The following is a 52,108-nucleotide window of genomic DNA, read 5'->3' as shown; positions in this document are numbered from 1 at the left end:
ATTTCGGGTCGAAGTGTCTCACTCAAGGTTGACAGAGAGGGGACCCTTCCTTCCAAAGTTGTCTGCAAAACATCGGGGGCGCCTCCGAGTCGACACCCGATGTTCGTTATGTCAAGTATGACGGGCGTGAGGTGAGCACGCAGTGCGGTGCGTTGCGTCACAATTGGCCCGAGACATTGCGGCAAGCGCGCCTAATGGGCCGCTGTTGACCCCTCCTGAAAAGAAAGTGGCTGGCTGGGGCTCCAAAGGCCTTAGAATTGACCAATCGTGCAGCGCAGCTGTACCACAGTTTGCGGCAGCAGCCGCGCCACGGGCCCCGCTGATCGTTGAATTGTTAGGCGGTCACGACGCAAGGTCAGTCCGCGCACAAATACATAGGAGCAGCAGGCAAATGGACACCATGTCACACGACCCGTCGGCAGGCGACATCGGTTCGCAGTTGGTCGACCTGGGCAGCCAGGGCGTAAGCGCGGGCGGCACTGCGGCGATGACCGTGCTGACCGGGCTGATCCCCGCGGGCGCCGAAGAGGTCTCCGCGCAGGCAGTGATGGCATTTGCGCAGGAGGCCGCCTCGATGCTGGCGTCCAACACGGCGGCACAAGAAGAGCTGATGCGGACCGGCGCGGCGTTGACCAGCATTGCCCGGATGTACGGGGACGCCGACGACAGCGCCGCCGACGTCTTGGCCTTCCGTGGCGCGGCCATCTCCCACTCGGCCACCGGTGGCTCCGGCGCAACGCCGGGTCCGGGGCTCATGGGCACGGGGGCAGTTCAGGCAGCGGCCGAGCCGGCCGTGCGCGCGCCGCTACTGTCGCAGGTGATGGAAGCGTCATCTTCGCCGCTGGCCTCCACCGGCGCCAACGCCGGATCATCGGCAATGAGTGGCGCCGCCCCGTTGAGCAGCGGCATGGGTGGCGGCGCACCGGCAGGCGGCGCCTCCAAGGCAGGTCTGGCGTCAACGGCGACACCCGCGGATCAGGATGAGGGCGAACGCGACGGACAGGCCCAAGCGCAAGCCGGTGAGCGCTTGGCGTGACCGGCCCGGTCGGTCGAGCAGCTATTCCCTAACTATTTGCACAGCCGAGCACCTGGCGACTGCTCGGCAATGGCGAAAAGACCAAAGTGCGGCTGTGTCCGCATCGCATCGCCGAACCGGAGCACCCATCTCCTACGCTTGCGCTGTCCCGTGGTAGCGCAGCAAGCGAAAGAGAGGGCGTAGTGACCAACCCGGACATGGCCACCATCTTGCGGGGGATGAAAGTCCCGGAGCAAATGACCGGCAGCCAGGCGCTGCGCGACTTTTTGCTCATCTATATCGATGACCAGGAGTCGCTGGCGAATAATCCGGAACGGCTCAAGCAGTTGAATGGCCTGCTCATCCTTTCGCACCTGGAGGTGGTCAACGCTCTCGGGTCGCTGGAAGCGGCCGCCGCTGAGCAGCACGTGGAGAAGTTCCGTAAGGAGATCAACCGGCGCAAACGCTGGTGGTTCTAACCCGGATCTTCGTCGTACGGTGAGGTGTGCGCTGGATCGTCGACGGCATGAACGTGATCGGGAGTCGTCCCGACGGGTGGTGGAGGGACCGTCACGGCGCCATGGTCGCGCTGGTGGGCAGGCTGGATCGGTGGGTTGATGAGCAGGACGCGCACGCTAACGCGGTGACCGTGGTATTCGAGAGGCCGCCATCCAGGCCTATCCGGTCGTCGGCGGTCGAGGTGGCGTATGCGCCCAAAGCGGCCGCCAACTCGGCTGACGACGAGATCGTGCGGTTGGTGCAAGCCGACGCCCGACCGGATGCGATTGCAGTCGTGACATCGGACAAGGCGTTGACCGACCGGGTCCGGCGGTTAGGTGCTTCCGTCTACCCGGCGGAACGTTTTCGTGACCTCATCGACCCGCGCGCCACCGGACCCACGGATCACGGTGGCCTTCACTGAGTACTGACGCCGCAGGGGCGGGGTTCAGCGAGGGTGGCTCGTGACTCCGCAGCCGACGCGCGGCCCGTCGCTGGGTGCGACTCGCGACCACTACAGATCACTCACTGCCAACGGCGGGCCGGTGTAGGTCTCTGCCAGCCCCATTGCGGCGGCGTCGCTCGAGTACAGCCAGTGCAGCTGAGACCGTTGCAACTGCGCGTCGAACGGGTCTCCGGTGGCGTGCAACATGGTGGTCATCCACCATGAGAAGTGGGTGTATCGCCAGACCCTGCGCAGCGCGGCCGCGGAGTAGGCGTCGGCCAGTTCTGCCTTGTTCCGTCTAACCAACGCGCTTAGGGCGGGAGCGAGCAACGCGACGTCGGCGATGGCCAGGTTCAGTCCTTTGGCACCGGTCGGCGGAAGGATGTGCGCGGCGTCGCCCGCCAGGAACAACCGGCCGTACCGCATTGGGGCCTGCACATAGCTTCGCATCGCCAGGACGCTGCGTTCCGCAATCGGGCCCCGGCGAAGCGACCAGCCCTCGATGCCGTCACCGAGTCGGCGTGCGAGGGCATCCCAGATGCGTTGAAAAGTCCAGGAAGCGAGGGTGTCGTGGTTGGGAACTTGCAGATACAACCGGCTCACCGTGCTGGAGCGCATGGAGTGCAACGCGAAGCCGTCGGGGTGCCACGCATAGATCAGTTCGTCGGTTGACGGTGCGACGTCGGCCAGGACTGACAACCACGAATAGGGGTAAGTGCGTTCCCAAACCTGTTTGGCGCCTTCGGGTACGGACGCGCGGCTGGGTCCAAGCGAGCCGTCGCATCCGACGATCGCATCGGTGTCAAGCCGGTGCGGTAACCCGTCGCCGTCGATGAACGTCAGATACGGCCGCTCGGTGTCGATGTCGTACAAGGCAGCGTCGGCAACCTCATAGAAAATGCTTTGACCCGCGGCCTCGCGGGCGGCAATCAGGTCGCGTTGGAGTTCGGTTTGTCCGTACACCCACACGCTGCGACCAACCAGGTCGACGAAGTCAAGACGTTGGCGTTCGCCTTCGCACTGCAGATATATTCCGCGATGCTCGATTCCGTCTTCGGTCAGCCGCCGGCCCAGCCCCACCGACTGGAGGAGCTGGACGGAGCAGTGGTCCAGGATGCCGGCGCGGATGCGCCCTAAGACGTAGTCCTGGGAACGGGCTTCGAGGACCACCGAGTCCACGCCTTCGGCGGCCAACAGGTGTGACAGCAGCATGCCGGCTGGACCGGCTCCAACGATTGCGACCTGGGTGCGCACGGCCCAAGTGAACAACACCGTGGGCCGCTCACAAAAGAACGGGGCTGCCGGTCTCGGCCTTGACGCGTCGGCGAGCAGCAGGGCAACTGACCATTCGGATGGTCATCAGCAGGCGCTTCGGCATGAGGGGAATTGCGCATATCGCGTCGTCGAGCGTTCCCTCGTGGCTCAGGCAGATCGGGGAAAGATGTGGCGCATTCTTTGCCGTCTCAGTGGTGCACTGGCGCAAGTGGTTTCAGGGCAGCGGCCACCTGGGACGGCTGTTGCTTCGCACCTGGTGTTGCGTTAGCTTGCCCAGTTCTGCATAGTGCGGCCGCGAAAAATGCCGGGCAGAAAGTGCTCGGTAAGAACAATAACAGATTGGCCGTCTACGATCATATGATACCGCCGCGCAATGGCGTGTGCGGGTGATGTCCTTTCGGAGGTCGAGACCAGCCAATCGGGCAACTCCCCTTCCCAGATTTCAGCCGTCTCCTTGAACACCTCCAAACAACTGGCTACCATCAGCTCCCCAATGGGATGGTCTGTTTCCGTCAGTTTCCGCAGAATCGCCGTCGGCAGCAGATCCATTGCGATCAAAGCTTCTGCGGCTATAAATTCTTCGCCGGAACTAAGGCCTTTGAGTATTGTTTGGCGTTGCAAAATCCGGCTATCGGGTAGGCGCTCCAAGTCAGGTATTTCGGGCGCGGTGGGATGAATCTGTTGATTGATGATCTCCACGACGATCTCATCATCCGCGATGATCTTGAGGATCCTGGTAAGGGTACCGTTCGTCGCGAGAAGGATTTGCAGGTCGCGGTCGAGCTCTCGTATGTCTATGTCGGACAACATGGTTCGCGTCATGTCTTCACTCCTGCCCCGGCCCAATGCACTAAGTCCGCCGGGACTCGATATATTGGGCGCATTCTTGGCCTGCCGGGAATCGATGATCAACTTGCACTGTCGCCACTAATAATTTCTGGCGGATCATTGGGCTATCAGCGTCTGCAATATTGACTCATGCATAGTACGTCGCCGGGAGAAAACTCGCAAGCTGGGAAATGGACTAGCAAAGGTTGAACTCAACACCTGGCACCGGCGTATTTGACAACATCGACGGCTCATGGGAAGCAGCTTCGGCCGCGTACAGTCGGCTATCGGCGACGGTCGAAAATTGCGCTGCGTCATCGCGTGGCTTCTTCTTCGTCATAGTTGGCGAGCACCGCTTTGGCGATCCGGAAAGCATAATTGACCTCCGGTACACCGACGTAGATCGCCAGGTGCATCAACAGCTCCTTGATCTCGTCATTGCTGAGGCCATTTCGTCGTGCGGCCCGAAGATGCATGGGCAGATAGTCGGGGTGGCCGCACGCTACCAACGCGCTCAACGTGATCATCGATCGGCTGCGCCTGTCTAGCCCGGGGCGGGTCCACACGCTGCCCCACGCGTAGCGGGTGATCATGTCCTCGAAGTCGGACGTGAAGTCCGTCTTCTCGGCGATGATGCGGTCAACATGTGCATCGCCGAGGACTTCTCGCCGTACCGCAATGCCTGCCTCGTAGACGTTGTCCCGGGTGCTGATGCGGCTGAGTATCAGGTCCGCGACGTGCTCGGGTGCTTCGACGGGGGCTAGGTGGCTAATTTCATCGAGGACCACCACCCGGCCGTCACTGACCCCGGAGGCAATCTGGCGCAAAGATTCCGGGGGCGTTACCCAGTCTTGGGCGCCTGCGATCGCCAGCACCGGGGTGGTGATGCGAGTCAGCCGGCCGGCGACATCGAAGTCTGCCAGCGCTTCGCATGCCAGAGCATAAGATTCGGCGTCGGTCACGCCGAGGTCGCCGAGCAATCGTGCGACAACGGCCGGTCGACGGTCGCGAAACCCGGCGGAGCACCAGCGCTTAGGCGCATCTTCTGCGAGCGCGCTGATGCCCTCTTCCCGAACCCGCGCCGCGCGGGCCTTCCACTCTTCGGCGATGCCGATCGTTGAGCCGGTGCACAGCAATGTCGCGGAAGTCAGCCGGTCCGCCGCATCGAGGAGTAATTGAAGCCCGACCGCCCCGCCGATGGAAACCCCGGCGTAGTGAAAGGTGCGTGCACCGGCGATCTCGTCGGCCAACATCAACACCGCCTGCGCCAGCTCGGCGATGGTGAACGGTGATGTGGCGGTGGGGCTGTCGCCATGGCCGGGCAGGTCCCAGCCCACGACGTGCACGTAGTCGGCGAGCCGTTCGGCTGCGTCCGCCCACAGAGCGTTCGCCGTCGTGCCCAGCGATGGCCCGAGAAGTAGCACGTCCGCGTCGTGGGGACCGCCGAAATCCGTTGCGATCAGGCGTGGGACCGCCATGTCGCCTCCTTGACGTTCACATGTCGAAACTGGCTGTCGAGCGAGCTGATTTTCCCAAAGTCGTCGGCGCCAGGCATTGAATTCGCTTGTTTCGGGGTATCCGCGCGGGGATGCTAGGCGTGTGACGCAGGGTATGTTAGCGGGCCTTGGCGGCCGATTGTTGGTTTGGCAGTTCAAACTTGGGTTGCTGGCCATCATCTGGGGTTGCAGTTTCTTGTTCATCAAAGTTGCTTTGGCGGATTTGTCGCCGGCCGAGATCACCCTTGGTCGCTGCCTGCTAGGGGCTCTTGCGGTAGCTCCTGGTGTTGCGGTGAGGCGCCTAGCGCTACCGCACACACAGCGATTGTGGATGCACCTTTTCGTAGCCGCCCTTTTCCTCAACACCGCGCCGTTTTCGCTGTACGGCTACGCTGAGCGGCACGTGTCTTCAGCAGTGGCCGGAGTGGCAAACGGGACGTCAGCGCTATTCACCGTGTTATTTGCGTTTACCGTTCTGCATGACGAGCGTGCGACGGTACATACCGTAGTGGGGATCCTCATCGGTCTAACCGGTGTGGCGGTGGTTCTGCGGGTGTGGGACGGTGTCCATGCCGACACTGGCGGTGTGTTGGTGGCAGTCGCGGCAGCGGCCTGTCAGGGGTTCGGATGGGTGTACGTCCGCCATTTCCTCCGGCACACCGGTTATTCGCCCTTGGTGCTCACTGCCGGTCAGCTCAGCCTCGCCAGTGCGCAATTGATATTGCTTTGCCTGGCCACGGCGCCGCGGATTCCCACAATGGGCACTACCACCCTCGCTGCCGTTCTGGCTCTTGGTGTCCTGGGCACGGGACTTGCGTATGTCTTGCAGCACAGCATCATTCGTGATGCCGGCGCCACGGCTGCTTCCACCGTGACGTATCTGATCCCGGTAGTCGCTGTTACCGTGGGCGCCATATTTCTGCACGAGCCGGTTGGATGGAGTCTGCTCGGGGGCGCGGCGCTGGTATTACTCGGCGCGGCGCTGACGCAGCGTCGTCGGCCAGCCGGTTGATCGAGGGCCAGACCTGGACCGCCGGTGACCGTCCTGCCCGTCGGCTGATTGACCTGATGGATGCGCCAGCGACACCGGCGGTGGCCCTGATCCGGTGATCGTGCGAACGGGCCGACATGCCGTGCTGGATCTGTTCAGATGTTTCCGGCGATCTCCGTTGGCAGTCGCCGACAAGAGCGCGCGGCTGACACATCCACAGCAACCGATCCGGCTACCAGGTGGTCAGTGCTGGGCAGCCCGAACGTCAGCCGCTAACTGCGGCCAGCGCGGCGTCGTAATCGGGCTCTTGCCCGATTTCCGGTACCAGCTGGGTGTAGGCGACGTTGCCGTCGCCGCCGATCACGACGATCGCTCGGGCCAGGAGACCGGCCATGGGGCCGTCGGAGATGGTGACGCCGTAGTCGTCGCCGAAGCTGTCCCGGAATGCCGAAGCTGTCGCGACGTTCTCGATCCCCTCGGCGCCACAGAATCGCTTCAGCGCGAAGGGCAAGTCTTTGGATACGCACACCACGGTCGAACCGGTTGCGGCGGCACGCTCGTTGAAGGTTCGCACGCTGGCTGCGCACACCGGCGTATCGATGGACGGAAAGATATTCAGCACGACGGCCTTGCCGCGGAACCGGTCGCTGCCGACGGGCCCGAGATCGGCGCCGGTCAGCGTGAACGCCGGGGCCAAAGATCCGACCGCGGGCAGCTCGCCGACAGTGTTGATCGCATTACCGTGCAGGGTTATTTGTGCCATGGGCACAGTCTGCCAAGGTCGGGATTGGGAGTTGTGAGCAGGTCCGAAGACGGCGCGCATGTCCTAATCTGTGGGATATAGGGCGTAGACGCCATACCGTTGCCTGGCCAACACTGAATCCATGGTCCGCAAAGTGCTGATCGTCGGCTTCCCCGGGATTCAGGCACTCGACGTCGTGGGACCGTTCGAGGTGTTCGCCGGCGCGTCGCTGCTGACCCGGGGTGGATATGACGTCACGCTGGTCTCCGCCGACGGCCAACCGGTGACCACCGCGACCGGCCTTGCCCTGATGACCCGGCCGCTGCCCGAGCCGAGCGCACCTGTGGACACCGTTGTACTGCCCGGCGGCGCCGGTGTCGACGCCGCGCGCGGCAACGTCGAACTGATGGACTGGATCAAAGCCGTGGCAGGCACCGCGCGCCGCCTGGTCACCGTATGCACGGGCGCATTCCTGGGGGCGCAGGCCGGGTTGCTAGACGGCCGTCGTGCCACCACACACTGGGCCTTCGCCGACCGGTTGGCCCGCGAGTTTCCCGCCGTCGAGGTGGATCGCGACCCGATCTTCATCCGAAGCTCCGAGACGGTGTGGACTGCCGCGGGCGTGACGGCCGGAATCGACCTCACGCTGTCGCTGGTGGAGGACGATCACGGCACCGAAGTCGCGCAGACCGCCGCCCGCTGGCTGGTGCTGTACTTGCGCCGCCCCGGCGGCCAGACGCAGTTTGCGGCTCCGGTCTGGCTGCCGCGGGCCCAACGTCCCACCATCCGCCAGGTCCAGGAGGCCATCGAAACGCAACCAGGAGGCTGCCACCGCATCGACGACCTGGCCCGCCGCGCGGCGATGAGCCCGCGCCACTTCACCCGGGTGTTCACCGACGAAGTCGGAGAGGCGCCGGGCCAATATGTCGAACGCATCCGCACCGAAGCCGCGCGCCGACAGCTCGAACAGACCGACGACACCATCATGGCCATCGCCGCGCGCTGCGGCTTCGGCACCGCAGAAACTCTGCGGCGCAACTTTATTCGCCGTATCGGCATCTCGCCGGACCAGTACCGCAAGACCTTCGCCTAACCCGACAAGGAGAGAACACCGATGACCCAAATCGCGATCGTCAGCTATCCGGGATTCACGGCGCTGGATATGATCGGCCCCTACGAAGTGCTGCGAAACCTCCCCCACGCCGAGGTGAGGTTTGTCTGGCATGAAGCCGGGCCCATCACCGCAGACTCCGGTGTGCTGGTAATCGGAGCCACCTATTCGCTGACCGAAACGCCCACGCCCGACGTCATTCTCGTGCCGGGCGGCCCGTCGACCCCGATGCATGCGCGCGACGATAAACTGTTGGATTGGTTACGCCAGGCGCACCGCACCGCAAGCTGGACGACGTCGGTGTGCTCCGGGTCGGTGATCCTGGCCGCCGCGGGCCTGCTCCAGGATCGACGCGCTACGTCGCATTGGCTGGCCCTTCCGGCGCTGAAGGCCTTCGGTGCCATCCCCGTCGGCGACGAGCGGATCGTGCGCCAAGGCAATGTCGTTACCAGCGCCGGTGTGTCCGCGGGGCTCGACCTGGCGTTCTGGCTGGCCGGGGAAATCGGCGGCGAAGGTCGCGCCAAGGCGATCCAGCTGGCGATCGAATACGATCCACAGCCGCCGTTCGACTGCGGCCACGTGTCGAAAGCATCGGCGGCCACGAAGGCCGCCGCCACGGCGCTGCTGTCCAAAGACAGTGTCACCCCGGCCAACGTGACGGCCACGACCATGCTCGCGTGGCGCCAGGCGCTGGCGGCAGTGCGGTCACGGCGGCGCAGGCGGCAGCCGGCGACCGCGCCGGCATAACGGCTGCGGCCAGGCGTGGTGGCGGTTATCCAGCGATGCCCTCGGTGCCAGCGGTTTGGATGTTCGTTGACTTCACGCCGCCACCGGAAAAGTCCGCCGGCTCAATCCCAGAGCTATACCCGCGAAGCCGCGACCATATACGCCTGGCCGGCGCAGTCAGACTCCGGTTGGCGGAGGCGCGCTGTCCCCCGATCGGGGGACGGTGGTTCGGTATATCGGGGGATAGTTGCTCCGCGCCGACCTGTTTATGCTCGTCTAGATCCTTACGGGTGAAAGCTTGTTCCTGCGGCGATAAGTCTTCGGCACATATTGGCAGCGCCGGCATTCCCAGGCTAACGTCAATGCGCGAAGGACTCAATGTGAGTAACGCGGGCTCGGGCTAGCCGGCGATGCCCGGGATGACACGCCGATTACAGTTCTTGACTCGAGTTGTGAGCGCCCCGTTTCAATATAGGCGTCAACGTGATTACAAGTGTGCCGGAGCGGGATGAAGACGATATTGCCGGTGAGAAATGCCGATACCAGGACGATTTATAATGTTCGTTGCGGCGTGCGTATAAAGCAAATTACTGGTGCATACGTGAAATCGCTTCCTGACGACAACCTAGATCGTCAATTCCGAGAGATCGGCGCCGTATTCTATTTGTACTGATCACGTTGAGTGGTCCAGCTTAGAACGCTCAGCCGTACCGCCTGAACACGAATTCTAGTGATTAAACTCCGAAAGAGGTCATAGGAATGATCGAACAACCCGATGAGTCGATGTCGAAAAGTGAGGCCGGCGGCGCGCGACTTACGAAGCGCCGCCGGCGGCGCCGCAGGCAAGCCGCCACCGCTGCACTGGGGGTTTTGACCTTGACCAGCGGTGTGGCCGTCGCTCTGGATGCGATCACTCCCATCAGCCCCAGCAGCTCCCCGATCAGCGCGGGTCGGCTTACCATCAGTTTGGCCGCCCGTGACGGATTTAAACTCGATAGCTGCACAAGTGCGACCAACGAGCCGACTGACAGCCGTACGACCAATTCCACACAAAGCGACACCACTGCCGCGCCTACAGACGATTTCAGTGGGGCCGATAGGGTCGCTGAAGCCGCTCATATAGATAACGGGGGTACCGGGCTGCCGACTGTACCCGAATACCGACCGACAATAGATCGCGCGCCGGATTATTACGATTACGATGACTCATCCGACGACGAAACCGGCTTCGTGACTCCCGTAGAAATCTTGAGTGCTCCGGCCGACAATTTCCACCAGGTACCCGCAACGGAACTTCGCGAAGATCTGGCAATGGATAACCGTATTAATGGAGATCGAACGCTCGATAATCAAGCTTTTGAAGCGCGATTCAACGAGCTGCCCATCTATCGGCCGCTCAATAACCTGCCGTTGAACCCGAATTCGTATATCCACATTGCCGAACGAGGCGGGTATGTACACGTAGACGACCTCACTCAGCTTATGAGGGACGCTCAGGATGCGGAGACAGTCAGTCAGCCGGTGGCCGGTCGCAACCCGAATAACGACCTGATTGTAAACGGCTTCAAAGTGGACCCGGTATTCGCAGACTATTTGCGTACGATGCAACTGGAAGATCCTGTTGAATTGCTAACACAGTTTTCAAACCGAACATTACCGATCCCGGAGAGTCACGAATTCATATATTGGTCTGGGGGCGAAGACGAAGGCCCCTAGTAGGGTTGCCGATGGTGGCCGATGACCCTAACCGCGGTCAAGATTTGGGCGACATGATGTGATCGGTGGCAAGACGACCACCCGCCTGCAGCCAGGCGCCGACCACCTTGGGCGCGTCGCGGTTGGGGTTGTAGATGTCTTCTTCGCTGCAGAACAGGCCGTTGCCGGCATAGCAGAGCCGCGTCCAGTTCGGGAACCAGAACGGCTCACCGTTCGGGTCCGTCGGGTGGTCGAGCAGATTCCTGATCGCGAGGACAACCGCGTCGTCGTCCTCGTCGTAAGCAGTCCAGTCCGTTGGAAACCGCATGTGCGGGAACGGAGCCATCACGGCAACGATCCAGTCCCGCACCGCTTCGCGCCCGTGAAAGACGCCGCCCGTGAAAGACGCCGTAGTGGTGTTCGATGTAGACGACATCGTCGGTGAACAGATCGGCGAACGGTCGCCAGTCGCCCGACGACGAGCACCCCTTCACCACGTCGGTGTAGTGCCGCACGGCTTGTTCGATCTCGGCTCTGGGGAATTTGCCCATACCGGACACACTAGAACTAGAGCCTGCGCGGCGGGTCGTCGGTCGCCGCCGGGAAAGGACCACAAATGAGCGTGTTGGATTTGTTCGGTCTGCATGGCAAGCGGGCGCTGATCATCGGAGGATCCACCGGCATCGGCAAGAAAGTGGCCTTGGCCTACGTTCAAGCCGGCGCTCAAGTTGCCATTGCGGCAAGGCATTCCGAGGTATTGGCGGCGGTGGTCGAGGAGCTCGCCGCCGCCGGCGGCACGGTGTTACCCGTCTGCTGCGATGTGACTTGCCAAGAGCAGGTAACCGGCATGGTGGACCGGGTCGTCGAAGAGCTGGGCGGGATCGACATCGCCGTATGCAACGCCGGGATCGTCGGGATCACGCCGGTGCTCGACATGTCGATCGAGGAGTTCGACCGCATCCAGAGCACCAATGTGACCGGCGTATTCCTCACCGCGCAGGCCGCGGCCAGGGCAATGATCGAACACGGGCGTGGCGGAGTCATCATCACCACCGCGTCGATATCGGGCCACATCATCAACGTTCCGCAACAAGTGAGCCACTACTGCACCTCCAAGGCGGCGGTCATCCAGCTGACCAAGGCCATGGCGGTGGAATTGGCGCCGCACAACATCCGGGTCAACAGTGTCAGCCCGGGTTACATTCTCACCGAACTCGTCGAGCCCCTCGCCGAATACCACCGGCTGTGGGAGCCAAGAATTCCGCTCGGCCGCCTGGGCCGGCCGGACGAACTCACCGGCCTCTACCTCTACCTGGCCAGCGAGGCATCGAGCTACATGACGGGTTCCGATATCGTGATCGACGGTGGATACACCTGCCTCTGAGGCCTGCTTCGGTTGCGCGATATGCGGCAACATGGCCGGACGGGTGCGACTGGGCGGACCAGCCGAAGCGCTCGGCGACCACAGCCGGCCGGCCCTTGCGGCTCTGGACCAATTGGATGCGCTGGTTCGCCCGCAAGGCCAAGCCCGCGTCGTGGTGGAGAGCTTTTTCGGCGTGGCCAGTCAGCCCGTCTCGGCCGACCGCGTCGACGCCGTGGCCGAAGCGATCTCCGGCAGCGACGCGTCGGCCCTGTACCGCATCGGCTACGCTTATGCGCCCTTCCATTGCCCGGACTGCGCCGCGTCGTATTGCGGAGACCATTGGAACTGGCGGGAATTCGACGACGACCCGTACAGCGGCATCGAAGGAGACTGTCCCCGAGGGCATTTCCACGTGCTGGCCTACTAATCTCACTCGACGAGGCAGCGACGTCCGAAACGCGTTCGCATACCTGGCGAATACAGCGCACGCAACCGTGGGCCGGCGGGTCGCACCCCGCTGCCGTCGCGCAGTTCGTCATCCAATTCGACGATCTCCGCGGCATGCAATGGCCAGGTGTCATGTTCATTCGGTATCCACCACGTCCGGCCGCCCCGGCGAGTATGGGCGCCCCAGCGGGCGGTCAGCCAGATCTCCAGCGGCGTTGGTTCAACCACGTCACCGATGTCGACGGTGAGCCGGCTACGCAGCCCGGGTTGCGGCCAGCGGCGCACACTGTCATACGTGATCCGGTTGCCGGAGCGCGTCATTCGCATCCTGGCCCATGTGTAGGGGACGCCGAGACCGACGCGGGTGACGGGCACTACCGCCAGCCGCGTCGTTTCCAGCGATCGAAAGAGAACACCGTGGCGACCCGCATTGTCGACGGAGTAGAGCCGGATGTTGGTTTCCTGGAAGCTGCCGAAATAGGGCAGCGGGAGTGCGGTGCCAAGTTTGGTGCTGGTCAAGAAAAACGGGACCAACCCCACATAGGTGAGGCCCTCCGTCATCCCATCGGTGAAAACGTCGGGTCGGGTCCCGGGTGGATATAGCGGCGCGACGCTGTGAGCCAGCACCGGCCAATGGACGAAGGTCAGATCGGTCCAGAGCTGGTCGAAGGTGACCGGACCGCTTAGTGGCGGGGCGTTGACCGGGTATCCCGCCAGGGCCGAATTGTCGTCTGGCGCTTGCGGCGACGGCGCGGGGGTGGCTGTCATTCGATCATCGTGGCACGCGGGCCGAACGGTGGGACGGATTCGCGAAAGCTCACCAGCGGGGGCGGCGCCGTCAATTCAGATCGGGAGCCGACGGTTTAGGAGCCGTCGATAATCCATTTCCGCGCTTCGTCGGTCTGTGCGGCGGGAAAGTGTCGAATCGTTGCCGCCACGAAGTGTGAGGTCAGATGCTCGGCGACATCGCCGAGATGAGAGTCGGTGACCACCGCGACCTTTTTCACGTGCTTGTGGTGATCGCGGAGGAATCGGAAGTGGGTGACCATCGCACCGAAGCTGTCCCAGCCGGGAAACCCGGGAGCATCAATGATGAGCCCGGCCAGGTCGCCCGTCGCCTCGATATGGGGATCAACCATCTTCGCGAGCTGGTCGAAGTCGTCGCTGTCGAGCGCGGATTTGGGTCGCACGAGCAGGATTGAATGGTCGGTGTCCAAGTCGTATTCGATCATTGGGTTACTCCTAGGCGGCGGTCTGGTGACCAAACGGGTCTCGAGTTCTTGCTGGCGACGTCGTCATGATTGCCTTTCCCCCAATTCGTGGATAAGAGGCCAAAGTCCCCTATGTTGGCCGGTATGGCTTGTTCACGGTGCCGCAGCTGGGCCGCGCTTGGCGCCGCGGTCGCGGTGTCGATCGGAGTCGCGGTGGCACCGGCCGGACGCGGCGGCGCCGATCCGGAGTGCGCCAACGGGCAACCCGACGCCGTCGCGGCCGGCAAAGGTCAGCAGGTGATCGTCGACTACTTCACGGCAATCAACAACCACGACTACCGCACCGCATGGGGATACCTCGGTGGGCCGGTCCGTGCCATGTACGGTGCCGGGCTGACGACGTTCTCGTCGATCATGCGTGAGCACGTGAAGTGCGTACGAGTCACCAACATCGCCGCGGCCAGCAGTTCCGATCCAGATATCTCCTCATCGCTCGGAATCCAATGGTATTGGGTGACTTTCGACGCCGAATACGTCACGCCGGTCGAGGCCGGTGCGGGCACGCTGCCGCCGTTCTACAAGACGCACGCCGACCCGCATGAGGGAGCGCCGCCCCCGCTCATCATCAACCAGGGCAGCAGCCCCTGAAGCCTCTGCAGCTATGCGGCGGGCAAGCTCTCCACGTCGCGCGTGTCGGGTAACCGGTTCCTCTGGGGCCGAAGACGTTCGTACCGGACCGACTGCGAGCTGACGGCGCCGGGCAGCCGTTTTCGGACGCGGTGCCGCCGCCGCCGGGCGCCATGGCAGGCTATGCCTCGTGACCATGGCAGAAGCGGCAAAGCTCGCCTTCCAGATAAGCCTGTTCGTCGTGATCCTGGGCTACGGGTTGACCGCACATTTCGGCGACGTGGGCTACCTGACCCAACGCCCGGCACTGCTGGCGCGGTCGCTGTTGGCGGTCCTCGTCGTTGCCCCCGGGGGGGCGGTGCTGCTGGTACACGTGATGGATCTGCGGCCGGAGGTCGCCATCGCGCTGGTGACGTTGGCGATCTCGCCCCTGCCGCCTTTGTTGCCCCGCCGCGGGGAAAAGGCCGGCGGGCATGTTCAATTCGGGTTGGGCCTGGTCATCGTGCTGGCCGTGCTTGCGGTTCCCGTACTCGCCGTGGCTGCGACATTGGTGGGCAACGTATTCGGGCATCAGTACGTGGTCAGCCCGTGGGCGATAGGCAGGCTGATGCTGGTGTCGGTGTTGGCGCCGCTCATCGCAGGGATGACGATCGGGGCACTCTGGCCGGCGACGGCCAAGCGCATCCCGTACCCATCGAGAAAGCACAGCGCTGGGCACTGCCGGTGGCGATGATCGTGCTGTTGATCGCCGTGGCGCCGCGGATGTGGAAGCTGGTGGGCGAATCCACGCTTGTCGCCATGGCGGTATTCGTCGTGGCGACCTTGGCCGCGGGGCATCTGTTGGGTGGGCCCGATCGCCGGTTTTCGGCGGTGGTGGCTTTCGCGAGCAGCTGCCGCCACCCGGCGACCGCGTTGGCCATCGCGTCGGCGAACTTTCCCGACACCGACGAGCACGGGGCGGTCGCGCTGTACGGCCTGATCACTGCCGGGGTCGGCATCGTCTACATCCGTTGGGTGCGGCGACATGAAGCTGCCTCGCCCGGTTAGAGAATTCCCAAGCCGTGCAAGGCTTTCCACCCGAACCAGAATCCGAAAACCGTGCCCACGACGACCATGATGGGCCGGTTGTTGTCCTGAAGCCAGCTCAGGATCCGGTCCAACAGGGTGCGTGACTGGGTAGGGAACAGCGCGGCCATGGCGACGATGAGCAGGTTGGCGCTCATGGCCAGCAGCACGAACGCGATGTAGGAAGCGATATTGGCGGCGCGCGGCAGTCCCGCATTGCCGATCACGCTGATCGCGGCCAGAGTGAACACCCAGGTCTTGACCGAAACCGTGATGACACCCGCGCCGATGAAGAATGCCTTGGCGGGCGTCGCCGACATCAGCATCGTCATCCACTTCGGCGGCGGCGCTTCGGGATCGTCGTCGCTCAACAATTCTCGCGCCGCGGTGACGAGGAACAGCAGGGCGACCACCAGCAGGATGGTTGACACAATCCAGTGGTGCGCGTGCGTGGCGTCAGTGCTGCGGGCGCGGGTGCCCCAGTGCAGGATGGTGCCGAATATCAGGCCCTGCAACAGGCGGGTGCTGATATGCCCGGCCACCCAGGCACCGGCCGCGCGAAGGTGCGCGGGCGTGCTCAGCAGCATGATCGTGATGACGATCTCGATCGGTTCCAGTACGCCGCCAAGGATCAGCGGGATAAGACTGCTCCACATGGCGGTCACCGGCTGAGGATAGCGAGTCGCAGTTCCATTTCGGCTACTGCGAGCCCAGCGCGGCGCGCATCTCCGCCTCGGCGATCGCGGCCGCGAGGTCGGCGGGATGCGGGTCGACGGTGGCGTCGATCCGGTCGATCCGCCCGGTAAACGCGAAGTCGTGCCCGTACGGTGCAACCGGCGAGCCGGTGTCGACGCCGACGTCCAGCGTTTCGCCGCTCATCGAGAACCGGAACGGGACTGTGCGTTCGATGCGGCCGCTGGCCACGGCGGCGTCGTCGACCAGCAGTGTTACCGATGCCCCCTTGCCCAGTCCGCCGCCGTCGTAGTCGAACGAAAGCCCAAGATTCACTTGGCCTTCGGTCAGCGGACCCGGTGCGGTGACGGTGGTGAGCTCGTGGCCGAGATAGTTGTAGGCGAAGCTGGGCACGCTGTCGTGCAGGTAGAGACTCCACCCGGACATCGCCCCGCCGATGCTGATGACCACCCCCCGCGCTCCCCCGGACGGGATATGCAGCTGCGCCCGGAGCGTGAACGAGGTGCTGGTGTAGCTCAGCGTGACCGGTTCGGGGATACGCACGTGGCCCGGGTAGTAGGTGGTCGAGGTGCGACCGCCGAGCAGGGTTGGCCGGTTGACGGGCAGCGCCCGCGCCAAAGTGGCGTCGCTGAGCGGGTACACGTCGTATTTGCGTGCTTCGGCATCGAATACGGCCTGCAACTCGGCGAGCTTATCCGGGTATTGCTCGGCCAGGTCGACACCCTGGCTGAAGTCCTCGGCAATGTGGTAGAGCTCCCAGCGCTCTTCATCGCCGAACGGGATATTGCGCTGGGCACGGATCCAGGGCAGCCGGCCATGGAAGCAGCAGGCCATCCAGCCTTCGTGGTAGACGGCGCGATTGCCGAAGATCTCGAAATACTGCGTGGTGCGCCGGCTTTCGGCGGTGGCGTCGTCGAACGAGTACCGCATGCTCACACCCTCGATCGGCTTCTGCTCGATGCCGTTGACGTGCTCGGGCATCTCGATGCCGGCGACCTCCAGGATGGTGGGGACAATGTCGATGACGTGGTGAAACTGGCTGCGCTGCTCCCCCGCGCCGGTGATACCGCGCGGCCAGGAGACGGCCATTCCGTTGCGGGTGCCGCCGAAATGCGATGCCACCTGCTTCATCCACTGGAACGGCGCGTCGAGCGCCCAGGCCCAGCCGACGTTGTAGTGGTTCTCACAACGCGCCGTGCCGAAGTCGGCCAGGTGGTCAAGGAGCCATTCGGGGTCTTCGGGCAGCCCGTTTTGAAACGCCGGCGAACTCCAGGCACCGTGCAGAGTTCCCTCGGCCGACGCGCCGTTGTCACCGCAGATATAGATGAACAGGGTGTCGTCCCATTGCCCCAACTCGTCGATGGCCTCGACCACCCGTCCGATCTGCGCGTCGGTGTGGGCCAAGAACCCGGCGTAGACCTCCATGAGGCGCCGCGCGACCGGCTTGTACCGGTCGTCGTAGTCCGCCCAGGCGGGGATCTGCTCGGGCCGCGGTGTCAGCCTGGTGCCGGGCGGGATGGTCCCCAGCTCGATCTGACGGGCGTATGTCTTTTCGCGCAACGCATCCCAGCCGTCGTCGAACTGGCCGGCGAACCGGTCCGACCACTCCGGCCACACGTGGTGCGGGCTGTGTGTCGCCCCGGGCGCGAAATAGAGGAAGAACGGTTTGTCGGGTGCGGACGTCTTCTGCCGGCGCACCCACTCGATCGCCTTGTCGGCCAGGTCCTCGGTGAGGTGATAGTCGTCGCGCCCCAGATACGGCTCCACGGGCGTGGTCTGGTCGTAGAGTGCCGGTTCATACTGCGACGTGTCGCCGCCCAGAAAGCCGTAGAAGCGTTCGAATCCCAGGCCGGTGGGCCACCGGTCGAACGGGCCGGCGGGGCCGATCTCCCACGTGGGGGTGAAGTGCGCCTTGCCGATCAGCGCGGTGCTGTAGCCGTTCATCTGCAGCACCTGCGCGATGGTCGCGGTGCTCTGCGGCAGCACGCTGTCGTAACCGGGGAAACCGTAGGCGATCTCGCAGATGGTGCCCATGTGCGCACTGTGGTGGTTGCGTCCGGTCAGCAGCGCCGCGCGAGTCGGGGAGCACAGCGCGGTGGTGTGGAATTGGTTGTAGCGCAAGCCCGCTCCGGCAATGCGTTCGAGAGTGGGTGTGGGGACCGGCCCGCCGAAAGTGGACGCGGCGCCGAACCCGACGTCATCGAGCAATACCACCACGACATTGGGAGCACCCGCGGGTGGATACGTGATCGTCGGCTTGATCGGGGTGGACCCGGTCACCGTCGGGTTGATGACGCCGGTGAATGGTTCGCTGCCGCGTGGTAGGTCAACCACTGTGCCTCCGCTGGTCGGGTTGGAGCCTGCTCGATTTCTGGTCCGCCCGGTGCCGTACACCGGGCCACTACACCGTAGTGGCTTGAGGTTCGCGGCTGCGGGCGCAGGGCACATGGGTAACGGGCCCGGGGGTCCGGATGGCGCGCGCCGGCGACGTTGTGCTGCTCAATCATGCTGAATGCCAAGGTGTTACGCGATCCGAAGTGTCACTTACCGACGCTGGGGCGTTAGCGCGCTCCCAACGTCCCGCTGAGGTATTGGGCGCGGCAGGCCCGGCGGGCCAACTTGCCGCTGGTCGTGCGCGGAATGGCTCCGGCGGGCAGGAAACGCACGTCGGCGGCCGTCAGCCCATGGCGTTCGGCAACCGCGGCCCGGATCGCCCCGATCGCCGGCTGCGGGTCGGCGTGGCTGGTCCCGGCAGCACGTTCGGCGATGATCACCAGCCGTGGGCTGGTGTCGGCCGGATCCTCAAAACCGGGCAGCTCGTTGGCCGGTGCCGCGAAAGCCGTGACATATCCGCGCCGGACGATAGGTGATGCCGCCGCGACGGTGGCCTCGATGTCCTGCGGGTAGTGGTCGTGGCCGTCGATGGTGATCAGGTCGGCGATTCGCCCGGTGACGTACAGCTCGCCGTCGAGGTAGACGCCCAGGTCGCCGGTTCGCAGCCAATCGCCGTCGAGGGCAGCGCCGTTGGCGCGGCTGTGTCCGCTGAGCTGCGATTGCAGCCTGGCGCCGAAGGTGTGGCGCGTTTCGTCCGGCCGCCCCCAGTAGCCGCGGCCGACGTTGTCGCCCTGCAGCCAAATCTCGCCGACGTGACCGTCGGGCAGTTCGGCGCCGGAACTGGTGTCGACGACCACGGCCCACAGGCTGCGCGCGACGTGACCGCACGACACCTGCACGACGGCGTTGGGATGATCCGCCGCGACGCGCACCGCCCGGCCGGTGCCCAGTTGTTGCCGGTCGAGGTAGATCGGCGTCGTTTCGGCGGCGTGGTCGATGGTCGCAACGAGCAGTGTCGCCTCGGCGATGCCGTAGGAGGGCTTGAACGCCGTCCGGGGTAGCCCGTAGGGCGCGAACGCCTTGTTGAATGTCGTGATCGCCTCGATGCTGACCGGCTCGGATCCGATGATCAGCACGACGTTGCGCAGGTCGATGTCGTCGCCCTCGGCGGGCAGACCACGCTGAGCGGTCCACTCGTAGGCGAAGTTTGGCGCCGCCGTGACCACCCGGCCGGTCCGCGACCCCGCGGCCAGCGCCTGGATCCACCGCTGCGGCCGCCGGACAAACGCGGTCGGTGACATCAGGGTGGAGTGCCCGCCGTACACCGCCGGGAAGCCGATCATGGACAGCCCCATGTCGTGGTAGAGCGGCAACCAGCTGACGCCGTGCGTGTTGCGGTTGAGCAGGTCGATCGACAGGATCATCTGCACCAGATTGGTGCCGACGGCGCGGTGGGTGATCTCGATGCCGACCGGCGGTCGCGTCGAACCCGAGGTGTATTGCAGGTGGGACACGGCGTCCATGTCCAGCTCGACCGGACTGAACTGCTCCCCGGCCGAATCCGGTATGCGATCGATGGTGAGCACGCGCGGCTTTCGCAGGTGCGGATGGGTGGCCAGAAAGCCCTCCACGGCGGCGCTGGCGGCCGTGGTCGTCAGGACGACCGTGGGCTCGGAGTCGCGCAGTGCGGTATCGAGACGTTCGGCGTGACCGGGCAATTCCGGGGCAAACAGCGGCACCGCAATGGTGCCGGCCTTGATCGCCGCATAGAAACCGGCAACGTAGTCGATGCCCTGAGGCGCCAGGATGGCCACCCGGTCACCGTCGCCGGCGAGCTGTTGCACGTGCGCGGCGATGGCCGCCAAGCGCACCCCGAGCTGCGCCCAGGTCACTTCACGGGCTTGCCCCTCGGCGGAGCGGGTGTAGTCCAGATAGCGATACGCGGTCGAGTCGCCGACATTGGCGATATTGCGTTGAATCAGCGAGATCAGGGTGGTGCCGGGCGGTAACGCGATGCTGCCGTCTGCAGCCAGGCAGTCCTCGATCTCCAGCAGGCCTTTTGGAGCCGGGGAGCCCCGCCAGAAACCGTCATTCATACGCGCAGTCTAAGCACCGCTGCCCGGACCGCCGGGCAACGACCGGGTGGCCTCGGTCACCTCTCGGGTGCCCCGATCGAACCCGCCGCCGGCAACCGGTCCACTAAAGTCCGTGCCAAACCCGCCCGCCGATCGCGTCAGCCAGGAGCATTCATGGACCCAGTCGACCAGCGCGTCCAGCTTGTCACCCGCGACGAATCGCTGAGCCGGGTCCTGGCATATCGCGAGCGCGGCCGGAGCCGGCCGATGGTGGTGCGCGCGTCGCAGGCGGTGCTCGCCGGCGCGTTACTGGTCGCCGCCATTCCGCTCATCGTGCTGCTTCCCGAGCTGGGTATCCCGGCTCTGCTGGTCGCATTTCGGTTGCTGGCGGTCGAAGCCGAGTGGGCCGCGCGCGCGTATGCGTGGACCGATTGGCGTTTCACGCAGGCGCGGGTGTGGTTGCACCGCCAGTCAGCGGTGGTGCAGGCAGCCGTCATAGTCGGATTACTGCTGATCGCCGCCGCACTGGTGTGGCTGGTGGTCGACGAGCTGGGTTAGGCAGGTCTGGGCAGGGCCGCGGCAAGGTCCAGGCAAGGGTGACCCCGTGACGACCGAACAGGACGGGCAAGGTAGGCGACGCGGCGCGATGCAGCCGCTCACCGCGCTGTGCGTCCGGTATGTCGAACGCCTCATGCCGGATCCGTATTTGTTCGCGGTGATCCTCACCGTCGTGGTAGCCGTACTGGTCGGCCTGCTGGTCGACGGCGCGACGCCGGCCGGCGCGCTCAAGGCGTGGTACGGCGGCGTGTGGGGCTCGCAGAACATCTTCACCTTCGCCTTCCAGATGGTGCTGGTCCTGGTGACGGGTTACACGCTGGCCGAGGCGCCGGTTCTGAAGCGGGCCATCATCGCGGTGGCGAGCAAGCCGACGAACCAGGTCCAGGCAGCACTGCTGTGTTTCGTTGTGAGCGCGGCCTTTTCGTTGCTGAACTGGGGGCTCGGTCTGGTCTCGGGGGCGCTGGTCGCCCGTCAGGCCGCCAAACGGCTTGCGGGCGCCCATTTCGGTTATCTGGTCGCCGCGGCGTTCATGGGTTTCATCGTCTGGACTCAGGGGCTGTCGTCGTCGATTGCGCTGGCCAACACCGATGCCGCCAGTCCGATCAACGTGATACACAAGCTGACCGGAACGGTGGTACCGCTGAATCTGACGATTTTCCAGCCCTACAGCTGGGTCGCCGTGATCGTGGTACTGGTGCTGCTCGCGCTCGCGATCCGGCGGATGGAGCCGGCGCAGCCTCTCGAGCCCGACCCGGCCGTTTTCGAGGACGAAGAGCCCGTCGTGGCCCCGCCCGCGGGTAAGCGGACATTTGCCCAGTGGCTGGAAAACCTGTGGATCCTCAACGTCGGTGTCTTCGCCGCCGGGCTCAGTTACTTCTGGCTGAGCGGCTTTGCGCTGAACATCTCGTCGACCGTCATGCTGTTCACGGTCACCAGTGCGTTGCTACACCGCACACCCATTCGGTTCATCCGCGCGTTTTCCGCTGCGGCGAGGGTGTCTGGCCCGCTGCTGCTGCAGTACCCGCTGTACGGCGGGATCGTCGGTCTACTGGGTTATGTCCCCGCTGGATCGGGCAAGCCGCTGCAGACGGTGCTCGCGGCGGCGCTGGTGACCGGCGCCAGCCAGTCCACCCTGCCGTTGTTGACCTTCATCGGGTCGATCGTCATCTCACTGTTCGTACCGTCGGGCGGCGGGCACTGGGCTGTGCAGGGGCCCGTCGCGGTCGACTCGGCACTTGCCATCGCTCAGCCCTCACCGGCCTACCTCGGGCTGATCTCGATGTCTGTCGCCGTCGGCGAAGCGGTCGCGAACATGATCCAGCCGTTTTGGCTGCTGCCGCTGCTGGCCATCGCCAAGCTCAATGTCCGTCAGGTGATGGGCTTTACCGTCGTGGCCTTCCTGGTCGGTTCGGCGGTTTTCAGCGCTGCGCTCCTGGTGGCGCCCCATGTGCTGTGACGTCGCCGCCGGGTGCTCGCCGCGGGATGTCACCGCGGAGTTGGCGCGCCGTCTCGTCGATAGCCAGTTCCCGCAGTGGTCGGCACTGGCCATCACTCCGGTGAGCCGACACGGTGTCGACAATCGCACCTACCGGCTGGGCGACGAGTTGTCGATCCGGTTGCCCGCCGGGGACTTGTACGCGTATCAGGTTGCCAAAGAACAGCATTGGCTGCCCCGGCTGGCACCTCAGCTGCCGCTGCCCATACCGCAACCCGTCGCGATGGGCCGGCCCGCATTTCATTATTCCCATCACTGGTCGGTATACCGCTGGCTCGACGGCACGCCCGCGGCCGAGGCGATCAACGACTGGGGTCCGGTCGTGCGCCCGCTGGCCCGCTTCCTGCGCGCGCTGCGCCGAATCGACATCGGCGACGGCCCAGAACCGGGGCCGCACAACTTCTTTCGCGGCGCACCTATATCGGTGTACGCGGAGGAAACCTGCGCAGCCATCGACGAGCTCGGCGGTGAAATCGACGTCGCCGGCGCACAAGCGGTGTGGGCCGCCGCCGCCGGCAGCGTCTGGACCGGCGAACCGTGCTGGTTTCACGGCGACGTTGCCGTCGACAACCTGCTGACACAGCGCGGACGCCTCACCGCGGTCATCGACTTCGGGCTCTGCGGTGTCGGCGATCCCGCGTGTGACACCGTCCTGGCGTGGACCCACCTCGACGTCGGCAGCAGAGCCGCATTTCGCAAGGTACTGGACCTCGACGCCGCAACCTGGGCACGCGGCCGTGGTTGGGCGCTGTGGAAGGCCCTGGTGAGTTTGCGCGGCCACCTCGAAGCCGGCGACCGGCACGCCGCCGCGGTTTCCCGAGCCACCGCCGACCGTGTCATTGCCGACCATGCCGGCGAGCGATAACGCCGTCGGTATCGCACGGCCGCACGATCCGCCCACCGCAGCTTCCCGAAGCTGCCCTTGGGTGCCAACAGCTTTGACGGCTACCTCTTGCCAAACGCCGCCTGCTGGCATAGGCCTGAAAAGATGACATCCAACGAGCCGCCCCAACCGAGCCGCCCCGATAGCCGTGGGCTCGGTCAGGTAATCGACCGACTCGGCCCGCGGCTGCGCGCCGAGTTCGAGCAGCTGCACAAGTTCGAGCGCACAATCCTTGCGGCGCTGGCCAAACCGGAGGTCGCCCGGCAGTTCGCCACCGACCCGCTGGCCACCCTGGCGGCTTTGATGATCGACGTCCCGCCGATCATCAAACAGCGGCTCAAGGCGGCACCGCTGACCGGCGACGCCCCCGACCTGCACCGGCCACGAGCATTCCGGTTGCCGAACGGACAGGTGATCACAGCCAAGGTCAATATCCGATTCACCGGCTCGCCGAAGGTGGGATAAGAGATGTCGGGGGAACAGACGCACGGCTACGACCTCGTCGTCGAATTCGCCGAACAGGCCTATCAACAGCTACTCAGCGTCGTCTTCGACACCGGCGGCTTTCTGCTGGGCACCATCCTGGGGGGCCTCGGCATCCATCTCGATCCGGCCACGCCCTTTTCGGTAACGGTCTCCTTCGACCGGCCGGGCGGTCTGCCGCCCGCCGCGACCGACGTTGTCGACATCCACGTGCTGCTCGGCGACGCCGGCACCCTCGGGGCGCTGCGCATCGTCGCCAGCGTCGACGTGGACACCAGTACCAACGGAATCGACCTGGTGCGAATCGATCTCGACCAGAAGCTATGGCTGACCGAGATCGCCGTGGCGGGGTTCCCGATCCCCGGCCTCGACGGACTGTTCGCCGCCTTCCTGCGCAACAACGTCAAACTGATCCCGCTGGTGCCGTTCCCCGTCGACCACGCCACCAGCACCACGACCGCAATGAAGAACGCCGACGTGCACATCGTCGACGACACCTCACCCGCGGACAAAGACGCGTCGGCGTTCCTGGTCACGTTCGGCGGCGGCAGCCCCGGCGACAAGGCGGCGTTCACCCACAGCTTCATCACCGGGGGCGGCAACGGGGGAATCGTCGCGTCGATGGGCTGGATCTGCCGGGTGATCAGCCCGATGATCGACAGCGCGCTGAACCTTGGCGGCGCATTCACCGACTGCACGCTGACCCGCACCGTGCGCATCGACGAGGACAAGAAGGTGGATCTGACCGGGCTGTCGATCACCGCCGGTGACGACGGTGCCTTGCACGTTCAGGTCAAGATCACCAAGTCGGGCTTCTGCTATTCGGCCACCGGCAGCGTCGGGGCGAAGATCACCATCGCCGTCGCCGGCGGCCAGCTCGTCGTGCAGGTCCAGGCCGACGATCCCAACGTCGACGTCGACATCCCCTGGTACTGCTGGGTGGCGGGCGCGGTGATCGGCGCTCTGCTCGGGGCGCTGCTCCCCTCCGTGATCTATGTGATCGTCGGCGCGGTGCTGGTCCCGCTGATCATGTACATCGCCGAAGAGGTGATCGAGGGCACCATCAACAGCGTCGCCGCACACATCACCGACGCGCTGAACCAGCTGCTGGTCCCGGTCGACATCCCCGCAGTGGGCTTCAACATCGTCTTCAGCGACGCGCGCATCGACGACGTGCAGATCGGCTGCCGCGTCCGGCCCCTCGACACCGCCCCGGTGCGCGCCGCCGGCACCGTCGTCGTGGCCAACGGTTCGGCGTTCGACCTCGACAGCGGCCGGGTGGGCGCACGCGACATGCCCAGCGGTGACCTCACCGTGCTCGGCGGTGCGTTCGACCGGTCGGTACGGGCGGTGTGCGGTGCCCGCTGGGCGCGAACCGGCCTGCGTGACTTCGACGGCCTTTACCGCGCGGCCGTGTACGGCTACGCCTACGACGCTCCCAACCCGATACCCCTGGCCGACCTGGCGACCATCGACCCCTTCGGGCTGCTGTTCGGCGACCCGTTCAGGGAATCGCTGCGCATCTATGGCGTGCGCACCAACGAAGGCAGGTGGGCGGCCGTGCAGGCCGTCGACGTCACCGTCGACCACATCCGGTTCCGCTACATCACCTGGGAGAAGGCGCTCGCCTCGGTTCAGATTATCGGCGGTTTCACCTGTCCGCCAAGCGTTTTCGGCACCTTCGGACAGGTCGCCAAGCCGGGCGCGGCGGTTTTCGCGCCCTCACCGGCATTGCGTGTCAGCGCAGTCGGGACGCACGGCGATCCCTGCAACCAGTTGCGTGCGGCGCTTGATGCCGTGGCCGCCGCTCCCCCGGCGCTCAAGGGCGCCGACACCGTGAACGACGCCATTCGCGCGTTACCTCTCATTGATCGGCGCATCGGTACCTTCGTCGGAACCATGGTGCGGCCGATGCGTCCCCAAGGCCGATTCGACGCTGTCGCAACCGGTTTCGGCCCGGGACCGCAGGCGAAGTGGCAACTCGACGGTACCGCGCTGGGGGCGGCCAGCGGTCAAGTGGACCTGGGCGGCGCAGCGATGGCGCACTACCGGATCACCGGGACCAGCCTGTTGCTGACCGTTCAAGCCGCCAAGCCTGTCGAGATGCTGCTGTCGGTCACCGTCGTCGACGACGGCGCGCACGTGGCCTCGGCCGAGCGGTGTGTGCACTACGAGCCGCGATGCGTCAGCCGCGGCCGCCTGACGCCGGCATGGAGCGACTACCGCACGGCCTGGGCGACGAACTTCGGCGTCGTCGAGGTCGCGGCCTCGCACCCGGTCATCGGCTGACCAGCCGCTACGACGCGGGCTCCTGCTCGTCGGCGCCCCGGTAGGGCGCACCCAAATGGGGAACCTCGAGCGGTCCGGCGCGTCGTGCGGCCGAGATGGCGCTGCTCAGCAGCGGTGCCAGCCCGGCGAACGATCCGACATCGAACAGCAGCAGCGTCAACAGGCGGTTGTGCACGTAGCCGAAGGAGCTGCCGGTGTCCGGGTCGGCCCAGCCAAGCGTTCCGCCCAGACCGATGTGGCCGTATCCCGGCAGTAACCCCGGCACGGGCGACGATTGAAAGCCGTGGTGATAGCTGAACGGAATCCCCAGGTTCAGATCCGGGGTCAGATTGGGCTTTCCGCGCAGTTGGCTGACCAACTCGGAGGACAGCAGTCGGGTCCCGTCAATGACGCCGTCGTTGGCGATCGCCCCGTACACCTTGGCCAGCCCACGCGCGGTGACCACGCCATTGACCGCCGGAAGCTCGCCGTCGAGAAACGGCATATCGCCCTGCAGCATCGACATGATCCCCGGGAAGTAGATCGAACCGAGCAACCCGGAAAACGACAGCCCGGCGACCTTCGGCGCAACGAAGTCGAGCACCGGCGTGGGGATATTCGCCTGCGGTAACAGCGTCTGCGCCGCCGCGGTGGGCGAATCGGCCGGCGGACGGCCCAGATGCAGACCGTCGATGTCGAGCGGGAGCGCGAGCTCTTCGCGGAACAGCTCCCGCATGCCCTTGCCGGTCACCGCCCGGGCCAGACCGGACAGCAGCCATCCGTAGGTCACCGCGTGATACGCCATCTTTTTGTGGGTGTGGTCCAGCGGCGCCGCGGCCAGCTTCTCCTCCATCAGGAAGTGGTCCAGCACTTCCTTCTTGCCCACCCCTTTGAGGTGTGACAACCCGGCCCGATGCCGCAGCACGTCGCTGACCGTGACTTCGGACTTGCCGTTCGCCCCGAATTCCGGCCAGTATTCGGCGACCGGCACGTCGTAGGACAGCAGCCCGCGGTCGACCAGGCGATGGATTACCGTCGCGGCCAATCCCTTGGTCGCCGAAAACACCATCGCTCCGGTATCGGCCGTCCAGGGCACTTTGCCGCGCCGGTCCGACCAACCCGTCCAGACGTCGACAACCTGCACACCGTCGATGTAGACCGCAAGCGCCCCGCCACCGAACATGCGGCCGGGAAACAGCGCATTGAACGCCCGGATGAGGCCGGCGAAGCGGGAATCGCAGGCACCTTTGACGCCGGACGGCAGGCCATTGTCAGTGGTCAGGACGGACGGTTTCGCCATAACGTGAATAATTATGCCTAGCGGATATCCGGCGCATGGGAATCACAATTTGGGTTGAAATCGTGACCGCTGGGCGCGGTCGTGCGCTACATCCAGAGACGCCCCAGGGCTTCGGCCAGAGGTGCCGGGTCCTGCTTTTCGGTGTTGCAGCTGACGGCCACCGAGGTTCGCCGGTCGCTGCTGACGCGGAACTCGGTGACGAATCCCGCCCAACTGCCGCTGTGTTCGAGCGTGCCGTCGGCGCGCGAGAAAATGCCTGCGCCGTAGCGGTCACCGCCGCCGGGCTCGGTTTCCACCGCCCCGGCCAGCTGCTCGTCGAGCAGTTTGGGGCCACCCACGGTGCCGGTTCGGTAGTTGTCTGCCCAGCGCACCAGTTGACTGGGCGTGGTCTGGATGGCGCCGTCGCCGATCTGTTCCCACGGCGAGTCCAGCACCCGGAATTGGGAACCGTTGTCGCCCTTGTCATACGACACGGCCTTGTCGGCAATCTTGCCGACCGGATCGACCACCATGGCCAGTCCGAGCGGTTGGAAGACCTCGGTGCGCAAAAATTCCGGCAGCGGTTTGTCCGACACCCGCCGGACTATTTCACCGAGCAGCAAGTAGTTGGAGTTGGAGTATTCGAAGTGCGCGCCCGGCTTGAAACCCAGCTCCGGCGCCGCCGCCAACGCTTGCAGCGCTTGAGCCTGGGTGGTCCGGTCGGTCGATTGATAGCCCTGTTGTTCGAGCAGTCCGACGTAGTCGGGGATGCCGCTGGTCTGATGCATCAGTTCGGTCACGGTCACTGTGGCGGCCCAGTCCGGCAGGTCGGGAACGTACTGGACCAGCGGGTCGCCGAGGGCCAGCCGTCCCGCGTTGACCAGCAGCAGGATCGCGGTCGCGGTGAACTGCTTGGACACCGACGCGATGTCGAACACGGTGTCGGCGGTGATCTTGGTGCCAGTCGCCACATCCGCGATACCCCGAACTCCGGTCCAGACCACCTGCCCTTCCACGCCCACCGCGGCCGAGCAACCCGGTTCCTCGGCGTTGACGGCGCCGTCCAACACGGCCTGGCTGCGGACCTTGGCGCCGGAGTTGGCGGTGGTGGTCGCCGAGGTGGTGATCATGGAGTTGACGGAAGGCTGCTGGCCAGCGCACCCACCGAGCAGCAAGGCCACCGCCAACGCCGGCCCCCACCGGTGGCGCTTTCCGACGCGAGCCGCCCGGGTGGGGCCGGGCCTGGCCGGAATCGCGGTCGCGGAAGGAGACAGCGACACCTCAGCCTGAGCGTTCATCGCGCGCAACACGGTCGCCATATCCCCTTCGTCGTCATCACCGACCCGCCCGCTCGGACCCCGTCATCGGATGGAATCCGTTGTTCGCCGGGCCGCGGTGGCGCTATAGGCCACGGAAATCGGTTTGACTGCTTGAGCTTCAAGCGTCTGAACGGAAGAGCCGGCCCACCAGAGATCGATTCGGATCGGCTTCGCGTTCGGCGAGCATGAGTTCGATGCCCTTCTCTATCGCGGCGGCCGCACGCTCGCGGACCTTACGGGCGGCGCTGTCGTCGGCTTCGTGGCCGGCGAACTCGGTGGTGTCGATCGGCTCGCCGAACCAGTAGTACTGCCGCTCGGGGCGCGGTATCGGAGTCAGGCCCACCCCGCGAACCAGCGGCGGGCCATCTGGAGTGCCGAGCAGTTTGGCGGCCAGGAATTGGCTCGGTGCCAGCAACGGGGAATCGGTGTCGACGAGGATGTCGATACCGTGCTCGGCGCCGACCGAGGCGAACGGCACGATCGGATACCCGTGCTGAATTGCCAAGCGCGCGAACCCGAGCCGGTTCTTCCAGACCAGCTTGTACTGCTCGTTCTTGCGCTTGTTGACCTCACGGGCGCCGCCGGGAAACACCATGACGAGTTCGCCGCGGCGCATCAGTTCCGAGGCGACCTCCCGGGTGCCCTCGACAACTCCCATCCGGGTCAGCATCTCGCGCCACCCCGGAACCTTGAAGTGGGCGTGGTCGCCGAGGGACCGGACCAGTCTGCCCCGCTCCCACAGCTCGGCGGCCAGCAACGGCGCGTCGACCAGGCCGAGCGTGTTGTGGTTGCCCACCAGCAACGCGCGCTCGGTGGGCACGTTGTCCATGCCGTAGACCTTGGGCTTGATCAGCATTCGCAGCGGCTTCATGAGTCGTAACGCCGCGTCGACGTCACCTTGTGACAGCGCGGCTGGGACTGAGACGGTTTCGGCGTTCGGCGGCACATCGTGAGTATGCCCCGGCGCCGCTGCCGCGGGATTGATTTCGCGGCCGTGCCGCCGCCCGAAGCCCGTCGGAACCCCGCGTCACGGTAGGGTTACCCGTCAGCCAGGTCAGTTTTGTCGGGGCGGGAGTCGGGCATGCCGGGACGGAAGTTCTCCTTCGAAGTCACCAAGACCAGTAGCGCGCCCGCCGCGACACTGTTCCAGCTCGTGACCGACGGGGGTCGATGGTCGGAATGGGCCAAACCCATCGTCCTGCAATCGAGTTGGGCGCGCCAAGGTGATCCGGCGCCCGGCGGCATCGGAGCGGTGCGCAAGGTGGGCCTGTGGCCGATGCTGGTGCAGGAGGAGACCGTCGAGTACGAGCAGGATCGTCGTCACGCCTACCGGCTGATCGCGCCCCGGTCACCGGCCAAGGACTACCGGGCCGAGGTCGTCTTGACGCCGAATGCGTCAGGCGGCACGGATATCCGCTGGAGCGGCTCGTTTACCGAGGGTGTTCGCGGAACCGGACCGGCCATGCGGGCGGCGCTGGGCGGCGCGGTCAAGTTCTTCGCCGGCCGGCTGGTGCGGGCGGCCGAGCGGGAGTCCGGCGCCGCACAGTAGCTTTTTTTTGGGGCATGGAGCTCTGTTGGCTTGGCTCAACGACTTTCGGGCCGCGCCGTCGAACCTACCTCGTCCTGATACTTCTTGGTCATGTGCTCGATGGCCTGTAGCTGGGTGCGTGCGAGGTCGTCACGCACCTCGCCGGCGCGCGCGGCGGCGTCGAGGGTCGGTTGCGCCTGGCCTTGAAAGTGCGGCATCACTTCGGCGGCAAACAATTCCGCGGAGCGCTTGGTCGCCGCCGGGTTGGCCCACTCGTGACCCATTTGCAGCATGCACCCGAACCCGCCGGACTGATCCCACAACCGCTGCAGCTGGGCCCGCGCCCGTTCGGGAGTGCCGATCACGCCGGCCCCGTTTTCATTGATCATGTCGATCATTTCGTCGAGCCGATCCCCCGACATCGTCATCTGCGGGAAGGCGGCGATCTTCTGGAAATAGCGGAACCACGGCTCGATACCGAATTTCACGTCGGCACGTGCCTGTTCATCGGTTTCAGCGATGTGGAACGGACCGACCAGGGACCAGTTCCTGCGGTCGACGACGGTGCCGAAGGCCGCGGCACGTTCCTCGACGATGCCCCAGTGATAGGACAGCGCGTTGAAGCCCTCGATGGTCAGCGTCGCACCGATGGACAGCAGCCCGATGCCATGCTTGCCGGCCAGCCGCGCGCCGGTGGGCGACGCGACAGCGGCCACCGCCAGCGGAATGCCGGATTCGGAATACGGGGCCAGCTGCAACCTGGCGTCGAAGAGTTGATGCGTGGCGGTTTTGGCGGTCACGGTCTCCCCCGCCAGCAGCCGGACGACGATGTCGAGATTGGTTTCCAGAAGCTCCCGGGTATCGGTGGGCGTCAACCCGATCATCGCCGAATCCGTAGGCAGCGAGCCCGGGCCCATCCCACCGATTACGCGGCCATGGGTCAGGTGATCCAGCAGCATCAACCGGTCGGCGACCCAGAGCGGGTTGTGGTAGGCCAGGGAAATGACCCCGGTGCCCAGCCTGATCCGTTTGGTTCGTGCTGCGGCGGCGGCGATGAAGATTTCGGGTGAGCTGATGATCTCGCTGCCCGCCGAATGATGCTCGCCGATCCATGCTTCATCGAAACCCAGAGCGTCGAGATGTTCGACGAATTCGAGGTCGCGTTGCAGGGCCAGCGTCGGGTTGGTACCCGCGCGGTGGAACGGGGCGATGAAATATCCGAACCTGAGCTTGGCCATGTCGGTGCTCCCTTGCGATCGGCTTGAGGCGAACCTTAGCTCTTGCCGACCCCCTTGGGCCACGACGCTGAATCAGGCGAGCTTCGTCGCGTGCGGAGCGAGTCAGTGACGGTGCGCGATCACGGATAACCGCCGCAGATGTTGCCGACGCAGCCGCCACCGCCACCCGGTCCGCCGCCGCCGCCGCCAACGCCGGGAATGGTGCCGCCACCACCTCCCGGCCCGCCGCCGCCGGTGGGTCCGCCCGGAATGCTTCCGCCGCCGCCGCCGGGTCCGCCGCTGCCGGTGGGTCCGCCCGGGACGCCGCCACCACCGCCGCCGGGTCCGCCGCTGCCGGAGGGACCGCCCGGTGCCGGGGACGTTTCGGACGGCGGCATGCTGGATGGGGCGGTCGTTGTCGTCGTCGTTGTTGACGGTGTGGTGCTGCTGGTGGGGCCTTTGTTGCCGCCACCACCGCAGGCAACGGCCATCACCAACATGGCTCCCCCACCCAATACCGCGAACGCTGTCCTGACTTCGGTTCTCATCGCAACCCCACTTTCCGCTCGGTCGCCGGTGTCAAGTCCCATACCCCCAGCGGCGCCGGCGCAAACGGTACGTTCCTGCGCCGCGGAGCGGTTAACGATCACCGACGCCGGGCCGTTGACACCGATGGCCTAACCGATGGCCTAGTGGTGATTCGATCCGCCGACGCTTAGCCGTTGGTGTGGATCAAGGCCCGGTCCGGTAACGGGCATCTATCATCTGTGCTATTACCCCGAGTCGCTCGATGAATGTGCGCGCCCATTCATCGAGGTCGAACTTCATCGTTTTCCGTCACGATAGAAATTTCGGCTGTCGACGGCCAACCGCAATCCGGTGTCGCGAACTTGGGCAACACCATCTCGGGCTGGTACAACACGAGCCCGGTTGGCATCCTTACGTCGGCCTTCAACTCCGGCATCAAGAATGTCGGCCAAAATCTCGCGGGCTTCTTCCGCACCGGCACTGGGCCGTAACCGTTCAGTGGGGCCTGATCACGGCGCCACGCCGTCGGCCGATCTACCCGTCCTTGGTGATCAACTGCCGAAGCGCCACCCGGTCAGCAGTCAGCAGCTCCTCGATACGCGGCTTGTTCACCTCGGCGACGATGATCTCACCCACGTCCTGATTGACCTCGCTGAAGATGCCGTGCGACTTCATCTTTGAGGTCTGGTACTGGTTGTCCTCGGTCGGCGTCACGTAATACACGGCGTCGGCCTTGAACCGGTGCACCAGCCACAGATGGATCAGCGTCATCAGCCGCTTCTGCCGCAGCTTCTGGGCGAACGTGTTCTGGTCACGCACCGTGAGGATGCTGCGGCCGTGCCGATCCTTGATCGGGTCGAAGACGACGTTGGCCAGCTGTTCATCGTCGTTGCCGTGGATCCCGAGCTCCAGCACATCCGAGCCGGCGCGACGGGGCCGCAGTGTGACGCGCAGTTTCTCGCCGAGCTGATAGTGCTCGCTCCACAGGGCCAGCCATTCCTCTAGCAGCTTCTTGGGCACCTCGGTCTGGACCAGGTGCTGGTGCTGTGTGGAGCCCTTGCCCATCGCCTTGGTGGTGGCCGTACGCCCAGACGAGGCGGCCAGTGCCGCGTCGCTGCGCGGCCCGCCGACCAGGGTCTGCGGTGTGCGGTAGGGCGACTCGACCAGGCGCATCTTGCGCTGCAGGCGGGCCAATGCAAGCATGCCGTCCTGCTGCAGCGAGGTGGCGAATTCCTCGGCCGCCACGCCGTCGATTTGGTGTCCGCCGTAGGTGATGAAGTTGAAGACGAAGCCCATCTTGCCCAGCTCAACGGGGAACTGCTTCATCTCCTCGTCGGTCATACCGGTGGTGTCCCAGTTGAACGACGGCGAAAGGTTGTAAGCCAGCATTTGATTGGGATACTCGGCATGGATCGCCTCGGCGAACTGGCGGGCATCGGCCAGATCGGCGGTCTTGGTTTCCATCCAGAGGATGTCGGCAAACGGTGCAGCCGCCAGCGATTTGGCGATCGCATACGGAATGCCGCCACGTACCTGGTAGTAGCCCTCCGGGGTCTTGGTCAGCTCGCAGTCCCACCCCGGATCGGCGCCCAGTTCCTTGGCCTTTGTCCGGGCGGCGTAGAGCGAGGCACGACCGGCGAACGCGCGCCATTCCTCGGGACTCATGGCAGCGGATTCACCTTCGCTCTCGCCGAATGCGAGGACATCGGCCACGGCTTCGCCGTACGTCATCAGCCCCGCGTCGTCCTCCCAGGCGGCCACGAACCGCGATTCCACCTGGTCGAAGAGGTCGTCGATGGACGTCATGCCGTTTTCCCGCCAGGTGTTGACGGCATCGGTGATCACGCCCATGATCCCTTGGCGCTCGAGCCAGGCGCTGGCCGTCGCGTACTCACCCTCGGCCAGCGAGTAGAGAAGGTGACCGTTGAGTTCCTTGACGCCCAGTTCGTAGAAGCGCCGCAGCATCGCCAAGAAACACGCTTTGTACGAGGGAATGTTGAGGTTGGTGGCGCCCAGCAGGAACGGCTGGTCGCGTTCGTCGCCTCGGCTGTCGATCAGGTTGGCCGCCTCTGCGTCGGTGCGCGCGACGATAATGCCGGGCACTCCCATGACGTCGAGCTGGAATCGGGCGGCGTTGAGTCGCTTGATCTGTTCGTCCGACGGCACCAGAACCTTGCCGCCCTGGTGGCCGCACTTCTTGGTGCCCGGGCGCTGGTCCTCGATGTGGTAGCCGGGCACGCCGACCTCGACGAAGCGGCGGACCAGGTTGCGCACGTGGGGATCACCGCCGTGGCCGGTGTCGGCGTCGGCGATGATGAACGGCCGAAAGTCGTAGAGCGGGGCCGTCGCGCGCTGCTGTTCGGTCATGTGCAGCCGCAGATACTCCTGGTTGCGGTCGGCGGTCAGCAGTGCGCGCACCAGGACGGCGGCGTCGTCGGGCACTTGGCTCAGCGGGTAGCTGGCCAGGTCGGGCCCGGGATCTTCGGTGGTGGAACCCTTGGCTGAGGTTGCCCATCCGCCGAGGTAGATCGCCTCGATGCCCATTCGTTTCATGCTCACCGCCTGCCCCGGCGAGTAGGGGCCGAAGGTGGTGATGCTCTTGTTCTCGGCGAACAGTTCGCGCAGGCGCTGGTAGAAAGCCGCCGCAGCGGTGCGAGCCACGGTGTAGTCGACCGGGATGGTGCCGCGCTGCTCTACGACTTGCCGGGCAGTGTAGAGCCGGATGATTCCGGCGAAGCGCGCGCTGTCGAAGTATCGCTGAGTCTCGGCGACATTTTGCTCGAATGGTGTACGGACCTCAGCGTCCGTTTCGGCGATAGCCATGGGCTTGCGCTCCTTTGTGCGCCCGATTCCGCTGACGCACAGAGTGTATCCCTGGCTCGGGCACTTAATTCATCGGCTGACGGGTGGTTGTCCCCGGGCCGCGGTCAAGCCGATGGCTCGCAGCCGGCGACCCGGGCGTCCTGGTCGCCGCATGCCCGGCCTTGGACCGCGAGGTCACTGCGGTTGACGGCCCGCCCGCTCGCTCAGCCAATCCCGCTGGCGCCGCACGAACTCCGCATCGACGACATTGCCGTGGCCGGGGACGTAGACGGCGTCGGGTCCGCCAAGCGCCAGTAGCCCATCCAGCGTCGCGGGCCAGGCCGCGACATCGGAATCGGCGTCGATCAGGGGGTCGGCGGACTCCTCAACGAGGTCGCCGGTGAAGACCACGACCGGTTCGCCGCTACCGGCTGCACCCGGGACCACCACCACCAGGTCCGCGGTGGTGTGACCGACACCGGGGTGGGCGACCGTGACGGCGCGGCCGCCGAGATCGATTACCGCGTCGTAGATACCCCGTTGCGGCGGCCGCAAGGCGGCGATCGCGCGGTCGATCTCCGCCGCCTCGGCCCCGTATCGCAGCGCATGGGCGCGCAGCCGATCGGTCGCCGACGACAGGTAGTCGACGACCTCGGGTGCGGCGTGTATCTCGGCGCCGGTGAAGCCCGACGATCCCAGGACGTGGTCAAAATGCTTGTGTGTCAAGACAATATGTGTTACTCCGCAATGGGCGATCTGGCTGACATCGGCCTGGATCGCGGCCGCTTCAGCTAGCGTGGTGCCGGCATCGATCAGCAGGGCCGTGCCGCGGCCCACCACCAGGCCGACCGTGACGTCGCAAAACGGCAGCCGGCAGCGATGCACCGTTGCGGTCAGTTGTTCCCAGTTGTAGTGCACAGCTAGCACGTTAAGCCGCCAAGCGCAGTTCCTGCCATACTGCAAATTCACGTGGCTGCGCACCAACTGCATTACCGCCGCCTTTGCTGCCACGTGGCGACCAGCGGGTTGCGGAGGGCGCCGGACGTGGGAGTCCGGGTGTTGCAACTCGATTCGGAAGAACACGAGGAACCCAATGCGTGCAGTCGTTATCACCAAGCATGGCGACCCATCGGTGCTGCAGGTGCAGCAGCGGCCGGACCCGCCGCCGCCCGGACCCGGCCAGCTGCGGATCGCCGTTCGGGCCGCCGGCGTGAACTTCGCCGACCACCTGGCCCGGGTCGGCCTGTACCCGGATGCGCCGAAACTTCCGGCGGTGGTCGGATACGAGGTGGCGGGAACCGTCGAGGCTGTCGGGCAGGGTATCGACCCTAGCCTGGTTGGCGAACGCGTCCTGGCCGGAACACGATTCGGCGGTTACGCCGAAATAGTCAACGTTGCCGCGACGGATTCGGTGGTGCTTCCCGAGTCACTGAGTTTCGAGCAGGGCGCCGCGGTGCCGGTGAACTACGCGACGGCTTGGGCGGCGCTGCACGGATACGGGTCGTTACGCGCCGGCGAGCGGGTGCTGGTTCATGCGGCCGCGGGCGGGGTGGGCATCGCGGCCATTCAGTTCGCCAAGGCGGCCGGCGCCGAAGTGCACGGCACCGCCTCGCCGGCAAAGCACGACAAGCTGGCCGAATTGGGCGTGGATCGCGCCATCGACTACCGCCGCGACGGCTGGTGGAAGGGCCTGGGGCGGTATGACCTCGTGCTCGACGCACTCGGCGGCACCTCGCTGCGGCGGTCCTACGATCTGCTGCGCCCCGGGGGAAGGCTGGTCGGATACGGGATTTCGAACATGCAGCACGGTGAGAAGCGGTCACTGCGCCGGGTGGCTCCGCATGCGCTGGCGATGCTGCGCGGTTTCAACCTGATGAAGCAACTCGAGGACTCGAAGACGGTGATCGGTCTCAACATGCTGCGATTGTGGGACGACCGCGGCACCCTGCAGCCCTGGATCACGCCGCTTCGTGAGGCCCTGGACGAGGGCACAGCCGCGCCGATTGTTCACGCGGCCGTGCCGTTCGCCCAAGCAGCCAATGCGCACCGGATTCTGGCGGCCCGGGAGAACATCGGCAAGGTTGTCCTGGTCCCCTGAGTACTGAAATGCAGGGTGGCGGTGTCCTCTCGGGGGCGACGTCAGGGTTGTTTCAGCGCGCGCGGTGTTGGCTATGTCTTCCCCCATGGCCGTCACCGAGTCCCGCGAGCTCGTCATCGAGGCGACACCCGAAGAAATCCTCGACGTCTTATTCGACCTCGAATCGTTGCCGGAGTGGTCCTCTATTCATCGGAAGGTCGAAATCCTCGAGCGCGACGATCATGGCCGTCCGACCAAGTCTCGGCAAGAGGTCAAGATCGTCGGCGTCGGCGACGAGCAGGTGCTGGACTACTCGGTTCACGACGACGGGGTGAGCTGGACCTTGGTCAGCGCCAAACAACAACGCGGACAGCAGGGCCGCTACACGCTGATCCCGGACGGCGATTCCACGCGAGTACGTTTCGACCTCACCGTGGACCTGGTGGTGCCGCTGCCGGGATTCGTCGTCAGACGAGGCACCAAAGGCGTGATGGACACCGCGACCCGTGGCCTTCGCGATCGGGTGTTAGCGGTCAAGCGGCGCACCGGCTGAGGCCGCGCGTTCCGCGCCGCCAGGGCGCGCGGCCGTTGCGGCGGTGTCGTGAACGGCGCCGTCCCTTTGTTCTGCGAGTGCCGCGAGCGACACTGTGTTCATGAAATTCGCAGCGGGACACGCACTTAAGTCGATTGCCTCGGGTGTCAGCGGGCTGGCTCTGGTGCTGGCCCTGAGCGGTTACGGCGGCGACGGCCAGACCTTGCCATCGATACGATCGACGTCATCGACGCCTAGGTTGCTGACGGCCGGCGCGACCAAGGCGGCACCCGCTACCGGGCCGTTGACCATCAGCAGTCCCGCCTTCGCCGACGGCGCGCCCATACCGGTGCAATACACCTGCAAAGGTGCCAATCTTGCGCCGCCGTTGAGCTGGTCCGCCCCGTTGGGGGCGGCGCTGGTGGTCGACGATCCCGACGCGGTCGAAGGAAACTACGTCCACTGGATCGTGATCGGAATTCCACCCGGAGCTGGCAGCTCTGCGGATGGTCAGACTCCTGCCGGCGGGACCAGCCTGCCGAACTCTGGTGGCCAGGCCGCTTACACCGGGCCCTGCCCGCCGCCAGGCACCGGGACGCACCACTACCGCTTCACCCTCTACCAGGTTCCGGCCACGCTCCAACTTCGCGCGGGATTGGTCGGGTTAGGGGCGGCTGAGGCGATCACGCGGGCCACCACGGCGCAGGCCCAATTCACCGGAACGTTCGGCGGCTGACTGATCCGGCCTGTTACCGGTCCTCGAGAGCCTGGTCAGCGGCGGTGTAGCCGGACTGACTCCCCCGTCGACACCGAATCGTCGGCTGCTGGCAGCAACGCGACGGTAGGGCGTGCCGCCGCCACATGTGCCTGGCTGAGTGTCGAACCACCATCCGCCAAATCCGTTGCGCCTGCGGCTATTAGCTGTGGCGCCGCTATGACATACGACATACCTGTCCTTCGCGGAACTCATCGGGCCGACCTGGACGAGGCCGGGCCGCAGCCCAGTCTTACATAAAGCGACCGGGCCGATAACGGTCAGCTGCGCCCCGGTCCGTCACGACGGCTTCGACACCCAAAAGCGCTGGTGCAATACCTAAGTCACCCACCAGACGCACCAGGAGCAGCGCAGTTGATCGCATGCTGGAATCGATGTTGCGACGGGCGGTCAACTTGTGTGCTGTCTCAAGGCGCGAGCCGGATGACGCCCGGCGGTGCGGGCCGTGTCGGTGACGGTTGCACCGGGCCGGCGCCGCCGCTACCACCACTACCACCGCCGCCGCCCGCACCGCTGCCACCGCCGGCGCCGGGCTGAGGAGCATCGGCGGGAGGCTCCACGACCTCTTGTGGCGGCGACTCTTGTGGCGGCGGCACTTCTTGTGGTGGCAGCAATTCTTGTGGGGGCGGCTCGTGTGGCGGCGGCGGCGATTGTCTTGATGGCGGCGGTGTCGCCATCGGTGGGGGCGGTGTCACGATGTGCGCCGTCGGCGGCGGGGGCGCCGGAGTTTGCGGCGGACTCGGCAGCTGGGGATCCCCCTGTGCAACCGCTGTGACGGGCAACGCGATCGTGCCACGTGTGTGGCCGGCCGACCGGTCCCCGTGACGGCCCGCGACGACAGCACCGCCAGCCAGCAACGGCAGCCGCATCGCAGCGATGCCGGTCGGTCCATGCCATGCCGTCGCCATGTTGGTCATCTCTGACGCCGGCGGCGTCAGTACCGCACATCCCGCGTTGACTGTGTCTGGGGTGTACGTGGCGATCCGGCGGGCCGATTCGTTCGCTTGCGGCGCCGGAGTGGCCGCGATGGACGCAATCTTGCCTCGGTCGTACGGACAGTAGATTTCCACTGCCGCCGTGATGAATCGCGTCATGGTGGACGTGACGCGCCGCGGCGGGTATTGGCGCAGGGCGGGGTCCATGTCGTACGCGTCATTGCGCAGCCTGTCGACTATTTCGTCCACCGGCATACCGGCATCGAGTTTGCGACAAACTTTGTGGGCTGCGGCGATCACGCGGGGCACATTCGAGAGGGCGGGAATTTCTTTCTTCTCAAGCAGTGCCAGAAACTGGTCGTCCTGGTTTGGGTCGGCCGCTGCTGCGCCGCCCCGGAGAACTGCTGTGCCGGTTACCACCACGACTGCGGTAACCAGGGCGCCGACGTGACTAGTGATGCCGCTGAACATGGCAGGGGCTTCCATTCCGCTAGAGGCGTCACTTGGCGGGCTGTGGAACGCGATTTACGCCGCACGAGTGGCTGTCTGGTCAGGTTTCCCGGGATACCTCCGTATCTGTTTGTCTCCTTCGCAGCATGCCACACATATACCCCACCTGGGTAGGGGCCAAAGACCTCTAGATTGGGTCGCCACGTGGGGTCGGCTTTGCCACATCCGGCGCGATCAGCCACGTTCTACCCTGGTCAGGGTGCTATGAGTGGCGCCCACCGGCGACGGCGGCCCAATACCCGTCCCGACAGCGGTCAGACGGCGCGGCCGCGGGTGTCTCGGTCACCGACAATGGCTGTGCGGAACCGCCTTTCGGCTCCCACGGGGCGGTCTGCTCACCGGCGAACTCGAAGGAGCGTGGCAATGTCGCTGACCACCCGGCTGACCGAATTCCTCGGCATCCAACATCCGATACTGCTCGCGCCCATGGCCTTGGTTTCGGGAGGCAGACTCGCGGCTGCCGTAACGGCTGCCGGTGGTCTGGGCCTGGTCGGTGGCGGTTACGGCGAGGCCGATTGGCTGGACGAACAAATCGGCGAAACCGCTGGCGCGCGAGTCGGATACGGGTTCATCACCTGGAGCCTAGCCCGCGACCCCGGGCTGCTCGAGCACGCGCTGGCGCAGCAACCGGCGACCGTCATGCTGTCGTTCGGCGACCTGACACCGTTCGCCGAGCGCATTCGCGGCGCCGGCGTTCCGCTGACCGCTCAGGTGCAAACTCTGCATCAGGCGCGCCTTGCGCTGGCAGCCGGCGCGAAGATCATCGTCGCCCAGGGCGGCGAGGCGGGCGGGCACGGAATGGGCTCCCGGTCCACCTTCACGCTGGTGCCCGACGTCGTCGATCTCGCTGCGCAACGCTCGCCGGAAACGCTGGTGGTGGCGGCTGGCGGCGTGGCCGACGGTCGTGGGTTGGCGGCTGCGCTGGCCCTTGGGGCCGACGGCGTGCTCGTCGGGACCCGGTTCTGGGCGGCCGCCGAGGCGCTGGTGTCAGCGCGAGCCCGGCGGCGGGGTATCGCGGCCTCCGGTGACGATACCGTGCGCACCAGGATCTATGACATTGTGCGGCAGCGTGATTGGCCTGACGAATATGACGCGCGGATGGTGCGCAACGCCTTGATACAGCGGTGGCACGGCCGCGAGTCCGAATTGTCAGCTCGGTTGCCGGAGGCGGTCGACGAATTCCAAAAAGCCACTGCAGCAGAGGATTTCGACGTCATCACGGTGCTCGTCGGCGAGGCGATAGGACTGATCCGCGACGTTCGCCCTGCTGCCGACATCGTGGACCATATGGTCGGTGACGCCGCGCGAATCCTGAATCAGTAAAGCGGCGACCACGCCGATGTGCGCAGCAACCGGCTCTGCCACTGGTCGCGATATTTCAGCGCCTCGAACATGTAGCTGCCTGGCCCCCGGTGCTCCGGCGGAACATCGTTGGTCAGCAGGTGCACCAGCGTCGTGTAGTTGTGAGAGTCGTCAATCTTTTGCCACAGCATCGCTTCTCGGCGCCGGTGGCTGCCATGGGCGACCTGAAAGCAGGCCTGGGTGTGGACGACCATGCATCTGGCAAAGGAACGCGAAGTCGCCGAGGTGCTTGGCATACCCGACACGGTCACCCAGGCGGCGTTGTTCCCGGTGGCCTACATGGTCGGCACCGAATTTCGTCCCGCCGCACGGCCGCCCGTGGAGACCATCACTTATTGGGACACCTGGCACCAGCCTGCTGGAGAAAGCTGATGCAGAGCTACACCATGCGATTCCACGTCGACGCGCCCCCGCAAAAGGTGTGGCGGATACTGCACCCCCCGCGCCGCCGAATTCCCCGAGGCCGCGGGTGCTCACCTGGCCGACCGGCAGCATGCAAATCTTGCACGAAGGCGACGCGGCCGGTGCGGGGCTGGTCCGCACGTGCATCTTCGAGGTGCCCAAGTACTTGCTGTCCGGCGGCAAGGGACGCTCGTTTGAGACCGTCACGGAGGCAAAGATCAACAAGCTGTCACGGTACGTGGCGGTCGGCGCGCCGCTGTGGTCGCGCGCCGAGGGCTATCACCAACTCGACGAACAGCCCGACGGCACAACGGTGCTGACCTTCCACGAGACCTACCACGCCTACAACCCGGTGCTGCGCTTCTTTCTCGAACGCCCGGTACACGCGGCAATTTCGCGCGACAACCTCAAGACCTACGAGCATGCGCTGGGCTACGCCGGGCGGGTCACCCGGCTGGACCAGTGATCTGGCTTCCCGCTCCCGGGAAGTGCTGCGCTAACGGCGGACTCACGAAGGCGGTGATCAACGCCAAGACGGCGATGCACCAGGCCAGGACGGCGATCAACACACAGAGTGACCCCACCGCCGCCAGCCGGTCATTGCGTGTCGGCGTTTTCATTCAGGGTGACGGCGAAACTACTGGGTATGCGGCGGAATACGTCTGGCCACGCCACCCGCGAGGCGGCCCTCTTGATGCCGGTGGGTCTTCGTCGGTGCGGCGGCGTGGCGCCACCGCGGTACCGTTGGTGACCAGCACAAAGCCCACTGCAAACCACGCGAGACCTCCCACAATGAGCAGCACTGCGAGCCACATCATCATGTCCTCATTCTGTCCTCCCCTTTCCCTCCCGACCCCCTCATCACCTGTGTCGTCGACTCCAGTTACGTTGCGGCCCAACGCGGTCCCGCGACGTCACGCTCAGCACCTGCAGTGATAGTGGATAAGCCAACCCCGCTTCACGGAAACGACGATCACCGGTCGTGCGGGCTGGTGCTGCCCGCGATTCCACACGCGTCCGGTGGTCGGTCCTCGTCGGGTGATTCGATCCGTGGCGGCGGTTCGAAATTGGCTGCCCGCCCCGGTACGCTGCGGTGCTATGGGGTTGAAGGGGTTGAAGTCGCCGGTCGCCGGATTTCTCGCCGCGGGACTGATCCTGGCGGGCTGGGCCGGGTCCGCGGACGTGGCCGCCGCCGACCCGCAGCCTGCACCGCCATCCGCACCCAAGACGACCATCGACCACGACGGCACCTATACGGTGGGCACCGATATTGCGCCGGGCACCTACAGCTCCGCCGGACCTGTCGGTAACGGCACTTGCTATTGGAAGCGGCTGGGAAACCCCGATGGCGCGCTGCTCGACAACGCCCTGAGCAAAAAGCCGCAGGTGGTGCAGATCCAGCCGACCGACAAAGCATTCAAGACATCCGGCTGCCAGCCCTGGCAGATTTCCGGCGAGGGCACCGCGCCGGCCGAGGTTCCCGGCCCTGCCGCAGGCGCCCAGCTGCAAACCGATCTGGCAATCCTCAACGGGTTGCTCGGCCCGACCGGCGAACGGGTGCCTCAGTCCTGACGGCTGGGTGGTGTTGCGGTGGCTGATCACGTGCAACAGGTTGTCGTCATTGGCGCCGGCGTCAGCGGATTGACGTCTGCGGTGTGCCTGGCGGAAGCGGGATGGCCGGTACGGGTCTGGACCGCGGCGATGCCGCCGGACACGACTTCGGCGGTGGCCGGTGCCGTGTGGGGCCCGGTGTTCACCGAACCTGTTGCCAAGACGCTGTCGTGGTGCAGGCAATCGTTGCGGGTGTTTCGCGAACTCGCCGACGAACCCGGCACCGGGGTTCGCATGGCCCCGGCGCTGACCGTCGGTGACCTAGCCGTCGGCGCCGAGCTGCCGCCTCAGGTCGCGTTGATCCCTGATCTGCGGCCAGCTGATCCGGCCGATCTGCCCGGGGGCTTTACGACCGGGTTTCGCTCCACCCTGCCGATGATCGACATGCCTCAGTACCTGAACTACCTGACCAGGCGGGTGGCCGCTGCCGGCGGCGAGATCGAGATCCATCCGGTGCGGTCGGTGGCCGAGGCCGCCGACGCCGCGCCGGTCGTGGTGAACTGCTCCGGTCTGGGCGCCGCGAAACTGACCGGTGACGACACGTTGCGGCCGCTGTTCGGCCAGCACGTTGTGGTGTCCAATCCCGGCCTGCAGCAGATATTCCTGGAACGCAACGACGCCCCGGAATGGGTCTGCTACTTCCCCCACCCGCAGCGCGTGGTCTGCGGCGGCATCAGCATTGCCGGCCGCTGGGACAAGACTGCCGACCCCGAGGTGACCCAACGAATCCTGCAGCGCTGCCGTCGGATCGAGCCCCGGCTCGAGGAGACCCCGGTGATCGAGACGATCACCGGGCTGCGTCCCGATCGCCCGTCGGTGCGGCTGGAATCCGAGCCGCTGGGCCGGGCGCGGTGTATCCACAACTACGGTCACAGCGCCAACGGCGTAACGCTGTCTTGGGGTTGCGCGCGGGAGGTGGCGCGCCTCGTCGGCGCGCAATGAGCGTCAGGCCGGCGGTGAGAGCGCGTTTTCTACCGACGTGTACATCGGCAGCAGGCGCCCTAGTCCGCATGCCGCGATGGTGCGGGCGACGATTGGCTGGTTGCTGACCAGCCGCAGGCTCACGCCACGACGGCGGCACCGCACTGATTCCTGCGCCAACACCGCGTAAGCGCACGACCCCATGAACTCGAGATCGCGGACGTCGATGACGAACGGACCGGGAGTGATGGCGATGGCGGCACTGCGGGTCACCAACCGTTGCCACACTGTCTCGTTGCTGGCATCGATGTCGCCACCGACATGGACGACTACCGCCGAGCCGGTGGATTCGGTGACCGCCCGCAGACCGCTTTGCGCATCACCTAGTTGCAAACTCAGCCGCGTGCTTGCGGGACCGGAGGATGCTCCGAGCGCGACAGTGTCCATCTTGTGCAACGTCCCGTCGTCGTGAGGTGGTATGTGGTGCAGTCCCGGCTGTCGGAAGGTGCGCGGGTGATCGTCCTGGCTAAGAGTGCCCGTTATTACAGTGGTAGTAAGCATATGTGTAACAGATCCTGAAAACGAAGGATGTCTAAAACCAAATTTTGCGTAATTCACGGCGACGCCGGTGCGGTGAACGACGTTCTCGACTGCGCGGCCCCACCCGGTCCCGGCGACGTCACTACCGTCTGATCAAAGCTTGCTACTGCTAAGAGAAACCGGCCAATAACGCGGTGAGCATCGATTACACGCTGCACGACCAGCTCGACCACATTGTCACCATCACCATCAACCGGCCCGAGGCGCGCAACTCTCTCGACATGGCGCATTTTCGCGATCTTGCGCGCGCTTGGGCAGCCTTTCGCGATGACGCCAATGCCTGGGTTGCCGTCGTCACCGGCGTTGGGCGCGACTTCTGTACCGGCGCCGACCTCAAGAGGTTCATCCCCGAGCTCACCGGTGATCTCCCTCGGCCCGACGGGTGGAACAAGGATGACGCGATCCATGCCGTCTTGCATCGCTTCCCGGTCTACAAGCCGATCGTCGCCGCGGTGAACGGCACGTGTGTGGCGGGCGGCTTCGAAATGCTAAGCCTGACCGACATCCGGGTGGCTGTGCCCGAGGCACGGTTCGCGGTGATGGAACCCAAACGAGGACTCTTTGCGGGCGGCGGTACCACCGTGCGACTGCCGCGCCAGATTCCCTACGCGTTTGCCATGGAGCTGCTGCTGACGGCCGACCTGCTGGACGCGCAGCGCGCCCTGGCGATGGGGCTGATCAACCGCGTGGTCGCGGCGGACCGGCTGATGGACACCGCTTATGACTACGCCGCGCGGATCGCCGCCAACGCGCCGCTGGCGGTGTCGGCAACCAAGCAATCCGCCGTCGAAGGCCTGACGTTGGATCTGGAGTCCGCATACGACAACGAGACTCGCCACAGCAACCGAATCTTCGACACCGAGGACGCCAAAGAAGGGCCGCGCGCGTTTGCCGAGAAGCGACCGCCACGGTGGCGGGCGCGCTGACCGGTCGGCTAACCGCGACTGCGCGCGGCGCGGCGAGTCAGCAGCGACAGTAGCCAGCTCACGATGGACAACAGGATTGCCGCCCAGATCGCGCTCCACCAGAAATGGTCGATCTGCAGGCCCCAATGCGTGGTGTCCCTGGTGATCTGGGCGGTGATCCACAGCATGAACGCATTGATCACGATGTGAAAAAGACCCAGGGTGAGGATGTAGAGCGGGATCGACAGGAATTGCACGATCGGCTTGATGATCGCATTAACCAATCCGAAGATCACCGCGACGACGAAGATGATGATGACCCGCTGCAGCGTCGTATCACCGCCGACAAAGCGCACCCCCGGAATGCACAGGGTGACCACCCACAGCGCAAACCCCGTCAACGCCGCACGAACCAGAAAAGGGCCCATGCGCCGATCCTGCCATTAATTCAGCGCGTAGAAGCGCTGGGCGTTGCGCCCGCCGATCTTTTCCCGCGACTCTTCGCTGATGTCGGAGCGGGTGCGCAGATGCTTGGTGCTCTCCGGCCATTCGCCGTCCCAGTGCGGGTAGTCGCTGGCGAACATGATGAAGTCGTCGCCGAGTACGTTGATCACACCCGGCAGGATCGGCTCCTCCGGCTCACAGGTCACCCAGATATTGCCGGCCCGCCAGTATTCATGGGGGTCGTGGCGCCACCCGCCCTCGATCCAGTCGCCGCGCTTCTCGTAATGCTCGTGCAGGCGGTCGATGAAGAACGGCACCCAGCCTGCGCCCGCTTCGAGGAAGGCGACCCGCAATTGGGGATGGCGTTCGAAGACGCCGCCGGAAACCAGCGCGGTCATCGCCGTCATCTGATCGAACGGAAAGCTGATGCAATGCACCTGGATGTAGTTGGTGAAGCGGTCCACGCCGATCTTGGGCAGATGGATACCGGGGGCGCCGTGAATGCCGAGCGGCATCTGCAGTTCGGCGGCGGCGGCGGCGTAGAACGGGTCGAGGTCAGGATGGTCGAGGTTGCGCGTCTTGAGTGCCGGCGGCACCAGGGTGGCGACCAGCCCGAGCTCTTTGGCTTCGGCCATGACGTCGATGGCCACCTGGCCGTGTTCGATCGGGGTCACGGCCACCCCGCGCAGCCGGCCCTTGGACGGCGCACAGAAATCGGCGATCCACTGGTTGTACAGACGTGCGAAACCCACTGCGAAATCCGGGTTTTCCAGGCTGGGCACGCATAATCCGAGGCTGGGATACAGCACCATCGTGTCGAGGTGATCGCGGTCGGCGTCACCGAGCACGCCGTCGGTGGTCGCGGTGTGGAGGTCGGCTGCCGTGGTGATCCCGTGCTGCGGCGGGCAGCCGGCGCCGGGTCCCGTGTCCTCCGGGTAATTACGGCCTTCGATTCGCAGTCCGGGCCGCCCGTCGCTGCTGGGTTGGACGTACTGCGGCCAGCGCTTGAGTGCTTCGACAGCCAGCGACGGGTTTTCGGCGACGTGTCCGTCGGCATCGATGATTCGCATGTCTTTCGAAGTTACTCGCGTGCCTTTCATACCCCAAGGTGCGCGGGATGGGACCCGTGCTGCACGATGCTGACGTGATAACACCGTCGTTGACCGTTGACCAGCGAAATTCGTTCATTGCGGCGTTCCTGGGGTGGACGATGGACGCCTTCGACTACTTCATCGTGGTGCTGGTCTATGCCGACATCGCAAAGACCTTCCACCACACCAAGACTGAGGTCGCGTTCGTCACGACGGCCACTCTGGCCATGCGCCCCGTGGGTGCGCTGCTGTTCGGGCTGTGGGCCGACCGCGTGGGCCGGCGGATCCCGCTCATGGTCGACGTGACGTTGTATTCGGTGGTCGGATTTCTGTGCGCATTCGCGCCCAACTTCACCGTGCTGGTGATCCTGCGTCTGCTGTACGGCATCGGCATGGGCGGCGAGTGGGGGCTGGGTGCGGCGCTGGCCATGGAGAAGGTTCCGGTCGGTCGGCGCGGCTTCTTCTCGGGCCTGTTGCAGGAGGGCTACGCGTTCGGCTACCTGCTGGCCACCCTGGCCTGCCTGGTGGTGATGAACTGGCTGGATCTGTCGTGGCGCTGGCTGTTCGGTCTTTCCATCATCCCGGCGCTGATCAGCCTGATCATCCGCTACCGGGTGAAGGAATCCGAGGTGTGGGAAGCCGCGCAGAGCCGAATGCGGCTCACCAAGACCCGGATTCGCGATGTGCTGCGCAACGCGCGGATCATCCGCCGGTTCTTTTATCTGGTATTGCTGATGACCGCCTTCAACTGGATGAGCCACGGCACCCAGGACGTCTACCCCACCTTCTTGACCGCGACCACCGACCACGGGGCGGGGCTGTCGACCGTGACCGCCCGCTGGATCGCGGTCGTCTACAACGTCGGCGCCATCATTGGCGGGCTGGTGTTCGGCACGCTGTCACAGCGATTCGGCCGCCGCTACACGATCGCGTTCTGCGCGGTGTTGGGGCTGCCGGTCGTCCCGCTGTTCGCCTACTCCCAGACCGCGGCGATGCTGTGTCTGGGTTCGTTCCTGATGCAGGTCTGCGTGCAGGGCGCCTGGGGGGTGATTCCCGCGCACCTGACCGAGATGTCGCCGGATGCCATTCGCGGCCTGTATCCCGGCGTGACCTATCAGCTCGGTAACCTGCTGGCGGCGCTGAACCTGCCAATTCAGGAACATCTGGCCGCATCGCACGGGTATCCGTTTGCGCTGGCGGTGACGATCGTGCCGGTGTTGACCATGGTCGCGATCCTGGCCATGGTCGGTAAGGACGCCACCGGCATCCGTTTCGGCACTGCCGAAAGTGCGCTTGTCCCAACGCAAGCCGCGTAGGCTACGGGGCACTCAAAGTCCGGCGCAGCAGGTGCATGGCCACGGTCGTCGAGCGTTCGCGGATGTCGGACCGGTTTCCGGGCAGCCGCAGCGTGCGGGTGCGGGTGCGGCCGTCGTCGAGCAGCACGGTGAAGCACACCGTTCCCACCGGCTTTTCCTGCGTTCCCCCGCCGGGTCCGGCGATCCCGGTGATCGCGACGGCGGTGTCGGCGCCGAAACGTTGCAGCGCACCCGCCGCCATCGCCTGGGCCACCGGTTCGGACACGGCGCCGTGCGTCTGGATCAGTGCGGCGTCGACGCCGAGTAGTTCTGTTTTCGCGTGGTTGGAATAGGCGACCACGCCACCGGCCACGTAGTCCGACGAACCGGGACGGTCCGTCAGCCGTGCCGAAAACAGCCCGGCGGTGCAGGATTCCGCGGTGGCTATCCACCGGCCGGCCAGCATCCGGGCGACCACATCGTCGACCTGGGAGCCGTCCTCGGAATAGATCTGGTGGCCATGCTTGTCCCGCAGCAGCTTGGTCAGCTGCGCGTACGCGTCGGCGTTGGGCGGCTCATAGCGGGTGACCATCTCGATCTCCCCGCGGCGCAGGCATGTGGTGACCTCGAGCCGGTCGTAGCCGGGAATGGATGTGTGGGCGGTACGCAGGGTCTCGGCAAGGCCGGATTCGGGCAGGCCGAACATGCGAATAGTTGCCTGGTGGTAGGTGGTTCGGCCGGCGATTGCCTGTTGGGCCGCGGGTGTCTGAATTGCCTTGCCCCACATGGGTTGAAGCTCGCGCGGAGGTCCTGGGAGCACGATCACCGCCGGCTTTCCGGGCACGACGACACCCGGTGCGGTGCCCACCGGGTCGAGCACCTGCGCGCCGGCCGGGATCATGGCCTGCTTGCGGTTGGCGGCCCGGACGGCCTCGAAGTCGCCTTGGTCGAAGTGGGCCATGAGCTTCTTGAGGATGTTGGCGATCGTGTTCTCGACCGCAGCGTCCAGGACCAGCTCGCGGCCACAAAAACGGGCCACCACCTCGACCGTCATGTCGTCGGCTGTCGGGCCCAGGCCGCCGCTGGTGACGATCAGATCGACGCCCTGGTCGGCCAGGAACCGCAGTTGCGCCTCGATGTCAGCGGAACGGTCGCCGCAGATGGTGATGTGAGCCAGTTCGACCCCGAGCTCCAGCAGCCGATCGGCGATCCAAGGACCATTGCGGTCTTGCACTCGTCCGGTGAGGACTTCGGTTCCGGTAACGACGATGCCCGCGCGTGCGCTCACCGGGATGAGCCTACGCATCGCGCCATTATGGCCGAACGGCGACGAGTCGCCTACGGGCGGAGCGCGCCGGTGACCTGCAGCCCCGGTTTAGGGGGTTGTGCCGGGGGTGCCGGGCGTGCCGGCCACGCCGCTGGGGCTGCCCCCTTGGGTGAAGTTGCCGGGGTCACCGCCCTGGCCGTTTGCGCCGTTGGTGCTGCCGTCGCCGCCAAGCCCGCCGTTGCCGCCGTCGCCGCCGTCGCCGCCGTCGCCGCCCTTGCCGCCGGCCGTACCCGCGGCGGTGGCGCTGAAGCCGTCGCCGCCGTCGCCGCCGTTGCCGAAGGGGCCGATGGTGTTGCCGCTTTGGCCGTGGATTCCGGCATTTCCGCCGGGGGCGCCGGCGGTGGTACCGGGCTGGCCGCCGATGCCGCCGACGCCGGTGTCGCCCGGGCTGCCACCGTCGCCGCCGCGACCGCCATCGGGGGTGGTTGCGCTTCCGGGGGCGCCCTTTCCGCCGTTCCCGCCGTTGCCGGCGAAACCGCCGTCGCCGCCGTCGCCGCCGTTGCCGTTGAGCCCGGTAACGCCTAGCCCCTGAGGTGTGCCGGCGTTGCCGCCGTCGCCGCCGTCACCACCCAAGCCGCCGCCCCCGCCGTCGCCGCCGGCGCCGCCCTTGGCACCGGCTGTCGTCGGGCTGAAGCCGGTGCCGCCGGTACCACCGGTGCCGCCATTGCCGCCGGTGCCGCCGTCGCCGCCGCTGCCACCGTTGCCCGACGTCGTCCCGCCTAGGCCGCCGTCGCCGCCCCGGCCGCCGGCGCCACCGTGTATGCCGATGTCACCATCGCCGCCGTTGGGATTGCCAACGCTGCCGGGGGTACCAGCCGTGCCGCGTACCCCGTCGGCGCCGTCGCCGCCGTTGCCGCCGTTGCCGCCGTTGCCGACGAACGTGCCGTTGCCGCCCTTTCCGCCGTCGCCGCCCTTCGCGCCGGGGACGGTGCCGAGTCCGGCGTTGTAGCCGTTGCCGCCGTTGCCGCCGTCGCCGCCGCTGGTGGGAAGATTGCCCAGACTGCCGTCATCCCCCGACTTGCCCGGGAAGAATGTGTCTGCGCCGCCGGCGGCACCGCCGTCGCCGGGAAGTCCTTCGACGCCGTGCTCGCCGCCGTTGCCGCCGTTGCCGCCCGTTGAGCTGGTGGCGTTGCCAGGTGCGCCGTTGCCGCCGTGGCCCCCCTCACCGGCGTCACCGCCGTTGCCGCCGGTGCCGCCATTGCCGCCGATGCCGTGGCTACCGCCGATGGCGTCGCCGCCGCGGCCGCCCATCCCGCCTCGGCCGCCTTTGCCGCCGGTACCGCCGGTCCCGCCGTCGCCTCCGGTGGCACCGGGCACAGCGCCTGTGCTGGCGTTATAGCCCTTGCCGCCGGTGCCGCCGGTGCCGCCGGGGCCGCCGGGGCCGCCGTCGCCGCCGTTGCCGCCGTTGCCGCCGTTACCGACCGGGTTGCCGGCGTCGCCGCCCGCGCCGCCGTTGCCGCCGTTGCCGCCGTCGCCGCCGTTGCCGGTGGTCCCGGCATTGCCGCCGTCGCCGCCGAAGCCGCCGTCCGAGGCCTTACCCAAGGCTGCGCCGCCGTCGCCGCCCTTGCCGCCGTTTCCGCTGCCCAGAGCGGCGCCGCCTTTGCCGCCCTCACCGGCATGGGCGCCGTCTCCCAGTGCGTACCCGCCCTCGCCGCCCTGACCGGCGGTGCCGGTGCCCAGGGACGCGCCACCCTCGCCGCCGTCACCGGCAAAGGCGCCAGGCGCGTGCGCGTTGCCTCCTTTGCCGCCGGTGCCCCCGATACCCGCGTCGACGCCGGGTCCGCCGGGGCCGCCGCGCTCGCCGTTGCCTGCGTCCTCGCCGCCATCGCCACCGGCACCGCCGGAACCGCCATCGCCGGGGCCGTCGTGACCGCCGCCACCGGCCCCGCCCAGCCCGCCGTTGCCGTAGCGACCGCCCTTACCGCCCGGGCCGCCGTCGCCGCCAGGCGTACCGGGTGCTGCCGAGGCGTCGCTGCCGGCGTCATACCCCGCACCACCGGGGCCGCCGTTTCCGCCGCTGGTGACGGGTGTGCCAGCAGCACCGTGGGAGCCCGGGCTGGCCCCGGTGCCGCCGTTGCCGCCAGCACCCACGCTGCCGGGGTCGCCGCCGTTGCCGCCTGCCCCGCCGGTGGTATGGGTTGAGTCGCCCGTCGCGCCGGGGCCGCCGTCACCGGGCGCCCCGGCGTTACCACCGGCACCGCCATCGCCGCCGTCGCCGGTGGCACCGACCTGGCCGAACAACAGGGAACCCGTGCCGCCGGCACCACCGGCACCACCGACGCCAACGGCAACGGAACCGCCGGCGGCAATGGCGGTACGGGAGG

At 66.0% G+C, this 52,108-nt stretch carries 48 protein-coding genes and 6 pseudogenes; 29 read left to right on the top strand and 25 right to left on the bottom strand.

Going from position 1 to position 52,108, the window contains the following annotated elements:
- Positions 1–391 precede the first annotated feature (391 nt).
- The 3 genes from EET13_RS32815 to EET13_RS15070 all read left to right on the top strand — a co-directional run bounded on the left by EET13_RS32815 (position 392) and on the right by EET13_RS15070 (position 1,937).
- Positions 392–1,036, top strand: a complete 645-nt coding sequence (locus EET13_RS32815) for a PE family protein (protein WP_122443045.1) — start codon at positions 392–394, stop codon at positions 1,034–1,036.
- 182 nt (positions 1,037–1,218) lie between these two features.
- Positions 1,219–1,494, top strand: a complete 276-nt coding sequence (locus EET13_RS15075) for a hypothetical protein (protein ID WP_122443044.1) — start codon at positions 1,219–1,221, stop codon at positions 1,492–1,494.
- A 26-nt stretch (positions 1,495–1,520) separates the two neighbouring features.
- A complete protein-coding gene (locus EET13_RS15070) occupies positions 1,521–1,937 on the top strand; it encodes an NYN domain-containing protein (RefSeq protein WP_122443043.1) in 417 nt (138 codons plus the stop codon).
- Between the two features lie 90 nt (positions 1,938–2,027).
- On the opposite strand, the gene EET13_RS15065 is transcribed toward EET13_RS15070, so the two are convergent.
- From EET13_RS15065 to pcaDC, 3 genes are all read right to left on the bottom strand, one after another.
- A complete protein-coding gene (locus EET13_RS15065; RefSeq protein WP_122443053.1) occupies positions 2,028–3,212 on the bottom strand; it encodes a 4-hydroxybenzoate 3-monooxygenase in 1,185 nt (394 codons plus the stop codon).
- A 285-nt stretch (positions 3,213–3,497) separates the two neighbouring features.
- Positions 3,498–4,055 carry a chorismate--pyruvate lyase family protein gene (locus tag EET13_RS15060; protein WP_122443042.1) on the bottom strand — a complete coding sequence of 186 codons (558 nt, stop codon included), beginning with the start codon at positions 4,053–4,055 and terminating at the stop codon, positions 3,498–3,500.
- A gap of 320 nt (positions 4,056–4,375) precedes the next feature.
- Positions 4,376–5,539, bottom strand: coding sequence for a bifunctional 3-oxoadipate enol-lactonase/4-carboxymuconolactone decarboxylase PcaDC (gene pcaDC, locus EET13_RS15055; protein WP_122443041.1), 1,164 nt, complete (start codon positions 5,537–5,539; stop codon positions 4,376–4,378).
- Positions 5,540–5,672: 133 nt separating this feature from the next.
- On the opposite strand from pcaDC, the gene EET13_RS15050 reads away from it, so the two are divergent.
- A complete protein-coding gene (locus EET13_RS15050; RefSeq protein ID WP_244603921.1) occupies positions 5,673–6,569 on the top strand; it encodes a DMT family transporter in 897 nt (298 codons plus the stop codon).
- 244 nt (positions 6,570–6,813) lie between these two features.
- On the opposite strand, the gene tpx is transcribed toward EET13_RS15050, so the two are convergent.
- On the bottom strand, positions 6,814–7,311 hold the full coding sequence (tpx, locus tag EET13_RS15045; protein WP_122443039.1) for a thiol peroxidase: 498 nt from the start codon (positions 7,309–7,311) through the stop codon (positions 6,814–6,816).
- A 121-nt stretch (positions 7,312–7,432) separates the two neighbouring features.
- Here tpx and EET13_RS15040 point away from each other — a divergent pair, with 121 nt between their 5' ends.
- The 3 genes from EET13_RS15040 (at position 7,433) to EET13_RS15030 (ending at position 10,843) form a co-directional block, all read left to right on the top strand.
- Positions 7,433–8,383: a GlxA family transcriptional regulator gene (locus EET13_RS15040; protein ID WP_122443038.1), complete on the top strand. Its 951-nt coding sequence runs from the start codon at positions 7,433–7,435 to the stop codon at positions 8,381–8,383.
- 21 nt (positions 8,384–8,404) lie between these two features.
- Positions 8,405–9,148 (top strand): DJ-1/PfpI family protein, encoded by a 744-nt coding sequence (locus tag EET13_RS15035; RefSeq protein WP_122443037.1) that lies wholly within the window; start codon positions 8,405–8,407, stop codon positions 9,146–9,148.
- Positions 9,149–9,886: 738 nt separating this feature from the next.
- Complete coding sequence (locus EET13_RS15030; protein ID WP_122443036.1) at positions 9,887–10,843, top strand: hypothetical protein; 957 nt, start codon at positions 9,887–9,889, stop codon at positions 10,841–10,843.
- 37 nt (positions 10,844–10,880) lie between these two features.
- On the opposite strand, the pseudogene EET13_RS15025 reads toward EET13_RS15030, so the two are convergent.
- Positions 10,881–11,373 (bottom strand): annotated as a pseudogene (locus EET13_RS15025) (nuclear transport factor 2 family protein).
- Positions 11,374–11,438: 65 nt separating this feature from the next.
- On the opposite strand from EET13_RS15025, the gene EET13_RS15020 reads away from it, so the two are divergent.
- Together EET13_RS15020 and EET13_RS15015 are read left to right on the top strand one after the other, a co-directional pair.
- The gene (locus EET13_RS15020; RefSeq protein ID WP_122443035.1) at positions 11,439–12,206 is read left to right on the top strand and encodes an SDR family oxidoreductase; all 768 of its coding nucleotides are present in this window, start codon (positions 11,439–11,441) and stop codon (positions 12,204–12,206) included.
- Entirely contained in the window at positions 12,187–12,612 is a 426-nt protein-coding gene (locus tag EET13_RS15015; protein ID WP_136623165.1) for a hypothetical protein, read from the top strand. The genes EET13_RS15020 and EET13_RS15015 overlap by 20 nt, the downstream gene beginning before the upstream one ends.
- Before the next feature lie 2 nt (positions 12,613–12,614).
- Here EET13_RS15015 and EET13_RS15010 read toward each other — a convergent pair whose 3' ends face one another.
- A complete protein-coding gene (locus EET13_RS15010) occupies positions 12,615–13,400 on the bottom strand; it encodes a YqjF family protein (protein ID WP_122443033.1) in 786 nt (261 codons plus the stop codon).
- A 95-nt stretch (positions 13,401–13,495) separates the two neighbouring features.
- Positions 13,496–13,864 (bottom strand): SpoIIAA family protein, encoded by a 369-nt coding sequence (locus EET13_RS15005; protein ID WP_122443032.1) that lies wholly within the window; start codon positions 13,862–13,864, stop codon positions 13,496–13,498.
- A 123-nt stretch (positions 13,865–13,987) separates the two neighbouring features.
- On the opposite strand from EET13_RS15005, the gene EET13_RS15000 reads away from it, so the two are divergent.
- From EET13_RS15000 to EET13_RS31510, 3 genes are all read left to right on the top strand, one after another.
- A complete protein-coding gene (locus tag EET13_RS15000; protein WP_244603918.1) occupies positions 13,988–14,491 on the top strand; it encodes a hypothetical protein in 504 nt (167 codons plus the stop codon).
- Between the two features lie 175 nt (positions 14,492–14,666).
- Entirely contained in the window at positions 14,667–15,203 is a 537-nt protein-coding gene (locus tag EET13_RS31515; protein ID WP_244603920.1) for a bile acid:sodium symporter family protein, read from the top strand.
- The gene (locus EET13_RS31510; protein WP_244603917.1) at positions 15,200–15,517 is read left to right on the top strand and encodes a hypothetical protein; all 318 of its coding nucleotides are present in this window, start codon (positions 15,200–15,202) and stop codon (positions 15,515–15,517) included. Before EET13_RS31515 ends, EET13_RS31510 begins: the two co-directional genes overlap by 4 nt.
- Here the strand turns inward: EET13_RS31510 and EET13_RS14990 are convergent.
- The 3 genes from EET13_RS14990 to EET13_RS14980 form a co-directional block, all read right to left on the bottom strand.
- On the bottom strand, positions 15,514–16,191 hold the full coding sequence (locus EET13_RS14990; RefSeq protein ID WP_122443051.1) for a GAP family protein: 678 nt from the start codon (positions 16,189–16,191) through the stop codon (positions 15,514–15,516). The two genes, EET13_RS31510 and EET13_RS14990, sit on opposite strands and share 4 nt — an antisense overlap.
- Positions 16,192–16,234: 43 nt before the next feature.
- Entirely contained in the window at positions 16,235–18,562 is a 2,328-nt protein-coding gene (locus tag EET13_RS14985; protein WP_122443031.1) for an arylsulfatase, read from the bottom strand.
- Positions 18,563–18,789: 227 nt separating this feature from the next.
- On the bottom strand, positions 18,790–20,658 hold the full coding sequence (locus EET13_RS14980) for a fatty acyl-AMP ligase (protein ID WP_122443030.1): 1,869 nt from the start codon (positions 20,656–20,658) through the stop codon (positions 18,790–18,792).
- A gap of 153 nt (positions 20,659–20,811) precedes the next feature.
- Here EET13_RS14980 and EET13_RS14975 point away from each other — a divergent pair, with 153 nt between their 5' ends.
- The 5 genes from EET13_RS14975 to EET13_RS14955 all read left to right on the top strand — a co-directional run bounded on the left by EET13_RS14975 (position 20,812) and on the right by EET13_RS14955 (position 26,345).
- Entirely contained in the window at positions 20,812–21,195 is a 384-nt protein-coding gene (locus tag EET13_RS14975; protein ID WP_122443029.1) for a hypothetical protein, read from the top strand.
- A gap of 46 nt (positions 21,196–21,241) precedes the next feature.
- Positions 21,242–22,651, top strand: a complete 1,410-nt coding sequence (locus EET13_RS14970) for a TIGR00366 family protein (protein ID WP_122443028.1) — start codon at positions 21,242–21,244, stop codon at positions 22,649–22,651.
- Positions 22,641–23,555: an aminoglycoside phosphotransferase family protein gene (locus tag EET13_RS14965; RefSeq protein WP_122443027.1), complete on the top strand. Its 915-nt coding sequence runs from the start codon at positions 22,641–22,643 to the stop codon at positions 23,553–23,555. Before EET13_RS14970 ends, EET13_RS14965 begins: the two co-directional genes overlap by 11 nt.
- A gap of 123 nt (positions 23,556–23,678) precedes the next feature.
- Positions 23,679–24,038 (top strand): hypothetical protein, encoded by a 360-nt coding sequence (locus EET13_RS14960; protein WP_122443026.1) that lies wholly within the window; start codon positions 23,679–23,681, stop codon positions 24,036–24,038.
- A gap of 3 nt (positions 24,039–24,041) precedes the next feature.
- Positions 24,042–26,345, top strand: a complete 2,304-nt coding sequence (locus EET13_RS14955) for a hypothetical protein (RefSeq protein WP_122443025.1) — start codon at positions 24,042–24,044, stop codon at positions 26,343–26,345.
- Between the two features lie 7 nt (positions 26,346–26,352).
- On the opposite strand, the gene lipL is transcribed toward EET13_RS14955, so the two are convergent.
- The 3 genes from lipL to EET13_RS14940 all read right to left on the bottom strand — a co-directional run bounded on the left by lipL (position 26,353) and on the right by EET13_RS14940 (position 29,793).
- The gene (gene lipL, locus EET13_RS14950) at positions 26,353–27,624 is read right to left on the bottom strand and encodes an esterase/beta-lactamase LipL (RefSeq protein WP_122443024.1); all 1,272 of its coding nucleotides are present in this window, start codon (positions 27,622–27,624) and stop codon (positions 26,353–26,355) included.
- 86 nt (positions 27,625–27,710) lie between these two features.
- On the bottom strand, positions 27,711–28,922 hold the full coding sequence (locus EET13_RS14945; RefSeq protein WP_244603916.1) for a serine hydrolase domain-containing protein: 1,212 nt from the start codon (positions 28,920–28,922) through the stop codon (positions 27,711–27,713).
- 118 nt (positions 28,923–29,040) lie between these two features.
- Entirely contained in the window at positions 29,041–29,793 is a 753-nt protein-coding gene (locus tag EET13_RS14940) for a lysophospholipid acyltransferase family protein (RefSeq protein WP_244603919.1), read from the bottom strand.
- Between the two features lie 210 nt (positions 29,794–30,003).
- Between EET13_RS14940 and EET13_RS14935 the strand changes: the two genes are divergently transcribed.
- The gene (locus tag EET13_RS14935; RefSeq protein WP_122443022.1) at positions 30,004–30,471 is read left to right on the top strand and encodes an SRPBCC family protein; all 468 of its coding nucleotides are present in this window, start codon (positions 30,004–30,006) and stop codon (positions 30,469–30,471) included.
- A gap of 35 nt (positions 30,472–30,506) precedes the next feature.
- Here the strand turns inward: EET13_RS14935 and EET13_RS14930 are convergent, their stop codons facing one another.
- On the bottom strand, positions 30,507–31,688 hold the full coding sequence (locus EET13_RS14930) for an LLM class flavin-dependent oxidoreductase (RefSeq protein ID WP_122443021.1): 1,182 nt from the start codon (positions 31,686–31,688) through the stop codon (positions 30,507–30,509).
- Between the two features lie 119 nt (positions 31,689–31,807).
- Positions 31,808–32,215: a hypothetical protein gene (locus tag EET13_RS30375; protein ID WP_168990788.1), complete on the bottom strand. Its 408-nt coding sequence runs from the start codon at positions 32,213–32,215 to the stop codon at positions 31,808–31,810.
- A gap of 315 nt (positions 32,216–32,530) precedes the next feature.
- Here EET13_RS30375 and EET13_RS32810 point away from each other — a divergent pair.
- Positions 32,531–32,686 (top strand): annotated as a pseudogene (locus tag EET13_RS32810) (hypothetical protein); the annotation flags it as partial.
- Positions 32,687–32,729: 43 nt separating this feature from the next.
- Here the strand turns inward: EET13_RS32810 and aceA are convergent.
- Both aceA and EET13_RS14910 read right to left on the bottom strand, forming a co-directional pair.
- On the bottom strand, positions 32,730–35,018 hold the full coding sequence (gene aceA, locus EET13_RS14915; RefSeq protein WP_122443019.1) for an isocitrate lyase ICL2: 2,289 nt from the start codon (positions 35,016–35,018) through the stop codon (positions 32,730–32,732).
- A gap of 174 nt (positions 35,019–35,192) precedes the next feature.
- Positions 35,193–35,915, bottom strand: a complete 723-nt coding sequence (locus EET13_RS14910) for an MBL fold metallo-hydrolase (protein WP_122443049.1) — start codon at positions 35,913–35,915, stop codon at positions 35,193–35,195.
- Positions 35,916–36,090: 175 nt separating this feature from the next.
- Between EET13_RS14910 and EET13_RS14905 the strand changes: the two genes are divergently transcribed.
- The 3 genes from EET13_RS14905 to EET13_RS14895 all read left to right on the top strand — a co-directional run bounded on the left by EET13_RS14905 (position 36,091) and on the right by EET13_RS14895 (position 38,342).
- Positions 36,091–37,095, top strand: a complete 1,005-nt coding sequence (locus tag EET13_RS14905; RefSeq protein ID WP_122443018.1) for a zinc-binding dehydrogenase — start codon at positions 36,091–36,093, stop codon at positions 37,093–37,095.
- An 85-nt stretch (positions 37,096–37,180) separates the two neighbouring features.
- Entirely contained in the window at positions 37,181–37,627 is a 447-nt protein-coding gene (locus tag EET13_RS14900; RefSeq protein ID WP_122443017.1) for an SRPBCC family protein, read from the top strand.
- A gap of 100 nt (positions 37,628–37,727) precedes the next feature.
- Entirely contained in the window at positions 37,728–38,342 is a 615-nt protein-coding gene (locus EET13_RS14895; RefSeq protein ID WP_122443048.1) for a YbhB/YbcL family Raf kinase inhibitor-like protein, read from the top strand.
- 35 nt (positions 38,343–38,377) lie between these two features.
- On the opposite strand, the gene EET13_RS14890 is transcribed toward EET13_RS14895, so the two are convergent.
- Together EET13_RS14890 and EET13_RS14885 are read right to left on the bottom strand one after the other, a co-directional pair.
- Positions 38,378–38,554, bottom strand: a complete 177-nt coding sequence (locus EET13_RS14890) for a PE family protein (protein WP_122443016.1) — start codon at positions 38,552–38,554, stop codon at positions 38,378–38,380.
- Positions 38,555–38,788: 234 nt separating this feature from the next.
- The gene (locus EET13_RS14885; protein WP_122443015.1) at positions 38,789–39,787 is read right to left on the bottom strand and encodes a DUF732 domain-containing protein; all 999 of its coding nucleotides are present in this window, start codon (positions 39,785–39,787) and stop codon (positions 38,789–38,791) included.
- Between the two features lie 402 nt (positions 39,788–40,189).
- Here EET13_RS14885 and EET13_RS14880 point away from each other — a divergent pair, with 402 nt between their 5' ends.
- Positions 40,190–41,149 (top strand): NAD(P)H-dependent flavin oxidoreductase, encoded by a 960-nt coding sequence (locus tag EET13_RS14880; protein ID WP_122443014.1) that lies wholly within the window; start codon positions 40,190–40,192, stop codon positions 41,147–41,149.
- Here EET13_RS14880 and EET13_RS14875 read toward each other — a convergent pair.
- On the bottom strand, positions 41,143–41,382 hold the full coding sequence (locus EET13_RS14875) for a hypothetical protein (RefSeq protein ID WP_244603915.1): 240 nt from the start codon (positions 41,380–41,382) through the stop codon (positions 41,143–41,145). The genes EET13_RS14880 and EET13_RS14875 overlap by 7 nt on opposite strands.
- On the opposite strand from EET13_RS14875, the pseudogene EET13_RS14870 reads away from it, so the two are divergent.
- From EET13_RS14870 to EET13_RS14855, 4 genes and pseudogenes are all read left to right on the top strand, one after another.
- Positions 41,369–41,560 (top strand): annotated as a pseudogene (locus tag EET13_RS14870) (nitroreductase family protein); the annotation flags it as partial. The gene EET13_RS14875 and the pseudogene EET13_RS14870 sit on opposite strands and share 14 nt — an antisense overlap.
- A pseudogene (locus EET13_RS14865) lies at positions 41,560–42,056 on the top strand (SRPBCC family protein). The pseudogenes EET13_RS14870 and EET13_RS14865, both read left to right, overlap by 1 nt.
- 632 nt (positions 42,057–42,688) lie before the next feature.
- Complete coding sequence (locus EET13_RS14860) at positions 42,689–43,162, top strand: Rv1352/Rv1906c domain-containing protein (RefSeq protein ID WP_122443013.1); 474 nt, start codon at positions 42,689–42,691, stop codon at positions 43,160–43,162.
- Between the two features lie 18 nt (positions 43,163–43,180).
- Positions 43,181–44,143 (top strand): FAD-dependent oxidoreductase, encoded by a 963-nt coding sequence (locus EET13_RS14855; protein WP_122443012.1) that lies wholly within the window; start codon positions 43,181–43,183, stop codon positions 44,141–44,143.
- Here the strand turns inward: EET13_RS14855 and EET13_RS14850 are convergent.
- Positions 44,140–44,569: pseudogene (locus tag EET13_RS14850) on the bottom strand (anti-sigma factor antagonist); the annotation flags it as partial. The gene EET13_RS14855 and the pseudogene EET13_RS14850 sit on opposite strands and share 4 nt — an antisense overlap.
- Before the next feature lie 287 nt (positions 44,570–44,856).
- Between EET13_RS14850 and EET13_RS14845 the strand changes: the two are divergent.
- On the top strand, positions 44,857–45,648 hold the full coding sequence (locus EET13_RS14845; RefSeq protein ID WP_122443010.1) for an enoyl-CoA hydratase/isomerase family protein: 792 nt from the start codon (positions 44,857–44,859) through the stop codon (positions 45,646–45,648).
- An 8-nt stretch (positions 45,649–45,656) separates the two neighbouring features.
- Here the strand turns inward: EET13_RS14845 and EET13_RS14840 are convergent, their stop codons facing one another.
- On the bottom strand, positions 45,657–46,055 hold the full coding sequence (locus EET13_RS14840) for a phage holin family protein (protein ID WP_122443009.1): 399 nt from the start codon (positions 46,053–46,055) through the stop codon (positions 45,657–45,659).
- Positions 46,056–46,070: 15 nt separating this feature from the next.
- Positions 46,071–47,141, bottom strand: a complete 1,071-nt coding sequence (locus tag EET13_RS14835) for an amidohydrolase family protein (RefSeq protein ID WP_122443008.1) — start codon at positions 47,139–47,141, stop codon at positions 46,071–46,073.
- A 74-nt stretch (positions 47,142–47,215) separates the two neighbouring features.
- Between EET13_RS14835 and EET13_RS14830 the strand changes: the two genes are divergently transcribed.
- Positions 47,216–48,478: a sialate:H+ symport family MFS transporter gene (locus tag EET13_RS14830; protein WP_122443047.1), complete on the top strand. Its 1,263-nt coding sequence runs from the start codon at positions 47,216–47,218 to the stop codon at positions 48,476–48,478.
- A 1-nt stretch (position 48,479) separates the two neighbouring features.
- Here EET13_RS14830 and EET13_RS14825 read toward each other — a convergent pair whose 3' ends face one another.
- Positions 48,480–49,745, bottom strand: a complete 1,266-nt coding sequence (locus EET13_RS14825) for a competence/damage-inducible protein A (RefSeq protein ID WP_483237964.1) — start codon at positions 49,743–49,745, stop codon at positions 48,480–48,482.
- An 87-nt stretch (positions 49,746–49,832) separates the two neighbouring features.
- A pseudogene (locus tag EET13_RS30370) lies at positions 49,833–52,108 on the bottom strand (PE family protein); the annotation flags it as partial.

Source organism: Mycobacterium attenuatum (assembly GCF_900566085.1).
GTDB lineage: Bacteria > Actinomycetota > Actinomycetes > Mycobacteriales > Mycobacteriaceae > Mycobacterium > Mycobacterium attenuatum.
Note: the sequence above shows the minus strand (reverse complement) of the source record. Positions and strands in the feature narration are given on the sequence as shown.

What these genes read in the sequence shown, in the direction of transcription:
- EET13_RS32815 (WP_122443045.1), top strand. Translation starts at nt 392, where the DNA reads ATGGACACCATGTCACACGACCCGTCGGCAGGCGACATCGGTTCGCAG.
- EET13_RS15060 (WP_122443042.1), bottom strand. Translation starts at nt 4,055, where the DNA reads ATGACGCGAACCATGTTGTCCGACATAGACATACGAGAGCTCGACCGC.
- pcaDC (WP_122443041.1), bottom strand. Translation starts at nt 5,539, where the DNA reads ATGGCGGTCCCACGCCTGATCGCAACGGATTTCGGCGGTCCCCACGAC.
- EET13_RS15050 (WP_244603921.1), top strand. Translation starts at nt 5,673, where the DNA reads ATGTTAGCGGGCCTTGGCGGCCGATTGTTGGTTTGGCAGTTCAAACTT.
- tpx (WP_122443039.1), bottom strand. Translation starts at nt 7,311, where the DNA reads ATGGCACAAATAACCCTGCACGGTAATGCGATCAACACTGTCGGCGAG.
- EET13_RS15040 (WP_122443038.1), top strand. Translation starts at nt 7,433, where the DNA reads ATGGTCCGCAAAGTGCTGATCGTCGGCTTCCCCGGGATTCAGGCACTC.
- EET13_RS15035 (WP_122443037.1), top strand. Translation starts at nt 8,405, where the DNA reads ATGACCCAAATCGCGATCGTCAGCTATCCGGGATTCACGGCGCTGGAT.
- EET13_RS15030 (WP_122443036.1), top strand. Translation starts at nt 9,887, where the DNA reads ATGATCGAACAACCCGATGAGTCGATGTCGAAAAGTGAGGCCGGCGGC.
- EET13_RS15020 (WP_122443035.1), top strand. Translation starts at nt 11,439, where the DNA reads ATGAGCGTGTTGGATTTGTTCGGTCTGCATGGCAAGCGGGCGCTGATC.
- EET13_RS15010 (WP_122443033.1), bottom strand. Translation starts at nt 13,400, where the DNA reads ATGACAGCCACCCCCGCGCCGTCGCCGCAAGCGCCAGACGACAATTCG.
- EET13_RS15005 (WP_122443032.1), bottom strand. Translation starts at nt 13,864, where the DNA reads ATGATCGAATACGACTTGGACACCGACCATTCAATCCTGCTCGTGCGA.
- EET13_RS15000 (WP_244603918.1), top strand. Translation starts at nt 13,988, where the DNA reads ATGGCTTGTTCACGGTGCCGCAGCTGGGCCGCGCTTGGCGCCGCGGTC.
- EET13_RS31515 (WP_244603920.1), top strand. Translation starts at nt 14,667, where the DNA reads ATGGCAGAAGCGGCAAAGCTCGCCTTCCAGATAAGCCTGTTCGTCGTG.
- EET13_RS31510 (WP_244603917.1), top strand. Translation starts at nt 15,200, where the DNA reads ATGATCGTGCTGTTGATCGCCGTGGCGCCGCGGATGTGGAAGCTGGTG.
- EET13_RS14990 (WP_122443051.1), bottom strand. Translation starts at nt 16,191, where the DNA reads ATGTGGAGCAGTCTTATCCCGCTGATCCTTGGCGGCGTACTGGAACCG.
- EET13_RS14980 (WP_122443030.1), bottom strand. Translation starts at nt 20,658, where the DNA reads ATGAATGACGGTTTCTGGCGGGGCTCCCCGGCTCCAAAAGGCCTGCTG.
- EET13_RS14975 (WP_122443029.1), top strand. Translation starts at nt 20,812, where the DNA reads ATGGACCCAGTCGACCAGCGCGTCCAGCTTGTCACCCGCGACGAATCG.
- EET13_RS14965 (WP_122443027.1), top strand. Translation starts at nt 22,641, where the DNA reads ATGTGCTGTGACGTCGCCGCCGGGTGCTCGCCGCGGGATGTCACCGCG.
- EET13_RS14960 (WP_122443026.1), top strand. Translation starts at nt 23,679, where the DNA reads ATGACATCCAACGAGCCGCCCCAACCGAGCCGCCCCGATAGCCGTGGG.
- EET13_RS14955 (WP_122443025.1), top strand. Translation starts at nt 24,042, where the DNA reads ATGTCGGGGGAACAGACGCACGGCTACGACCTCGTCGTCGAATTCGCC.
- lipL (WP_122443024.1), bottom strand. Translation starts at nt 27,624, where the DNA reads ATGGCGAAACCGTCCGTCCTGACCACTGACAATGGCCTGCCGTCCGGC.
- EET13_RS14945 (WP_244603916.1), bottom strand. Translation starts at nt 28,922, where the DNA reads ATGGCGACCGTGTTGCGCGCGATGAACGCTCAGGCTGAGGTGTCGCTG.
- EET13_RS14940 (WP_244603919.1), bottom strand. Translation starts at nt 29,793, where the DNA reads ATGAAGCCGCTGCGAATGCTGATCAAGCCCAAGGTCTACGGCATGGAC.
- EET13_RS14935 (WP_122443022.1), top strand. Translation starts at nt 30,004, where the DNA reads ATGCCGGGACGGAAGTTCTCCTTCGAAGTCACCAAGACCAGTAGCGCG.
- EET13_RS14930 (WP_122443021.1), bottom strand. Translation starts at nt 31,688, where the DNA reads ATGGCCAAGCTCAGGTTCGGATATTTCATCGCCCCGTTCCACCGCGCG.
- EET13_RS30375 (WP_168990788.1), bottom strand. Translation starts at nt 32,215, where the DNA reads ATGAGAACCGAAGTCAGGACAGCGTTCGCGGTATTGGGTGGGGGAGCC.
- aceA (WP_122443019.1), bottom strand. Translation starts at nt 35,018, where the DNA reads ATGGCTATCGCCGAAACGGACGCTGAGGTCCGTACACCATTCGAGCAA.
- EET13_RS14905 (WP_122443018.1), top strand. Translation starts at nt 36,091, where the DNA reads ATGCGTGCAGTCGTTATCACCAAGCATGGCGACCCATCGGTGCTGCAG.
- EET13_RS14900 (WP_122443017.1), top strand. Translation starts at nt 37,181, where the DNA reads ATGGCCGTCACCGAGTCCCGCGAGCTCGTCATCGAGGCGACACCCGAA.
- EET13_RS14895 (WP_122443048.1), top strand. Translation starts at nt 37,728, where the DNA reads ATGAAATTCGCAGCGGGACACGCACTTAAGTCGATTGCCTCGGGTGTC.
- EET13_RS14890 (WP_122443016.1), bottom strand. Translation starts at nt 38,554, where the DNA reads ATGTCGTATGTCATAGCGGCGCCACAGCTAATAGCCGCAGGCGCAACG.
- EET13_RS14885 (WP_122443015.1), bottom strand. Translation starts at nt 39,787, where the DNA reads ATGTTCAGCGGCATCACTAGTCACGTCGGCGCCCTGGTTACCGCAGTC.
- EET13_RS14880 (WP_122443014.1), top strand. Translation starts at nt 40,190, where the DNA reads ATGTCGCTGACCACCCGGCTGACCGAATTCCTCGGCATCCAACATCCG.
- EET13_RS14875 (WP_244603915.1), bottom strand. Translation starts at nt 41,382, where the DNA reads ATGGTCGTCCACACCCAGGCCTGCTTTCAGGTCGCCCATGGCAGCCAC.
- EET13_RS14860 (WP_122443013.1), top strand. Translation starts at nt 42,689, where the DNA reads ATGGGGTTGAAGGGGTTGAAGTCGCCGGTCGCCGGATTTCTCGCCGCG.
- EET13_RS14840 (WP_122443009.1), bottom strand. Translation starts at nt 46,055, where the DNA reads ATGGGCCCTTTTCTGGTTCGTGCGGCGTTGACGGGGTTTGCGCTGTGG.
- EET13_RS14835 (WP_122443008.1), bottom strand. Translation starts at nt 47,141, where the DNA reads ATGCGAATCATCGATGCCGACGGACACGTCGCCGAAAACCCGTCGCTG.